The sequence below is a fragment of the Burkholderia sp. Bp9140 genome (genome assembly GCF_003853425.1).
In the GTDB taxonomy this organism is placed as follows: domain Bacteria; phylum Pseudomonadota; class Gammaproteobacteria; order Burkholderiales; family Burkholderiaceae; genus Burkholderia.
On the sequence record NZ_QTPQ01000027.1, the window covers coordinates 1 to 56370 of the forward strand.

A 56370-nucleotide genomic window follows, 5' to 3' on the forward strand; every position below is an offset into this window, starting at 1 on the left:
GATACGGCCGAAGCGAAGCTGGAAATCATGGAAGCGTGCGGCATCACCGTCACGCGCAACCCGTCGGAAATGGGCCGCCTGCTGAAGAAGGCGCTGTAATTTCCGCGTGGTTCGTCCTGCAAAAAACGCCGGCTCTGCCGGCGTTTTTGTTATGCTCGCGCAATGAATTTGTAAGGCCCGGGCATGCATGCTGCATGTTCCGGCGATGAACCGGGTCGTCTGTCGGACAGTCGTTGCCCCGCACCTATATCCACTCATGCTTGAATTCCTGACATCGCTGCACTGGGGCGCCGTGTTCCAGATCGTCATCATCGACATCCTGCTCGGCGGCGACAACGCGGTCGTGATCGCGCTCGCGTGCCGCAACCTGCCGGCCAACCAGCGGCTGCGCGGCGTCGTGTGGGGCACGGCCGGCGCGATCCTGCTGCGCGTCGCGCTGATCGCGTTCGCAGTCGTGCTGCTCGACGTGCCGTTCCTGAAATTCGGCGGCGGCCTGCTGCTGCTGTGGATCGGCGTCAAGCTGATGGCGCCGGACGCCGACGCGCACGACAACGTGAAGCCGGCCGACCGGCTGTGGGACGCCGTGAAGACGATCGTGATCGCCGACGCGGTGATGAGCCTCGACAACGTGATCGCGATCGCCGGCGCCGCCGAGCAGGCCGATCCGTCGCACCGGCTGGCGCTCGTGATCTTCGGGCTCGTCGTCAGCGTGCCGATCATCGTGTGGGGCAGCACGCTGGTGCTGAAGATGCTCGATCGCTTTCCGATCGTCGTCGCGCTGGGCGCCGGGCTGCTCGGCTGGATTGCCGGCGGGCTGATGGTGCACGATCCGGTCGGCGATCGCTGGCCGGTGCTCGATACGCCGGCCGCGGTTTACGGCGCGAGCATCGCCGGCGCCTTGTTCGTCGTCGCCGCCGGATACGCGCTCCGGCACCGCCGCGGCGTCCCGGACGCGCATTGACGCTGGCCATCCGGCTGACTGCCGGGTTCGTGGCCTGCTGGCTACGATCGAAACGCCTGCCTGGTTCGGCAGGCGTTTTTCGTTTCCGGAGCCAGTCATGTTCGAAGCCTTTTCCGTTTCCCTGTTCCGTCGCATCGCCGCCGATCTGCGGCGCGCGCGCCGGCCGGTGCCGCGCTGGCGGCCCGCCGGCTTCACGCTGATCGAACTGATGATCGTGCTCGCGATCGTCGGCGTGATCGCGGCCTATGCGATCCCCGCGTACCAGGATTACCTCGCGCGGTCGCGGGTCGGCGAGGGGCTCGCGCTCGCGTCGTCCGCGCGGCTCGCGGTCGCCGACAACGCCGCGAGCGGCGCGGGCCTCGATGGCGGCTACAGCTCGCCGGCCGCCACCCGCAACGTTGAATCCGTTCGCATCGACGCCGACACGGGCCAGATCACGGTGGCGTTCACCGCCCGCGTCGCGGCGGCCGACGCGAATACGCTCGTCCTGGTGCCGTCCGCGCCGGACAAGGCCGACACGCCGACCGCGCGGGTGCCGCTGAAAAAGGGCGCGATGCAGTCAGGCGCGATCGCATGGGAGTGCTTCGCCGCCGGCAAGGCTGCGTCGTCGCTTCCGGCGCCGGGAGCGGGCCCGTTGCCGACGGACGCGGCGACGCTGCCCGCGAAATTTGCGCCCGCGGAATGCCGCGCATAGTGCCGGTGGTGTCCCGGCCGATGCGCGGCCGCGGGCACGGCGCTGCGCTTGCCGTGCCGGCCGGCCGCGTCGGGCCTGTCGTAACGGATGACGGCGACGGATGACGGCGCGACGGGCCCGCACAGAGGGGGGAAAGTTTTGTATAGTGCGCCGGTTGCTGACATCCGGTTCGCTCATGCCTTCTACTTTTTCCCGTTCGTTGCCGCTCGTTGCGCTGGCTGTCGCCCTGATCGTGCCGTACTCGATCACGAATCACACGTATCCGATCCCGACCTTTTATTCCGAGTTTGCCGCGCTGGTGCTGTATCTGCTGGTGGGGCTCTCGGTCGTCCTGCTGGCACGCGCGGGTCGCCCGGCCGAGCCGTTCGCCGCGCCGGCCGCGTTCGTCGCGCCGCTTGGGTTCGCGGCGGTGCTGATCGCGCAGGTCGCGCTGATGCCGCTGAAGGTGCCGTCGATGAACTGGCTGGCGGTCGGCTATCTGGCCGCCGCGCTGGTCGCGATGCAGGCCGGCTACACGCTTGCGCGCGAGGGGCTCGCCGAAGCCACCGCGCAAATGATGGCCGGCGCGCTGCTGCTCGGCGGGATGCTCGCGGTCGCGAGCCAGGTCGTGCAGTTGTTCCATCTCGAATCCGCGGTGTCGCCGTTCGTCGTGATGTACAACATCGCGGTCGATCGCCGCCCGTACGGCAACATGGCGCAGGCGAACCACCTGGCGACCTACATCGCGTTCGCGCTCGCGGGCGCGCTGTATCTGGTGCAGACGCGCCGGCTCGCGGCATGGGCATGGTTCGCGCTGTCGATCGTGCTGTCGGCCGGTCTCGCGCTGACGGTGTCGCGCGGCCCGTGGCTGCAGGTGGCGGTGATGGTCGTCGCGGGGTTCTGGATGGCCTGGCTCGAGTCGCGCCGCGCGCCGGGCAACCGCCGCGCATGGCTGATGCCGGTCGTGCTCGCGGTGGCCTTCGTCGCGGTGAACGTCGCGGTGCGCTGGGCCAACGTGCACTTCCACCTGGGGCTTGCCGAGTCGGCGGCCGAACGGATGCGCGACGCGGGGCAGATCGCGCCGCGGCTCGCGCTGTGGAAGTACGGGCTCGCGATGTTCCGCGAGCATCCGGTGCTCGGCGTCGGCTGGGGCGAATTCCCGTCGCACCAGTTCGCGCTCGTGCGCACGCTCGGCGGTGTCGAGATCGCGAACAACTCGCACGACATCTTCATCGACCTGCTCGCGAAGTCCGGTCTTGCCGGCCTCGGCGTGCTCGTCGTCGCGCTCGTGACGTGGTTCGTGCGCGCGGTGCGCGCGCCGCAGTCGAGCACGCGCGTGTTCGGCCTCGCACTGATCGGCATCCTGCTGATGCATGCGCTCGTCGAATATCCGCAGCAGTACATGTTCTTCCTGCTGCCGGCGATGTTCGTGATCGGACTGCTCGACGTGAAGCCGCTGCGCATCCTGCCGGGCCGCGCGGCGTTCGGGCTGTTCGCGCTGCTGTCGGTCGGCGGCGTGCTGGCGGCGGTGCCCGTGCTGCGCGACTACCAGCGCGCGGAAGTGCTGTATTACGGCAACGATCCGGCCGCGCAGTACCGCGATGCGCCGTCGCGGCTGTTCGGCGCGTGGGGCGATTACGGGGCGGCCACGCTGCTGACGATTTCGCCGGACAACCTGCCGCTCAAGCTCGTCGCGCACGAGCGCGCGATCGCGCTGCTGCCCGGCGAGACGGTGCTGCGCCGCTATGCCGCGCTGCAGGCGCTGGCCGGTCGCGAAGCCGACGCGCTCGATACGGTCGCGCGCCTGCATGTGTTCGCGAAGGAATTGAAGGACTGGCCGCAGCAGTTGGCGTCGCTGTACAAGCTGTGCGACCAGCAACCGGCGCTGAAGGGGTTCAAGGCGGCCGTGGTCGCGAAATACGGGGAAGTGCCGGCCGACGCGGACGACGACGAATCGGACGACGATTCGGAGTGACGCCGCGCGGCGCCGGGCGGGGAATCCCGGCGCTGGCCGGATTGCGGTGAGGCGGGGGAGCGGTGGCCGGCCGGGACGGTCGGCGATTGCTTCCCGCGGGGAATGGATGCCTGCCGAATCCGGCGCGATTCGCGTCAACCATTGTCAAATCGCCGCCGCGCGCGAGGCGGCGCGTGCACAATGCGCGACACGGTACTGAAGAACGATATTCGACCATGGCCCTTCGCTCGACCACCCTGATCCTGCCTGCCGTCGCCGTGCTGTTTTCCGGCTGCGCGATGCTGTCGTCGTCGCAGGAAAGCAAGCTGACTTGCCACATTCCGCGCGCCGTCTATCCCGATAGCGCGAAGCCGCTCACGCGTCCGGTCACCGTGCTCGTGCGCGCGCTGATGACGACCTCGGGCGAAGCGCAGAACGTGACCGTGACGACGAGCAGCCGCAATGCGGCGGCAGACCGCGCGGCCGTCGACGCGATGACGCATGCGACCTGCACGCAGACCGGCGCCACCGCGAATCCGTTCCTGCTCACGCAACCGTTCGTGTTCGAGCCGCGACGCGCCGAATGACGGGCGGCCGATGCGGCGGGTCATGCCGCGTCGCGCCGGCTGCTTGACGTCGTTTCCGGTCCGGCGCCGCCATGCCGGGGCGCCGTCTTGCACCGTCGAGGTTCAGTGCTGCGGCATCAGGTTCGCACCGTGGCACGCCGGCTCGGCCGCCTTGCGCAGCCCGAGCAGCGTGAAGCCGTTGCGTTCCTGGCGGATCAGCGCGTAGCGCCGCGCCACGGTGTTGCCGTCCTTGCCCGTCAGATCCAGTTCGACCTGGAAGCGATCCTTGCTGTCCGAACAGCCACGTACCGGTCCATACGCGAACCCGGTATCGGGCGCCTTGATTTCCGCGTTGAACGCCTGCCGGGCTTTCAGCGCTGACGCAGCCGCCGCGGGTTCGCTCCATTCGCGCACGAGCGCGTCGTCCACCTTCAGCCATTCGTCGACGAAATCGCGGCCGTTGAGCGCCACCGGCTGCACGCGTTGCACGGTGCCGCCGTCGACGCGGTAGCGGAAGATGCCCGGCCGCGTCATCACGTCGCTGTCGAGCGAGCCGACCGTCGTGCGCAGCTCGAAGCCGTCGGGGCGCACCTTGAAGCGGATCGCATCGTCGTCGATCACGTAACCGTGCGCAGTATGGAACAGCGTGCGTTGCGCGGCCGAACCGTTGGCCGGCGCGACCACGTCCGCGCCGAACCGGCTCCAGCGCGACGAGCACCACGGCGTGCCGTGGACGACCGCCACCTGTCCGTCCGGCAACGCGCCGAACCAGAAGCCGCCGCCGTAGGCGCCGCCGATGTCCTTGTAGTCGTCGGCCTGCCAGCGCAGCACGCGCCGCCAGCCGCCGTTTTCCCACGCGTAGGCCGTGAGCAGGTTGTCGTCGCCGCACGCGATGTCGAAGCCGGCGCGCACGAAGAGGAGCGGGCGGGACGTGCCGTCGCGCGTGACGTCGACGTCCGGGTTGCGGCCGAACGCCGATTCGCCGTTTTTCGGCTGGGCGGGTTGGGCGGGGGCGCCGAGCGTTGCCGCGAGCGTGCGTTTCAGCGCGGCCGGGTCGACGTGTTCGTCGCTGCATGCGAGGCGCGCGTCGATCGCGCCGACGAGCGCCTGCTTGTATGCGCGAAGCGCGTCGCGCAAAGGCGGCGAGACGTCGACGGTGCCGCCGCCGTCGCCTTGCGGGTTGCGGACTTGTTGCACGCGGTGCTGCGCGTCGACGGCTGCGTGTGCGGCGGTGTCGGCGGTGGGGCAAGGGCTGGCGGCGAAGGCGGTGGTCGACGTTGCACAGACAACGGAGAGCGCGAGTGTCGCGCGATTCAGCAGGTTGTTCATCGAAGCCTTTTGTCGTTCTTTTCTTCGTTCATCACTGAGCGCGCCCGGCCGGACACCGAAGCGGAGTCGAAGCCCGGCGCGATGAACGGAAGATTCGACCGAGGTCGCCTGTCAGCCGGTGCGGCAAGGTATCTCGCCGCGACCCGGATCGTCGGTCACGATCGCGGGCCGCAGCAAAGGCGGGCTGCCGGAGGGTCCGGCGTACGATCAGAAGGTCCGCTTCTTCAGCGTGAATGCGTGCAGCCAGTACAGCGTGTTGGTCTGTGCGTCGAAGTAGCCGCCTTGTGCGACCTTGTCGGTCGTTTGATCCCATGACTTGCCGGCGTCGGTGCTGCTGAACGTCAGGTCGATCGGTGCACCGCCGCGGCTTCCCGAGTTCGGGTCGGTGGCGTAAACGAGCAGGAGACCGTCACGGCCGACGCTCAGGCTGTCGAGCCTGAGCGTTTCGTCGAACGTGCGCAGTTGATGCACGGACTCGGGATGGTCGTTCGTCCACGTGGAAATGGCGCCCGTCCGGCGGCCGTTGTCGCGAACCTCGCCGCTCTGCGGCTTGTCGAGACGCGACAGCGCGTACAGCGAATAGCGTGCTGCCGGTCCCGGCGTGGTATCGAGCGCAGTGACGACCTGGCCCGGCAGCTCGGTATCGGTCACGAATGCGTGCTGTTCCCAGTCGAGCCGGTCGATCACGCTGTGCGCCGGCGTTTCGGCAGTCGGAGCGACGGAGTAGGCGATGCGCAGTACACCGTCAGGGCCGAGGCTGACTGCATTGAAATTCTTGCGCGTCTTGCCGGCGACGCGCGCATCGGCCGGCACGTCGATCGCCTGCCACGTGTTTCCGCCGTCCGCCGTGCGCCACACGCGAGGCCCCCAGCCGATCGCGTAACCTCGTTGCGGATCGAGGAAGAGCAGTCGGCCGATGTTCTGGTTTTCAGGCCATTGCAGCTGCGACCACGTTTGGCCGCCATTGAGCGACTTCCACAGCTTCGTGGTTTGCGGCGCATCGCCGCCGTGTGCCTCGGGGGCCTTGTAGTTCATCCATGACGTGCTGATGACCTGAACGGACCAGTCCGGCGAATACCACCAGGCGGCATTCTGGCCGACCTGCTGGAACTGGCGTTTCATCCCGCCGTCGATGGTTCCGCGGAAGAAGCTGATCGTCATGCGGTTCAGCAACTCGCCGGTGTCGTTCATCCATGCTTCGGTCGGCTCGGGCCGCTGCGGTTCCTTCGATTCGGCCGTGGGTTTGAACGTCACCTCGGGATTGGCGAGCTTGACGCTCATCACGTCGTTTCCCTTGATGCGGAAGTTGCCGCCGCCATACGGCGTGTCGTTCCGCATGAAGCTTGTCGAAATCGTTTCCCAGCCCGTCGCCATGTTTACGTACCCGTATGTTGCAATGGCCAGGGCAACGAGACCCCCGGCGATCCATTTCCAGCGCTTGTGTTTTTGCATGTTACTTATTCAGCAAACGATCCAGCGCCCGGCTGACTTCGTCGGACGTGTCGGAACTCCACTCGCGTGCTTTTTTTGCCGCGTCCGAGCCCCACTCGCGGACCTGATCGGCCGCCTCCGAGCTCCAATCGTGCGCCTTCTGCTTGGCGACGGGGATGCCCGCGTCCCACGCTTGTTTGAACGTCCGCCCATCGCCCCATTCCTGCATATTGGGCCGCATGCCAATCTTCACCAGATCGTTGACCGGCAGACCGGCCAGCCCTCCGTCCAGATAAGCGAGTGGGTGCGTGACGAAGGCGAAGGTCTTGAACGTTTCCCCGTTCTGGTCCACTTCCAGCTCGTATCGTTCCACTTGCATCGAAAGCTCGCCGTTTCCCGGCTTCGCACTCTTGAATGCGATCTGGTCCCCCTGCATGTTCTGCTGCAACCCGATCTCGATGTATTGCTGAAGCCACCACCGGGCGGTTTCGAGCCATTTCTTTCCTTTTGCCGTGAGGGTGGGATACAGATTGGCGCCGTAGTCCGAGCAATAGTAATAGCCGTAACTGACGTAGTAATCGGGCGGTTTATGTCCGCACCCGATATGGCGCATCATGAAATTGCCGTGGCGCGACCAGTCCGAATCCGTGCTCCCCAGTTTGATCAGCTGCTCTCGCCGATGCAGCAGGCGGCGAGCGACTTCCTTGTCTTTCCACGGATCCCATGACGTCGCGAATTTCTTGACGGTCTCCCATGCGCTCGACTTGCTGACTTTCTCGACCGTCTCCCAATACTCTCCGTGCAGCGGCTGGTAGTAGAACGGGCAGGTGCCGACGATTGAATCGGCGGCCGGAGGTGCGTACTTGTCGCAGATATGGATATCCACCTTCGGCCGATCCTTGTACCCCGTCGGCGTCAGCATTCCCGAACCGGTGCCCAGGACGTTGTTGTTCTGTTGCCCTTCAGCCATTCGATTTCCCCAGAAACTTGACGACGACATCATGCGGCACGTGGCTCTGCGTGAGCCCCGTCTCGCCTGCCGCATTGGTGACGCCTTCCGAGATCAGTTGCCCGTTCGAGAACATCTGGTACCGCGTGTTCGCGACCGGAATGTCGGTGCCGGCCCAGTGCGCGATGAACGCCTGATCGTAGTTGCCGGTCGAGTTGGGCAGCGTCGGCATCGTCTGTGACAGGTGCGTGGGGCCGCTGAACGCGTGCTGAGCGCCCTTGATGTCGATCTTGCCGGGTGCGTGCACCTCGATGTTGCCGCCGGCGATGCGGATGTACGCGCCGCCTGACGTCAGCAGGATTTCCTTTGCTGCCGCGCCTTCGAACGACTGAGTGGCCGCCAGCAGCTTCAGCGCCTTTTGCGCGGTCAGCTCGATATTGTCCGCGTGCGCCTGGATTTCGACTTTGCCCTTGCCGGCGAACAGCTTGATCCCCGCGTTCTGCGCGAACAGGCTGATCCGGTCGAGGACGCTCGCGATCAGCGACTTTCCGGCGGCGACATGCGTGCTTTGCCCGCTGACGACGTTGATGTGCCGGTCCGCGGCAAGCTGCGCGGACTGCTGCGTGGACATCCCGATGCCGGCCGGGCTGCCGAACAGCATCACGGGCTCCTTGAACGCATTGGCGCTGCCGGTGCCGCCGCCGGCGGTCCTGCCGCCCGACGCGCTGCCGCTCACGCTGTTCTGCGTCGCATCGGTGAACTGCTTCAGCGCTGAATGGCCGGGGTCGAGCGACTCGGCCTGATGCTGCGCGCTGACATCCGACATGGCCTCCATCAGGCCTTCCGCACGGACGAGTTGCTGTTGCGTTTCCTGAACGTCGAGCGGCTGGCTCGCCGGCTGCTTCGGGTACGTCGTGACGTACAGGCCGCGGTTCGCGCGCACGGCGCCGTATGCGTCGGAGCGCAGGTCGAAACCGCTGCCGAGGTAGCTGCCGCGATTGTTGCCCGTGTGATCGATCAGGTAGCCGAGGTGCAGATGCGCGTTGGTCTGGCTGCTGTACAGGTGCACGCGATTCTGCGACGTCGCGTCGTCGAGCACGAGCTGGTTGTAGCCGGCGCCCGCATATTCCTTGGACCGGTATCCGGACAGGATCCCGTTGCCATGCCATTGCGGACTCGTCGCGCCGTTGTAGACCTTGCCGACGATGATCGGGCGATCGCAGTCGCCGCCGAGGAAATCGACCAGCACCTCCTCGCCGCTGCGGTGCGGGTGAACGGCACCATAGCCATTGCCCGAATCCGACGCCGTGGCGCGTAGCCAGCACGACGCCGTTTCGTCGCCGTCGTTCAGGCGGTCCCAATGGAAGCGGACCTTGACCCGGTTGAGCGCATCGGTATGGACTTCTTCCCCCTGCGGCGCGACGACGATCGCCGATTGCAGATGCATCGCCGGTTTCGCATGCTCGAACGGGCTGCGGAACGGTACGGTCGTGCGCTGTGCTTCCACGCGAATCTGAAAGAAGCCCTCGCTGCCGTCCGCATGACGGACGCTGGACAGGGCAGTATCGGTCGCCTGCACGATGCTGTCGATCTCGGCCTGCAGGCTGTGCGGGAAAACGGCCTGGTCGCCTGCCACGGGCAGGTTGTTGACGATGATCCACGCCGTCTCGATCACCGCGAATTCGCGCTGCCCGGCATCGTCCTTGTCGTGTGCGGGGTGATCCGCCAGCTCGAACGTGCGTCCGGCATCGATGCGCCGCACGCCGCCGACGCCGTGAAAGCGCTTCGCGTGCGACTCCTGCTCCTCCATCCAGATCTTCGACAGATGGTCGCCGCGGGACTGCTCGAGGTACGTATACGCGCCGGTGTATTCGTAGACTTCGAGTTGCTGCGGCAGGTCCCCCTGATTCGCGATCGTCGGCGTATGGGTGGCCTTCGGATTCGACGCGCTTGGCGGCTGCTTGTAGTCGAACGTGCGGGTGGCGCGCGCGACACTTCGCAGCGTGCGTGTGCCGGAGAACTGGACGAGCGTGTCGGCTTCGTCGCCCGTGCCGGCGCGATGAAAGCGCACGGTTCGCGGCGATAGCGCGGGCAACGCGTCGAGGCGGTCGACGATGACGAGCCGGTGCGACTTGCCGTCCTGTTCCTGTTCCCAGAAACCGTACAGGCCTTCGGATTCCATCAGGCGATGCACGAAATTCCAGTCGTCCTCGTACTGCATGCAGAACGAGCGGAGCGGCAGCGGCTGGTAGAGCTTGAAGGTGAAGCGCCCCTTGGCCTGCGGATGCTGGTTGAGCACGTCGGCGATGATGTCGTCTGCGGACCGGTCCTGCCAGATTCGCTGGTCGCGGCGGAACTTCAGGAAGTGCAGGAATGACGCAAAGACAAGCTGGTAGTGCGTGACGCCGCTGTCCGATCCGAGCCGGCGCGCCGCATGCACGTAGCCGTGGTGAGGTACGTACGACCGGTCGGCCTGCAGGATCCACAGCGTCACCGGCTGCGCGATCAGCTTCTTGAGCTCGAGGTTGTCGGATACCGACACGGTATCGACGGTGAACTCGAAATGACGTCCGAGCCGTGACCGCCCGACGACGCGATGTGGCAGCAGGACGTCGGGGCCAAGCGGCGTATCCAGTTTGACAAGTCGCTCATGCTGAACCGGCCCGCCCAGCATTGCGCTTCTTAATGCTTGCGAATTCATCACCAGGGCTCACTCTTTTTGTTGTGCTGGTCGCACGCTCTCTCGTGCGGAATCCGGTAATTGTATGAGATAAACGGGCGGTATCCCGAATTTGCCGGCCGACAGGGTGCCGACCGGTCAGCCGGCGGTGCCTTCGGCCTTCCAGTCCCCCGACTTCCCGCCACGCTTCTCCCTGACGCTCACGTCGGTGATCACCATCCCGCGATCGACCGCCTTGCACATGTCGTACACGGTCAGCAGCCCGACCTGCACGGCGGTCAGCGCTTCCATCTCGACCCCGGTCCGCCCGAACGTCTCGACCTGCGCGACGCAGTGCACGCCCGGCAGCGCGTCGTCGAGTTCGAAGTCGACGGCCACGCGCGTCAGCGCGAGCGGGTGACACAGCGGAATGAGGTCGGCGGTGCGCTTCGCGCCCTGGATCGCGGCGATGCGCGCGACGCCGAGCACGTCGCCTTTCTTCGCCTTGCCGTCGCGGACCAGTGCGAACGTCGCCGGCAGCATCCGGATCGTGCCGCGCGCGATCGCGATGCGTTGCGTTTCCTGCTTGCCGCCGACGTCGACCATGTGCGCGTGGCCGGCGGCGTCGAAATGGGTAAGTCCTGACATGTCATGCTCCAGCGGAACGGAGGGCGCGCGCGAGCACGTTCCTCGATCCTGTTTCACGATCGGCCGGGGCGTTGAATCCGGTATTCGCTTCCCGATCCGATGCAACGTTTCAACGGGCGCCTATCATAGCAGTGGCATCCGCGACGCCAGAAGCGCAGGCGGTGTATCCGCCGCACGGGACAGTCGAGATCGCACCGGTACAATGACCCGAATATTCAGACCAAACGCCGCAATGCGCGCCCGGCGCGCGGGACGGCGTCGCCTTCAACCTGCCATGCGTGTCAAACAGTTGCTTGCCGTGTTGCTGTCGGCGGCGCTCGCGGTGCCGCCGAGCGGCTACGCACAGCGCACGTCCGCGCTGCCGCTCGAGCCGGCGGCCGGCGCTGCGCCGACGATCTCCACGGTGCCGTCCGGCATCGCGACCGGCGTATTCGGCACCTACGGCGGCGCGGAAAGCCGGTTCTCCGGCGCCGACGGCGCGTCCGCGCCCGTCGCGAGCCTGCGCGCACCGCTGCGCGCGCTGGAACTGCCCGACCTCGGCGACGGCTCCGGCGGTTCGCTGACGCCGCAGGCCGAGCGTCGTCTCGGCGAGCGCGTGATGCGCGAGGTGCGGCGCGACCCGGACTACCTCGACGACTGGCTCGTGCGCGACTACCTGAACGCGATGGCGACGCGGCTCGCGGCGGCTGCCGCGTCGCGCTACATCGGCGGCTACTACACACCGGACTTCGACCTGTTCCCGGTGCGCGATCCGCAGATCAACGCGTTCTCGATGCCGGGCGGCTTCATCGGCATCAACAGCGGACTGGTCGTCACGACGCAAACCGAGTCCGAACTCGCATCGGTGGTCGGCCACGAGATGGGCCACGTGCTGCAGCGGCACATCGCGCGGATGATCGGCGCGAACGAGAAGACCGGCTACACCGCGCTCGCGACGATGCTGCTCGGCGTGCTGGCGGGCGTGCTCGCGCGCAGCGGCGATCTCGGCAGCGCGATCGCGATGGGCGGGCAGGCGTATGCGGTCGACAACCAGCTGCGCTTCTCGCGTACGGCCGAGCGCGAGGCCGACCGCGTCGGCTTTCAGCTGCTCGCCGGCGCCGGCTACGACCCGTACGGGATGCCGGGCTTCTTCGAGCGGCTCGAGCGCGCGTCGATGGGCGACGCGGGCGTGCCGGCCTATGCGCGCACGCACCCGCTGACGGGCGAGCGGATCGCCGACATGGAGGATCGCGCGCGCCGCGCGCCGTACCGGCAGCCGCGCCAGTCGCCCGAATACGGCTTCGTGCGCGCGCGGCTGCGCATTCTGCAGAACCGCGCGCCGAACGACATCGCGGCGGAGGCGCGCCGGATGCAGCTCGAGATCGACGATCGCACGGCGCCGAACGTCGCGGCGAACGCGTACGGGATCGCGCTCGCGAACACGCTGCTCGGCCAGTACGACGCGGCCGACAAGGCGCTCGCGTCGGCCCGCACGGCGTTCGACGCACGCGAGCGGCACGCGGACGATCCGGCGACGCGTTCGCCGAGCCTCGACGTGCTTGCCGCCGACATCGCCCGCCGCGCGGGCCGGACCGACGACGCGGTGCGGCTCGCGGCGCTCGCGCAGCGGCGCTGGCCGGCGTCGCACGCGGCGATCGTCGCGCACCTGCAGGCGCTGATCGCCGCGCGCCGCTTCGCCGAAGCGCAGGCGCTCGCCCGCACGCAGGCGCAGGCGGACCCCGACCAGCCGGACTGGTGGGACTACCTCGCGAAGGCGAGCGACGGCCGGGGCGACGTGCTCGCGCGGCGCCGTGCGCTCGCGGAAAAGCTGGCGCTCGACGGCGCCTGGCCGTCGGCGATTCGCCAGCTGAAGGAGGCGCGCGACGCGAAGGACGTGTCGTTCTACGACCAGTCGATCATCGGCGCGCGGCTGCTGGAGTTCGAGGCGCGCTACAAGGAAGAGCGCGAGGACGAGAAGAACGGCCGCGGATAGCGGCCGTCAGGCGGACAGGGCGGTCGCGCTTCAGCTTTCGACGCTGCCGGTGCCGCCATCCGGCGGGTCGTGACGCGCCCGCTGCGCGGGACTCGCGACGAAGCCGAACGCTGCCGGCACGTCGGCGCAGGCCACGTCGCCGAGCGGCAGCGGGTGCCGGCCGCGCCAGCGCAGCATGGGCGGCGTCGCGTCGAAGTCCGCATGATCGGCGAACAGGCCGAGGTCGTGGTCGTGCAGGGCCGCGATGCGCGGCGGCGTGCCCGCCGCACGGAACAGCACGCCGCCCGCATCGTCGAGCCACGCGGCGTCCGGCTCGAACGGCGCACCGGTCTGGTCGGTCAGCGTGAGCGCTCCGTCGCGTTCGGCCAGGCGCACGACCCACGGTGTATAGGCGAGCTCGACGTACACGCGCTGCGGCCCGTTCTGGAAGAACCATTGGCCGTGCGCATCGCATTCGTAGTTGCGTCCGATGAACGCATTGAGCGCCGCATGCCGGATCGGCGAGCCGAGCGCGCCGGCGGCCTGCGCGGCGTCGTCGCGCAGCCGCCACTCGCCGCGCCGGTCGAGCAGCAGCCAGCCGGTGCAATGCGGGACGTTCGGCCACTTGGCGAGGGCCTGCCTGACGATGTCATCCATGGTCGACGAATTTCGAGCAATAGCCGAACACCCGCGCCGACAGCCAGTCGAGGCGGCCGGGGAACGGCCCGGTCATGAATCCCGCATGGCCGCCGGCCGCGGGCTGGTCGAGCTCGACGGCCGGCGACACGTCGGCGGCGCTCGGCAGCGCGGATTCGGGCAGGAACGGATCGTTGCGGGCGTTGAGGATCAGCGTGGGCACGTCGATCGCGGGCAGCAGCGGGCGCGTCGTGGCCTGGGTCCAGTAGTCGTCGGCGTTCGCGAAGCCGTGCAGCGGCGCGGTCACGACCTCGTCGAAGTCGCGCATCGTCACGGCCTGCAGCATCGCGTCGCGGTCGAACAGCCCCGGATACTGGTCGAGCTTCGCGAGCGCCTTGCGCTTCAGCGTCTTCAGGAAGCTGCGCGTATAGATCATCGCGAAGCCCTGCGACAGCGCGCGGCCGCCCGCATGCACGTCGATCGGCGTCGAGATCGCGGCGGCGGCGTGCACGATCGACGTGTCGCTGCGGTGCTCGCCGAGCCAGCGCAGCAGCACGTTGCCGCCGAGCGACACGCCGGCCGCGACGACCGGCCCGCGATGCTGCGCGGCGAGCCGGCGCAGGATCCAGTCGACTTCGGCGCTGTCGGCGAGATGGTAGAAGCGGGGCTGCCGGTTGAGCTCGCCGCTGCAGCTGCGAAAGTGCGGGACGACCGCGTGCCAGCCCTTCGCGCGCGCGGCGGCCATCATCGCCAGCGCGTAGTGCGAGCCGGAGCTGCCTTCGAGACCGTGGAACAGCACGAACAGCGGTGCGTCGGGCGGCGGCGCGGCGCTGTCGAGGTGCGCGACCCAGTCGAGATCGATGAAGTCGTGGTCGGGGGTTTCCCATCGCTCGCGCCGGTAGGCGACCGCCGGGCGCCGTGCGAACAGCGCCGGCACGATGGTTTGCGCATGGCTGTTCGGCAGCCAGCGTGGTGCGCGATAGCGCAGTGAATCGTCGTCGGGGGCCGGGGCCCCGGTCAGCGGCGAGGTGGGCGGAGAAGCCGTACTCATGATCGCCCCGCTAATGCGTTGCTTCGTTCTTCGTCAGTGCAGCGGACCCTGCCCGTGACGGATCTTCGCGGCGAATTGTCCGGCCGCTTGTTCGGGAATCGGGCTCGCGTGAATATGCGCGATGCGCCACTCGCCGCGTTCGTGAATCATCACGTACGTCGCGAAAACCATGTCGGGTTCGGTCGTCAGGTCGGCCTGCTGATGCGCTTCGGCGATCGTATAGACGACGGTGCCGAGACTGTCGTATACGCGGATGTCGAGCGGCTCGATCGTCACCGGACGCGTTGCGAGCCGGTTGGCCAGCCCGCTGCGGATCTGGTCGAGGCCGTGCAGATGCTCGCCATCGGCCCAGACGCAGCTGGCGAAGTCCTCGTCGATCCACAACCCCAGCAGCGCGTCGAGATTGGCATCGGCGACGGCCTGGTAGTAGGCGTTCAGCGTATCGGCAGCGGCTTCGAAGAGGCGGGCAAAACGTGGCATCGGGGTTATCTCTCGCGCGCGTCGCGCGCCGTATTCAGCACGGCGGCCCGGATGGGGCTGCCGTACACCGGTGAATCGGATTGCCCGGCGCGTCGTGCGACGCTGCCGGTCAGGGTCAGCGCTGCCCGACGAGCATGCCGCGCAAATCGCCGAATACCTGCTCGGGACCGAGTTCGCGCAGGCAGTTCAGATGGCCGAGCGGGCACTCGCGTTCGAAGCAGGGACTGCATTCGAGATGCAACCATTGTACCTTCGCCAGCTCCGACAGCGGAGGGGTGTGGCGCGGATCGGTCGATCCGTACAGGGCGACGAGCGGCCGGCGCAGCGCGGCGGCGACGTGCATCAGCCCCGAATCGTTGGTCACGACCGCGTTCGCGCGCGCGATCAGCGCGCACGCCTCGGACAGCGACGTCTGCCCGCACAGGTTGCGCACGTTCGGCGCGTGGTCGGCGATCGCCTGTGCGGCGGCGGCGTCCTTCTGCGAGCCGAGCGCGACGATCTGCGTGTACGGGAACGACTGGTGAACGATCGTCGCGAGCGTCGCGAAGTGCTCGGGCGGCCAGCGCTTGGCCGGGCCGTATTCCGCGCCGGGGCAGAACACGACGAGCGGCTTGCGCGTATCGAGATTGAAACGCGCGGACACGCGCGCCGTCTCGTTCAGGTCGGCGTCGAGGCGCGGCGCGGGCAGCGTCTTCATCGACTCGGGCAGCTTCGCGCCCGGCGCATAGGCGAGCGCCGCGTAGTGGGTCGTCATCGGCGGACGCTCGGCCGACTTGTCGGGGTTCGCGTGCCGCACGTTCAGCAGGCCGTAGCGGTGCTCGCCGGTGTAGCCGATCCGCAGCGGGATGTTCGCGAGCCACGGGATCACCGCGGACTTCAGCGAATTCGGCAGCACGTACGCCGCGTCGTAGCCGACGTCGCGCAGGTCGCTCGCGAGCTGCCAGCGACGCAGCAACTGCAGCTTGCCGTGCGCGAGGTCGGTCGCGTAGACATCGTGGATCTCGGGCATCCGCTCGAGCACGGGCGCGACCCAGGTGGGTGCGACGGCATCGATCGCGATGCGGGGATGGAGCTTCTTCAGCAGCGCAAAAAGCGGCTGCGCCATCAATGCGTCACCGATCCAGTTCGGTGCGATAACCAGCGCTCGACGCATCAAGTCGACTTCCGATGTCGTAATGAAGCACGGCGCGCATGCACCGCGTTCGGGTTGTCAGAACAGGAAAAGGGCGGCGCGCCGGGGCTCCGGCTGCGCCGCCTCGCGTGCGGCGGGCCCGCGGGCCCGGCCGGGCTCAATGGCCCTTGACCACCTCGCCGTCGCGCAGCTTGTAGCGCGTGCCGCAGTACGGGCAGCGTGCCTCGCCGTGCGACACGTCGATGAACACGCGCGGGTGCGCGCTCCAGCGCGCCATGGCCGGGTTCGGGCAGTAGGCGGGGAGATCCTTGGCCGTCAGCTCGACCAGCGGCATTTCCTTGATTTCACTCATGAGACTTTCTCTTATCACTCTTTTGTGGGGCGGTCGGTGGCGCGGCGCGCTCAGACCTTCGTCAGCCAGTGCGCGTACTTCGCGTTCTTGCCCGACACGATATCGAAAAACGCCGACTGGAGCTTTTCCGTGACCGGGCCGCGCGCGCCGCTGCCGATCGTGCGGTTGTCGAGTTCGCGGATCGGCGTGACTTCGGCGGCCGTGCCGGTGAAGAACGCCTCGTCGGCCGTGTAGACCTCGTCGCGCGTGATGCGCTTCTCGATCACCTCGATGCCGGCGTCCTTCGCGAGCGTGATGACCGTGTCGCGCGTGATGCCGTCGAGGCACGACGACAGGTCGGGCGTGTACAGCTTGCCGTTGTTCACCAGGAAGAAGTTCTCGCCGGAGCCTTCCGACACGTAGCCGTCGACGTCGAGCAGCAGCGCTTCGTCGTAGCCGTCGGCGGTTGCTTCCTGGTTCGCGAGGATCGAGTTCACGTACCAGCCCGACGCTTTCGCGCGCACCATCGACACGTTCACGTGGTGGCGCGTGAACGACGACGTCTTCACGCGGATGCCCTTCGCGAGGCCCTCCTCGCCGAGGTACGCGCCCCACGGCCACGCGGCGATCGCGACGTGGATCGTGTTGCCCTTCGCGGACACGCCGAGCTTTTCCGAGCCGACCCAGATGATCGGGCGCAGGTAGCACGACTCGAGCTTGTTCTCGCGCACGACCTCGAGCTGCGCGGCTTCGAGGGTTTCCCGGTCGAACGGCACGTCCATCTGGAAGATCTTCGCGGAATTCAGCAGACGTTTGGTGTGCTCGCGCAGGCGGAAGATCGCGGTGCTGCCGTCGGCCGTCTTGTACGCGCGCACGCCTTCGAAGACGCCCATGCCGTAGTGCAGCGTATGGGTCAGGACGTGGATCTTGGCGTCGCGCCAGTCGATCAGCTTGCCGTCCATCCAGATCTTGCCGTCGCGGTCGGCCATTGACATAGGATTCTCCTGGGAAGCAGTAGTGTGCAGCGGGTTATGTGCAGCGTTGAGCCGGAAAGACGCTTATTTTAGCGTCATTTGGCGTCGATCCGGTCGGCCGGCCGAGGGCCGGGGCTATAATCGTCCGGCACCGATTCCAATAACGACGGGCCGTGCCGGCGGGAGACGCCGGAGCCCGGACGAACCGCCCGCTGCGGCCCGCCTTCCCATGCTCGCTCGATTGTCCGCCACCGACCGCTTCGCGCTGATCCAGGGCGCGCGCGATTATTCCCCGACATTGATGGCGATCCTGTCGTGGGGGCTCGTCACCGGCATCGCGATGAGCAAGTCGGTGATGACGCTCGGGCAGGCGAGCGCGATGTCGATCTTCGTCTATGCCGGCTCGTCGCAGCTCGCGGTGCTGCCGCTCCTCGTCGCGAAGCTGCCGATCTGGACGATCCTGCTCACAGCCGCGATGGTCAACCTGCGCTTCGTGATCTTCAGCGCCGGGCTTGCTCCCCATTTTTCCTACCTGCCGCTGTGGCGGCGCCTCGCGATCGGCTATTTCAACGGCGACGTGATCTACCTGCTGTTCCAGAAACAGGGCTTTGCGTACGGCCACGTGCCGGGCAAGGAGGCGTACTTCTGGGGGATGGCGCTCGCGAGCTGGGCGTCGTGGCAGGTGTCGTCGCTCGCCGGCATCCTGCTCGCGAGCTTCTTTCCCGCGAGCTGGGGGCTGGAACTGGCCGGCACGCTCGCGCTGATCCCGATCATGGTGTCGGCGGTCGCGAACCGCTCGACGCTCGCGGCCGTCGCGGTCGCGGGCATCGTGTCGCTGGTCGCGTTCGACCTGCCGTACCGGCTCGCGCTGCCGATCGCGGTGCTGGCCGCGCTGGCGGCCGGCTCCATGGCCGATTTCTTCGTCGAACGCGCGGACTGGCGCCGCATCCGCACCGAAACCGTGCACGAAAAGGAAATCGAATGAGCGCGACGGAAATCTGGATCGTGATCGTCGGGATGACGATCGTCACGGCCGTCACGCGCGCGCTGTTCCTGCTCGGCGGCGAACGCACCGTGCTGCCCGAGCGCGCGCAGCGCGCGCTGCGCTACGCGCCGGCCGCCGCGCTCGTCGCGGTCGTGCTGCCCGATGTGCTCGAAACGCCGGCCGGCCTGTCGTTCGCGCTGTCCAACCATCCGTTCTACGCGGCACTCGCCGGCCTCGGCTGGTTTTTGTGGCGGCGCAGCATGCTCGGCACGATCATCATCGGGATGCTCGTCTTCACCGTGCTGCGCCTGATCTTCTGACGCCCCGCCGTGCCGGCCCATCGGGCGCCGGTCGCTCGTGCACGCGCATTGTTGCGTCGCAGCAATGTGTGGGTGGCCGCGCCCGATCCCAAATAGGCGGAATTCGCCGCCGCACGGGTCAGTCTGCCGGATGGATCGGCTAGAATGCCCGTTCGAGATTTTTACCCGTGCGCGTCATGCGAACCGCCAGCCACGGCCGCATCCGGCGCCCTTTTCGCGGCAGCCCGCGCACGTCCAGCGTGAACCCCCTTTCCCCATCCACTACTTCAATCTGTTCAACATGAGCCAAGTCAAGCGTCTTACCGACCTGATCGCCGCCGGCCAGCTTGCCGGCAAGCGGGTGTTCATCCGCGCCGACCTGAACGTCCCGCAGGACGATCAGGGCAACATCACCGAAGACACGCGCGTGCGCGCGTCCGTGCCGGCCATCCAGGCCGCGCTCGACGCCGGCGCGGCGGTGATGGTCACGTCGCACCTCGGTCGTCCGACCGAAGGCGAATTCAAGCCGGAAGACTCGCTCGCGCCGGTCGCGAAGCGGCTCGCCGAACTGCTCGGCCGCGACGTGCCGCTCGTCTCGAACTGGGTCGAGAATGGCGTGAACGTCGCGCCGGGCCAGGTCGTGCTGCTCGAGAACTGCCGCGTGAACAAGGGCGAGAAGAAGAATTCGGACGAACTCGCGCAGAAGATGGCGAAGCTCTGCGACGTCTACGTGAACGACGCGTTCGGCACCGCGCACCGCGCGGAAGCGACCACCCACGGGATCGCGAAGTACGCGCCGGTCGCGTGCGCGGGCCCGCTGCTGGCCGCCGAACTCGATGCGCTCGGCAAGGCCCTCGGCAACCCGGCGCGTCCGCTCGTCGCGATCGTCGCCGGTTCGAAGGTGTCGACCAAGCTGACCATTCTCAAGTCGCTGGCCGGGAAGGTCGACCAGCTGATCGTCGGCGGCGGCATCGCGAACACGTTCATGCTCGCGGCCGGCCTGTCGATCGGCAAGTCGCTCGCGGAAGCCGATCTCGTCGCCGAGGCGAAGGCGATCATCGACGAAGCGCGCGAGCGCGGCGCGTCGGTGCCGATCCCGACCGACGTCGTGACGGCCAAGGAATTTTCGCCGACGGCCGTGGCCACGGTGAAGCAGGTCGCCGACATCGAAGCGGACGACATGATCCTCGACATCGGCCCGGACACCGCCCGCGCGCTCGCCAGCCAGCTCGAGAAGGCCGGAACGATCGTGTGGAACGGCCCGGTCGGCGTGTTCGAGTTCGACCAGTTCGGCAACGGTACCAAGACGCTCGCGGAAGCCATCGCCAAATCGTCCGCGTTCTCGATCGCGGGCGGCGGCGACACGCTCGCGGCCATCGCGAAGTACGGCATCCACGACCAGGTCAGCTACATCTCGACGGGCGGCGGCGCCTTCCTCGAGTTCCTCGAGGGGAAGAAGCTGCCGGCGGTGGAAGTGCTCGAAACGCGGGCGGCCTGAGCGTGGCGGCGCGCGCAGGGGTGACGAGGGCCGCGCGCTCCGCGAAAGCGGAGCAGCCGGCCGGCGCGGGCAAGCGCAAACGCGCGCCCGCGCGGGCGAACTCGACCCCGCGCGCACCGGCGGCCGCCGGCGACGCGGCCGTGCAGCACCACGGGATTCAGAACAAAGCGATGCCGGGCGCAAGCACCGGCACGCCCTCCGGAACGGCCGCCGCTGGGCCCGCCGATTCCGGCTCTCGCAGCGTTTCACCCAGCGCATCCACCTTGATCCAGATGAGGAGTTTCATGCAGCGCGCCACCAAGATAGTCGCCACGATCGGCCCGGCTTCCAGTTCGCCGGAGATTCTGCTGCAGATGATGCAGGCGGGCCTCGACGTCGTGCGGCTCAATTTTTCGCACGGTACGGCCGACGATCACCGCCAGCGCGCCGAGATGGTGCGCGAGGCCGCCCGCAGGGTCGGCCGCGAGATCGCGATCATGGCCGACCTCCAGGGCCCGAAGATCCGCGTCGGCAAGTTCGAGAGCGGCAAGACGACGCTCGTGCCGGGCCAGGCCTTCATCCTCGACGCGGGCTGCGAGCTCGGCAACGACGAGCGGGTCGGCCTCGACTACAAGGAACTGCCGCGCGACCTGAAGCCGGGCGACCTGCTGCTGCTGAACGACGGCCTGATCGTGCTGACCGTCGAGCGCGTGCTCGGCGAGGAGATCCACACGGTCGTCAAGGTGGGCGGCGAGCTGTCGAACAACAAGGGGATCAACCGCCAGGGCGGCGGCCTGTCGGCGCCCGCGCTGACCGCGAAGGACATGGAGGACATCCGCACGGCGATGTCGCTCGGCGCGGATCTCGTCGCGGTGTCGTTCCCGAAGAACGCGACCGACATGGAAATGGCGCGCCAGCTCGCGAACATCGCGGGCGCGCCTTACGGCATCAAGCCGAAGATGATCGCGAAGATCGAGCGCGCGGAGGCGATTCCGGCGCTGCAGAGCATCCTCGACGCGTCCGACGGCATCATGGTCGCGCGCGGCGACCTCGCGGTGGAGGTCGGCAACGCGGCGGTGCCGGCGCTGCAAAAGCGCATGATCCGCATGGCGCGCGAGTCGAACAAGCTCGTGATCACCGCGACGCAGATGATGGAATCGATGATCCACGCGCCCGTGCCGACCCGCGCGGAAGTGTCGGACGTCGCGAACGCGGTGCTCGACGGTACCGACGCGGTGATGCTGTCGGCCGAGACGGCCGCCGGCAAGTACCCGGTCGTCACGATCGAGACGATGGCGGCCGTGTGCGTCGAGGCGGAAAAGTCCGAGCACGTCGAGCTGGACAAGGACTTCCTCGATCGCACGTTCACGCGGATCGACCAGTCGATCGCGATGGGCGCGCTGTTCACCGCCTATCACCTGGGTGCGAAGGCGATCGTCGCGCTGACCGAATCGGGCGCGACCGCGCTGTGGATGTCGCGTCACTACACGCACGTGCCGATCTTCGCGCTGACGTCGCGCGTCGGCAGCGAGCGCACGATGGCGCTGTACCGCAACGTGACGCCGCTGCACGTCGACTTCAACAGCGACCGCGACTCCGCGCTGCAGGCGGCGCTCGAGATCGTCGTCAAGCAGGGCTATGTGCAGCACGGCGACATGGTCGTGCTGACCGTCGGCGAGCCGATGGGGCAGGCGGGCGGCACCAATACGCTGAAGATCGTGCGGGTCGGCGAGCATTATTGAGCGCCCCCCGAACCTGTCGCTTCGCGCCAGGCCTCCCGAGGGGGGGCATCCCCCAAGGGGACTTCCTGCGGGGCGGAAAACTTGGGGCGGCCCGGCGTTTTCCTGAGAGCGCCGGCGTGCACCTGGCCGGTCCGCCGGCCGGCCGCCCGAGCTGATCGGGCACCGTTTTTTTGACGAAAGCCGCGCGGGGTCCGATGCCCCGCGCGGCTTTTTTTCTGTTTTTTGCCCGCATTGTGCCGTGCGAAGGTAACAAAATGCGAGTACGCGCCACCGGGCGGTCGGAATCGGAGGCGCTTCGCGATAAAATGCGGCTATTCGACGCTCAGCCGCGCCGTGCCGCCCCGGTCTGGACGGGGAGCGAGCGCCGCGCCGGCGTCAGGGCGCACCGGTTTTCATTCCAAGGAGTTCCACAATGCCTCTCGTATCAATGCGTCAATTGCTGGACCACGCGGCAGAGCACGGTTACGGCCTGCCGGCCTTCAACGTGAACAACCTGGAGCAGGTCCAGGCGATCATGGCGGCGGCGGATCAGGTCGGCGCGCCCGTGATCATGCAGGCATCGGCCGGCGCCCGTAAGTACGCGGGCGAGCCGTTCCTGCGCCACCTGATCGAAGCAGCAGTCGAGTCGTATCCGCACATCCCGGTCGTGATGCACCAGGACCACGGCCAGTCGCCGGCGGTTTGCATGGCCGCGATCCGCAGCGGCTTCACCAGCGTGATGATGGACGGTTCGCTCGAAGCCGACGGCAAGACGGTCGCCTCGTACGAATACAACGTCGACGTGTCGCGCAAGGTCGTCGAGATGGCGCACTCGATCGGCGTGACGGTCGAAGCCGAACTCGGCGTGCTCGGCTCGCTCGAGACGATGAAGGGCGACAAGGAAGACGGCCACGGCGCGGAAGGCACGATGACCCGCGAGCAGCTGCTGACCGATCCGGAGCAGGCAGCCGACTTCGTGAAGCTCACGCAGTGTGACGCGCTCGCGATCGCGATCGGCACGTCGCACGGCGCGTACAAGTTCTCGAAGAAGCCGACGGGCGACATCCTGTCGATCCAGCGCATCAAGGAAATCCACGCACGCATCCCGAACACGCACCTGGTGATGCACGGTTCGTCGTCGGTGCCGCAGGAGTTGCTGGCCGAGATCCGCGAATTCGGCGGCGACATGAAGGAAACCTACGGCGTGCCGGTCGAGGAAATCCAGGAAGGCATCAAGCACGGCGTGCGCAAGATCAACATCGACACCGACCTGCGTCTCGCGATCACCGGCGCGATCCGCCGCTACCTGTTCGAGAACCCGGGCAAGTTCGATCCGCGCGACTACCTGAAGCCCGCGCGCGAAGCGGCGAAGAAGGTGTGCGTCGACCGCTTCCTCGCGTTCGGCTGCGAAGGCCAGGCCGCGAAGATCAAGCCGGTGTCGCTCGACAAGATCGCCGAACAGTACAAGTCCGGCGCGCTCGCGCAGGTCGTGCGGTAAGACTGTAGTACGATTGCCCCCGCCCGGTTCTGCCGCGGGGCCGGGGCTGGCCGCCCAGGTGCCGGTTCCGATCCGGCCCCGGCAGCCGTTCCGTCCGGCCGAACGAGGGCCGGCCGGCAGCCGACGGGCTCGACGCCCTCCGGTTCGCCGATGCATTGCAAGACCGCCGTTCCCGCCTGCCGCGGGGAACGGCGTTTCCCTTTTTGTTTGGCTCCTTATCTGCGAAAAGACGATGTCTACCCTTTACGAATCCACGCTCCGCTCGCTGCCGCTCCTCGGTCGCGGCAAGGTCCGCGACAACTACGCGGTCGGCAACGACAAGCTCCTGATCGTGACGACCGATCGCCTGTCGGCATTCGACGTGATCATGGGCGAGCCGATTCCGAACAAGGGCCGCGTGCTGAACCAGATGGCGAACTTCTGGTTCGACAAGCTCGCGCACATCGTGCCGAACCACCTGACGGGCGATGCGCCGGAAGCGGTCGTCGCGGCCGACGAGGTCGAGCAGGTCAAGGGTCGCGCCGCGGTCGTCAAGCGCCTCGAGCCGATCATGATCGAGGCGGTCGTGCGCGGCTACCTGGCAGGCAGTGGCTGGAAGGAATACCAGGCGTCGGGCGCCGTGTGCGGCGTGCAGTTGCCGGAAGGCCTGCAGAACGCGCAGAAGCTGCCCGAGCCGATCTTCACGCCGGCCGCGAAGGCCGAGCTCGGCGAGCACGACGAGAACATCACGTTCGAGGAAACCGAGCGCCGCATCGGCACCGAGCTGGCCGCGACGATCCGCGACATCTCGATCAAGCTCTACAAGGAAGCGGCCGACTACGCGGCGACGCGCGGCATCATCATCGCCGACACGAAGTTCGAATTCGGCCTCGACAACCACGGCAAGCTGTACCTGATGGACGAAGTGCTGACCGCCGATTCGTCGCGCTTCTGGCCGGCCGACCAGTATCAGGTCGGCACCAACCCGCCGTCGTTCGACAAGCAGTTCGTGCGCGACTGGCTCGAGGCGCAGCCGTGGGGCAAGACCGCACCGGCGCCGGCGCTGCCGGCCGACGTCGTCGAGAAGACGGCCGCGAAGTACCAGGAAGCGCTCGAGCGCATCACCGGCCAGCCGCTTGCCTGAGCGAGCTTTGCATGGGACCAGAGTAAGTGCTGAAGCACTAACTCTGGTCGACAGGAACCCACGAAATGAATGACATTCAGACTGCCCACACGCACAGCGCGCCGCTCGTCGGCGTGCTGATGGGTTCGAGTTCCGACTGGGACGTGATGAAGAACGCGGTCGCGATCCTGCAGGAATTCGGCGTGCCGTACGAGGCGAAGGTCGTGTCCGCGCACCGGATGCCCGACGAGATGTTCGACTATGCGGAGAAGGCGCGCGAGCGCGGGCTGCGCGCGATCATCGCGGGCGCCGGCGGTGCCGCGCACCTGCCCGGCATGCTGGCCGCGAAAACCACGGTGCCGGTGCTTGGCGTGCCGGTCGCGAGCAAGTACCTGAAGGGCGTCGATTCGCTGCACTCGATCGTGCAGATGCCGAAGGGCGTGCCGGTCGCGACGTTCGCGATCGGCGAGGCCGGCGCCGCGAATGCCGCGCTGTTCGCGGTGTCGATCCTGTCCGGCACGTCGGTCGACTATGCGAACCGGCTCGCCGCGTTCCGCGTGCGCCAGAACGAAGCCGCGCACGCGATGGTGCTGCCGCCGCTGGCATGACGGCGCACCGGCGGCCGCACTGCCATTCCAGCGGCCGTCTGATCTTCCCCACTGCGGCGGGCTGCGCCCGCCGCGACCGACCACTGACATGACCGCAACTCCTGATTCCGTTTCCCCGATCCTGCCCGGCGCGTGGCTGGGCATGGTCGGCGGTGGCCAGCTCGGCCGCATGTTCTGCTTTGCCGCCCAGTCGATGGGCTATCGCGTCGCCGTGCTCGATCCCGACCCGACGAGCCCCGCCGGCGCGGTCGCCGATCGCCACCTGCGCGCGGCCTACGACGACGAAGCCGCGCTCGCCGAGCTGGCCGGACTGTGCGATGCCGTGTCGACGGAATTCGAGAACGTGCCGGCCGCGAGCCTCGATTTCCTCGCGCGCACGACGTTCGTCGCGCCGGCCGGCCGCTGCGTCGCGGTCGCGCAGGACCGGATTGCGGAGAAGCGCTTCATCGAGGCGTCCGGCGTGCCGGTCGCCCCGCACGTCGTGATCGAATCGGCGGCGGCGCTTGCCGCGCTCGACGATGCCGCGCTCGACGCGGTGCTGCCGGGCATCCTGAAGACCGCGCGCCTCGGCTACGACGGCAAGGGCCAGGTGCGCGTAAGTACCGCGCGGGAAGCGCGCGCCGCGCATGCGTCGCTGGGCGGCGTGCCGTGCGTGCTCGAAAAGCGCCTGCCGCTGAAATACGAAGTGTCCGCGCTGATCGCGCGCGGCGCGGACGGCCGCTCGGCCGCATTCCCGCTCGCGCAGAACGTGCATTACGACGGCATCCTCGCGCTGACCGTCGTGCCGGCGCCGGCCGCCGATGCCGCGCGTGTCGAAGAGGCGCAGCAGGCGGCCGTCCGGATCGCCGATACGCTCGGCTACGTCGGCGTGCTGTGCGTCGAATTCTTCGTGCTGGAAGACGGCTCGTTCGTCGCGAACGAAATGGCGCCGCGCCCGCACAACTCCGGCCACTACACCGTCGATGCGTGCGCAACGAGCCAGTTCGAGCAGCAGGTGCGCGCGATGACGCGCATGCCGCTCGGCAACCCGCGCCAGCATTCGCCGGCCGCGATGCTGAACATCCTCGGCGACGTGTGGTTCCCGCACGGTGCGGCGGCGGATGCCGTCACGCCGCCGTGGGACACGGTCGCCGCGATGCCGGCCGCGCACCTGCACCTGTACGGCAAGGAAGAAGCGCGCGTCGGCCGCAAGATGGGCCACGTGAACTTCACGGCCGAGACGCGCGACGACGCCGTCGCCGCCGCCACCGCGTGCGCGCAGCTGCTGCGCGTGCCGCTCGACTGAGGCGTCAGCCGATGTCCATCGATCTCCCGAACTCCGTGACGCCCGCGCAGATCGACGCGGCCGCTGCGCTGCTCGACGCCGGGCAGCTCGTCGCGTTCCCGACCGAAACCGTGTACGGGCTCGGCGGCGACGCGGCGAATCCCGAGGCCGTCGCGCGCATCTACGCGGCGAAAGGGCGCCCGGCGAACCATCCGGTGATCGTGCATCTGCCGCCTGGCGGCGACCCGGGCTACTGGGCCGACGATCTGCCGGCCGATGCGCGGGCGCTGATCGATGCGTTCTGGCCGGGCCCGCTGACGCTGATCCTGAAGCGCCATGCGCGCATTCCCGACGCCGTGAGCGGCGGGCAGGATTCGGTCGGCCTGCGCTGCCCGTCGCATCCGGTCGCGCAGGCGCTGCTCGCCGCGTTCAGCGCGCGGCGCGGCGGCCACGGCGGTGTCGCCGCGCCGTCCGCGAACCGCTTCGGCCATGTGAGCCCGACCACCGCGCAGCACGTGCGTGACGAATTCGGCGACACGGTATGCGTGCTCGACGGTGGTCCGTCCGAAGTCGGCATCGAATCGACGATTCTCGACCTGTCGCGCGGCTTCCCGGCGCTGCTGCGCCCGGGCCACGTGACGCCGCGGCAGATCGCCGACGTGCTCGGCCGCGCGCCGCGGCTGCCCGACGGCAGCGATGCGACCGCGCCGCGTGCGTCCGGCACGCTGAAGGCGCATTACGCGCCGCGCACGCCGCTCGCGCTGCTGCCGTTCGATGCGCTCGAGCCGCTGCTCGCGGCCGCGCAGACCGACGGCGAACGCGTCGCGCTCGTCGCCCGCGCATCGCGCGCGGGACGCTGGGCGCAGGCCGACGGCGTGCATTTCGTCGCGGCGCCGGAAGATCCGCAGGCGTATGCGCGCGACCTGTACGGGATGCTGCGTGCGCTCGATCGCGCGCAGGTCGCACGCATCCTCGTCGAGAAGCTGCCGGAAACCGTCGAATGGATCGCGGTCAACGACCGGCTCGGCCGTGCGGCCGCGGCGTTCGAAGCGATCAAATGAACGTGCGGGGCTGATGCGGCGGCCGCCGTGCCGGCTATCCTTCCCCGAGCATGAAACAACGCCCGACCGGCGAACCGGTCGGGGGGTGGGCGGCTTACTTGCCGACGCCCGACGCCGCGATCTTCGACTGCGCGAACTGGGCGAACAGCGCGTGCAGGTGCGTGGTCGGGTGGACCGTGTCGGCGAACATGTAGGTCTGGTCGGCGTTCGCGGTCGTGTAGGTCTGCGGCGAGCAGAACAGCGACGAGCCGAAGGCAGACGCGTTTGCCACGCCGTATTGCGTGGCAGCCGCGACCATTGCCTTCAGGTTGCACGCGGTATCGGTGTTCGACACCGAGAAGCCGTTGGCCTGGTAGTTCGCGAGGATGCCGTCCTGCCACGTGAACGTGTCGAGCAGCACGTATTTGGTCGTGTCGACCTTGAGCGCCTGCAGCGTGGCGGCGAGCGTGCCGTTGAACAGCATCGACAGTTGCGTGAGCGTCGTCTGCGTGCCGCCTTGCAGCGCGAGCGGCGTGCTGCCGATATCCGGCACGTTCGACACGAACACGTGCGTCGCGCCGGCCGCGACGATCTGCTGGACCAGGCCGGCGAGCTGCTGCGCGGCTGCGCCGATGTTCTGCTGCAGTTGCACCGGCGTGATGGTGCCCGCCTGCAGGGCCGCGACCTGATAGAAGATGTCGTTCGCGCCGCCGTTGAGCAGCACGATCTGGCCGGCGGTGAAGCTGCCGTGCTGCGTCACGTACTGCTTGACCTGGTCGGCGATCGGCGTCGTCGTGGCCTGCGCGTAGTCGGCGTTCGGCACGCTGGCGTCCGCATGGCCGATGCCCGGCTGCTGCGTCACGCGCGAGCCGCCCTGCGCGTAGCCGAGGCCGCCCGTCGCCTGCAGCGGAATGCCGAAGCCGCCCTGGTTCGCGGGCTGCAGCGTGTCGCCGTAGTACTGCGCGACGTCCTGCGCCCACACCTGGCCGGGGTTGGTCGTGAAGCGGCCGCCGCCGAAGCCGAGCTTGATCTGCGAGTAGGTGCCGGCGTCCGACAGGCTGTCGCCGAACGACACGATCTGCATCTTCACACCCGACGGCGGCGTGCTCGACGCGCTGTTGTTGTTGTCGTCACCGCCGCCGCACGCGGCGAGCAGGGCGAGCGCGGCGCCCGCGATCGCGACCTGCGCGGTGCGCAGCAGGCGTTGACGGTTGCGCGACGGAGTGGGTTGTCGTGACTGCATCGATGATCTCCTCGTAGATATGGCCCGATGTGTTGCGCTCGCCCGCTCAGGTTCGGGCTGCGCGGCGGCCGTTGGCTGAAGCGGTTATTGGTCGCGCACGGCCGCAGGCGGCGTGGTGCGCGGATCGTGGTTTGCGGCCTCGGCGATCTGCGCATGATAAGTGCTCGCCCATTCGGGCGGGCCGAAAATCGCACGCAGCTTGTTGCGCCATCCGTCGATGCGCAACGCGTCGGCCGCCATCGACACCCACTCGTGAAACGTCGCGACGAGCGGGTTGTTCGAGCCAAGCGGCTCGACGATTCCGTATTGCGGCGGATCGTCGGGCGACTCCTCGACGTAGCTGCCGAACAGGCGGTCCCAGATCACGAGCACACCTGCGTAATTGCGGTCGATGTAGCGCGGGTTGCGCGCATGGTGCGCGCGATGGATCGACGGCGTGTTGAGCACGTATTCGAGCCAGCCGAGCTTGCCGATCGCCTGTGTGTGCACGAAGAACTGGAACGCGAGGTTGATCAGCACGACGCCGACGATCTGCTGCGGCGGAAAGCCGAGCAACGCGAGCGGCAGCCAGAACGCCCACATGCCCGCGACGGGGTACATGAGGCTCTGCCGGAACGCGGTCGAGAAATTCATCCGCTCGGACGAGTGGTGCACGACGTGCGCGGCCCACAGCCAGCGCACGCGATGGCTCGCGCGGTGGAACACGTAGTAGAGGAAATCCTGGCCGACGAACAGCACGGCGAACGACAGCCAGCCGTCGTGCCACGTGAACAGCCGGAAATGTGCGTAGCAGTACGCATAAACGGGGATCACGAACAGCCACGCGAGCTTGTCGGCGCCCTGGTGCATCAGCGCGAGCGCCGCATTGCACAGCGTGTCGCGCCACGCATAGACAGGGTCCTGCGCACGCGTGCGGGCGAGGTGCCAGGCCTCCCACGCGATGCACAGCAGGAAGACGGGCGCCAGCGCGAGCAGAAGCAATTCGACGTCGAATCGCATGGACGTGTCTCCTCCTTTTCCCCTGCAAGCCGTGAGGCCGGGCGTATGGCCCGTTGTAGATATCGGTCAGGCCAACAGCCTACGCAATCGCCACGCGCTAGGCGAGGGGGCAGCGTAGAGGGTTCCCTCTGAGGACAGGGTTTCTACGGAAGCCATGCGCAACGGGGCCGGGCGGTGCGGCCCCGTTTCATGGGCACGGTGGGCGGGCGGTGCGCGGCGTGCCGGCGGCCCGGGCCGTTTCAAACCGGAAAGGACGAAATCCCGGCGGCCGCGCGCCGCGGCAGGCGGTATCGCCCCGCGGTCGACGCAAGCCGATCGCGACGCGCGGGTGCGCCGCGTCGCGGCGCGTGCGGCGTCAGTGCGCGCCCGCGTAGATCCATTCGAGCAGCGTGTCGTGCGCGGCGCGCGCGGCTTCCGCGTGATCGTCGTTGATGAAACTGACGACGACGTAGCCCTGGCCGTCGGTGCCCGCGACGTAGCCCGCGATCGCGCGCACGTCGCGCAGCGTGCCGGTCTTGATGTGCGCGTTGCCGAGCACGCCGGCGTTGGTCAGGCGGTTCTTCATCGTGCCGTCGATGCCGGCGATCGGCAGCGAATCGATGAACGCCTGCGCGACCGGGCTCGCGTTCGCGGCCTGCAGCAGCGCGGCGAGCGACTGCGCGCTCACGTGCTCGTCGCGCGACAGGCCCGAGCCGTTCTCGATCTCGAGGTCGGGCATCGCGATCCCGCTCTTCTGCAGGAACGCGTGAATCGCGCGGCTCGACTGCTCGGGGGTGGCGGGCGGCTTGCCGGCGACCGCGCCGATCGTCAGGAACAGGTTGCGCGCCATCACGTTGTTGCTGAACTTGTTGATGTCGTAGACGATGCTGCCGAGCACGGGACTGTGATGGACGGCGAGCGGGCGCGCGGCGTTCGGCACCTTGCCTTCGCTGACGGGGCCCGCGATCGTGCCGCCGTCCTGCTGCCACAGCGCGAGGAAGCCGCGCGCGAAGAACGCCGTGTGATCGAGGATCGCGAGGTTGGTCGTGCGCGCGCCGCAGCGCAGCGGATAGTCGCCGGCGAACGACGCGGTCATGATCCCGCTGGCGGCGGCCGACAGCGTCGGGCGCGCGGCCGCGGCGGCCGCGCCGCACGAGCCCGTGCCTTCGACCAGCTGGTTGTCGATCGACAGGTTCGCGAGCGGCGGCAGCACGTCGACGGCCACCTTGCCGTCGTCGCCCGGTGTCACCGTGAACGACACGGCCTTGAACGCGTACAGCAGCGGATCGGGGCCGACGTTGTACGGCGCGCTCACGTCGTCGTCGAACGACGGCAGGTCGCGCGTCGCCGCGGCGAAATAGCTCTTGTCGAGCACCAGGCCGCCGGCCACGCGCTTGACGCCCGCCTTGCGGATCTTGTCGACGAGGTCGATCAGTTCCTCCGGTACGAGCTTCGGATCGCCGGTGCCCTTGATGTACAGGTTGCCCTGCAGCGTGCCGTCCGGATCGACCGGGCCGTCCGCATACGCGGCGGTGCGCCAGCGGAAGTCGGGGCCGAGGATCGACAGGCCCGAGAAGGTCGTGACGAGTTTCATCGTCGACGCGGGCAGCATCGGCCGGCCGGCGTTCCATGCGATCAGCGGCTCGGGATCGCCGACACGCTCGACGACGACGCTCATCGCCGACGCCGGCACCTTCGCGCGCTGCAGCGCGACGAGCACGGACGCCGGCAGGCCGGCCGCGCGCGCGGCGGGCGATACGACGGTGGTCTTGCGCGCGTCCTTGAGGGGCTTCTTGCGGGCTTGCGCGGACGGTGCGAACGCAAGGGCCGTGCAGGTGGCGACGACGGCGGCCGCGCGCAGGCAGAGGCGGGCGCGGGGGGCGAACCGGGCGGAAAGAGCGGGAATCGGCATGGGCGAATACGGGAAATGCACGGGGTTCGGGCAGGGCGCGCGGGGCGCCGGAGCGCACATTGTAGAGACAAGTGCGGATGCGTCCCTTGCAATCCGCCTTTCTGTTGCATTGCAGGCGGCGCACGCGAATCGCGGCGCTACAATGGTCGCCATGTTGACTCGCCCCATGGGTTCCAGTTCCGATGCGGATTCTGCTTGTTGAAGACGATCGCATGATTGCCGAGGGCGTACGCAAGGCGTTGCGCGCCGACGGCTTCGCGGTCGACTGGGTGCAGGACGGCGACGCGGCGCTCACGGCGCTCGGCGGCGAGGCGTACGACCTGCTGCTGCTCGATCTCGGCCTGCCGAAGCGCGACGGCATCGACGTGCTGCGCACGCTGCGCGCGCGCGGGCTGTCGCTGCCGGTGCTGATCGTCACCGCGCGCGATGCGGTCGCCGATCGCGTGAAGGGGCTCGACGCGGGCGCCGACGACTACCTCGTCAAGCCGTTCGACCTCGACGAACTCGGCGCGCGGATGCGCGCGCTGATCCGCCGCCAGGCGGGGCGCAGCGAGTCGCTGATCCGGCACGGCGCGCTGACGCTCGACCCCGCGGCGCACCAGGTGACGCTCGACGGCGCGCCCGTCGCGCTGTCCGCGCGCGAGTTCGCGCTGCTCGAGGCGCTGCTCGCGCGGCCCGGCGCGGTGCTGTCGAAGAGCCAGCTCGAGGAGAAGATGTACGGCTGGGGCGAGGAGATCGGCAGCAACACGGTCGAGGTCTACATCCACGCGCTGCGCAAGAAGCTCGGCTCGGACCTGATCCGCAACGTGCGCGGGCTCGGCTACATGATCGTCAAGGAAAGCTGACGCGTGAGGTCGATTCGTCATCAATTGCTGATCTGGCTGCTCGCGATCGTCGTCACGGGCGTGGGCATCGCGGGCTGGCTGATCTACCGGCAGGCGCTCGCCGAAGCGAACGAGCTGTTCGACTACCAGCTGCAGGAAATCGCCGCGGCGCTGCCGTCCGAGCCGTTCTCGCAGGTCTTCGGTTCGCGCACCAACGGCGACGAAGGCATCGTGATCCAGATCTGGAACCGCAACGGCGTGCTGATGTACTTCTCGCATCCGCGCGCGCCGATCGCGCCGCGCGCGGAACTCGGCTTCTCGACCGAGCGCACCGATCGCGGCGAATGGCGCGTGTACGGCGCGATCGTCGGCGACAACGTCGTGCAGCTCGCGCAGCCGCTGTCGGTGCGCAACCGGCTCGCGGCGAACGTCGCGCTGCGCACGCTGTGGCCGCTGATCGTGTTGCTGCCGTTCCTCGGCGCGGCGGTCTGGATGATCGTCGGGCGCGGGCTCGCGCCGCTCGGCCGCGTGACGCGCGCGGTCGAGGCGCGCCGGCCGGAAGCGCTCGATCCGCTGCCCGATGCGCGCCTGCCGCTCGAGGTGCAGCCGCTCGTGCGCGCGCTGAACGGGCTGCTCGCGCGGCTGTCGGCGGCGCTCGACACGCAGAAGGCCTTCGTCGCCGATGCCGCGCACGAGCTGCGCACGCCGCTCGCGGCCGTGCAGATCCAGGCGCAGCTCGTCGCCCGCGCGAAGGACGACACGTCGCGCCGCGAGGCGGTCGCCGACCTGCAGGACGGCGTCACGCGTGCGACGCGCCTCGCCGAGCAACTGCTCGCGCTCGCACGCGCCGAGCCGGACGGCGCGACGATGCGCGAGCCGGTCGACCTGCAGGCGCTGCTCGTCGAATGCGTGGCCGCGCATGCGCCGCTCGCGCAGCGGCACCACATCGATCTCGGCTTCGAGGAGACGCGCGCGGCGACCGTCGTCGCGGACGTCGGCGCGCTGCGCGTGATGTTCGGCAACCTGCTCGACAACGCGGTGAAGTACACCCCCGACGGCGGCCGCATCGACGTATCGCTGATGCGCGACGCGGCCGGCCGCGCCTGCGTGCAGATCGGCGACAGCGGGCCCGGCATCCCGGCGGACGAGCGCGAGCGCGTGTTCGACCGCTTCTACCGCGACAGCTCCGCGCGGGCGCGCGCCGACCTGTCGGGCAGCGGGCTCGGGCTCGCGATCGTCAAGCGCGTGGCAGCCCAGCAGGGCGCGACGGTGACGCTCGGCGACGCGGCCGCGGGCGGCCTGCTCGTGAGCGTCGTGTTCCGTGACGCCGAGATGCCGGCGCAGGCGCCGCAGGCGTCCGAATCCGCATGACGAACGGCGCCCGCGGGCGCCGGCGCTGGCGGCGGCCTAAGCCCCGCTTAAGGTCGATTAAGCCTCCTTTAAGTCAGGGTCGTTACGCTGCGACCTAACAAAGAGGAGGTCCTACGATGAACACCCGATTCCTTGCGCGCGGCGCCGTCGCGGTCGCCGTGGCGGCCGCCCTGTCCGCTGGCTACGTCGCGGGCACCCGCCGCGCCGATCCGCAGATCATCACGCCCGCGCAGGCCGCCGCGCTGATGCCGGCCGAGGCCGCGGCCAAGACCGGCATTCCCGATTTTTCCGGGCTGGTCGAAACCTACGGCCCGGCGGTCGTGAACATCAGTGCGAAGCACGTCGTGAAGCAGGTGTCGCGACGGGTGCAGCAGCCGCAGCTGCCGATGGATCCGAGCGATCCGTTCTACCAGTTCTTCAAGCACTTCTACGGCCAGGTGCCGGGCATGGGCGGTGACGCGCAGCCGGACGACCAGCCGAGCGCGAGCCTCGGTTCGGGATTCATCGTCAGCGCCGACGGGTACATCCTCACCAATGCGCACGTGATCGACGGCGCGAACGTCGTCACGGTCAAGCTGACCGACAAGCGCGAGTACAAGGCGAAGGTCATCGGCTCCGACAAGCAGTCCGACGTCGCGGTGCTGAAGATCGACGCGAGCGGCCTTCCGACCGTGAAGATCGGCGATCCGGGCCGGAGCAAGGTCGGCCAGTGGGTCGTCGCGATCGGCTCGCCGTACGGCTTCGACAACACGGTCACGTCCGGCATCATCAGCGCGAAATCGCGCGCGTTGCCCGACGAGAACTACACGCCGTTCATCCAGACCGACGTGCCGGTGAACCCCGGCAACTCGGGCGGCCCGCTGTTCAACCTGCAGGGCGAGGTGATCGGCATCAACTCGATGATCTACTCGCAGACGGGCGGCTTCCAGGGCCTGTCGTTCGCGATCCCGATCAATGAGGCGATCAAGGTCAAGGACGAGCTCGTGAAGACGGGCCACGTCAGCCGCGGCCGCCTCGGCGTCGCCGTGCAGGGGCTGAACCAGACGCTCGCGAGCTCGTTCGGGCTGCAGAAGCCGGACGGCGCACTCGTCAGCTCGGTCGACCCGAACGGCCCGGCCGCCAAGGCCGGCCTGCAGCCGGGCGACGTGATTCTGGCGGTCAACGGCTCGCCGGTTGCCGACTCCACGTCGCTGCCCGCGCAGATCGCGAACCTGAAGCCGGGCTCGAAGGCCGACCTGCAGGTGTGGCGCGACAAGTCGAAGAAATCGATCAGCGTGACGCTCGGCGCGATGACCGACGCGAAGGTGGCGTCGAACGACGGCGGCCCCGTCGAACAGGGGCGCCTCGGCGTCGCGGTGCGTCCGCTCACGCCGCAGGAGCGCAGCGCCGCCAACCTGTCGCACGGGCTGATCGTGCAGCAGGCCGGCGGCCCGGCAGCCGGCGCGGGCATCCAGCCCGGCGACGTGATCCTCGCGGTCAACGGCCGCCCGGTCACGAGCCCCGAGCAGTTGCGCGATGCGGTCAAGGGAGCAGGCAACAGTCTTGCTCTCCTGATTCAGCGCGATAACGCACAAATCTTCGTGCCGGTCGACCTGAGCTGACCGGCGGCCGTTGCGGGCCGGCCTTGCCGGCCCTGACGGGCGCTGCCGGCGTCCGGCCCCGGGGTGCTGTGTTCCGACCCGAAAGGAGGGAGCCATGCAATATCTACGCAACGTGTCCCGATTTGCCGTCTCCGCGGCGCTGGCCGCCGGCTTCGCCGCCGCCGCGCCCGGCGCGTACGCGCAATCGGACGGCTTGCCCGCGGCGAGCCAGCAGGGCGATGTCAGCTATGTATCGGGCGGCATCGGCAAGGACCAGTCGACGGCATTCGAGCAGAACGAAGCGGCATGGCCGCTGGCGCTGCGCTTCACCGGCAAGGGTGGCGAATTCCTGGCCGACGTCCATGTGCGGATCGTCGACGGCAAGGGCACCGAGGTGCTGAAGGCGGATGCGCGCGGGCCGTACATGCTCGTGAAGCTGCCGCCGGGGCGCTACACCGTGCAGGCGTCGTACCAGGGCAGCGATGAGTCGCGCGCGGTCACGGTCGGCGCGAAGGGCGGCGCGAAAGCCGCGTTCCAGTGGAGCGCGCAGTAGCACGTCGCGCGCGACCCCGGCCGGGGTTGCGCAATCGGATGCACTTTCGCCCATAATGAAAGCCACGGCACCCTGCCGTGGCTTTTTCGTTCCTGCGCCCGGCTTGCCCGCCGGGGCTGCCGTCCGGAGGAGAAACGATGTCCGATGCCGCCGACCATCACCTTGAAATCGTGCCGAACCGCCATCGCGTGCGCGTGATCCATCGCGGCATCACGTATGCCGATTCGCACGGCGCGCTGACCGTCCGCGAAACGGGCCTGCCGGATATCCATTACCTGCCGCGCGGCGACGTCAACATGCACAGGCTCGTGAAGTCGAGCGTCACGACGGCTTGTCCGCTGAGGGGCCTGGCCGTGTATTTCCACCTGCAGACCGAAGACGGCGTGATCGAGAACGCCGCGTGGAGTTACGAGGAACCGGGGGAGGCCGCGTCCGCGCTCGCGCACTACGTCGCCTTCGATGCCGCACGGGTCGACAATCTCGTCGAGACGTCCTGATGCGGCGCGTGTTCATCGGGGAGGCATCATGGAACTGAACGACACGTTACGCGTACCGCTCGCGCCGGCTGTCGTGCGGGAGGCACTCGAGGATCTCGCGTTGCTGCGGGCGAGCTTCGAGCACTGCGAATCGTTCGTGAAGCTCGCGCACGGCGAGTTCGCGCTGACGATCACGGTCCCGCTCGGCCCGCTGCGTGCGCGCTACGACGTACGTGCGCATTCGGCGAGCGAACAGGGCGACGCGGAAGGGCGGCCGCGCCGCGTGCTCAACTTCAAGGCGCGGGCCGACGGCCTCGGCGCGCTGCGCGGGCAGGTCGAGCTCGTGCTGCTGCCGGACGATGACGACACGGCCGCGACGCGCATCGAATACGTGGTGTGGACGACGGCGAGCGGGCCGCTCGCCGAGTTGCCGGCACGGCAGATCGAGAATGCGCTGCACGAGTGGACCGACGATTTCTTCCGCGAATTCTGCGCGGTCGTGCAGGCGAAGCACGGGCTCGTGCCGAACCGCGCCCGCCCGAGCCCGCAGCGTCGCCAGCATGTGTTCCTGCGGCCCGCGTCGCTGATGGCCGCGGCGAAGCGTCCGCTGCCGCCGCACCTCGGCGGCGCGCTGAGCGGCCGCGCCGCGAGTGCCCTGCATCATCGCGCATCCGGCCCGCTGCCCGTCTGGGCGTGGGCGGCGATCATCGTGTTCGTCGCGCTGCTGCTGTATGCGGCGCGCTGGATCAACGGCGCCTGAGCGGCTGCGCCCGCCACCGCGTTGCCCGGCTGCCCGCCGGCGGCGCGGCGGTCGCTAGCGCCGCGCGTCGGGCCCGGCGCCGCGAAACTCCCTCCGATACGCCGACGGCGACGTGCCGAGTGCGCCCGCGAAATGCTGGCGCAGCGACACGCTCGAGCCGTAGCCGGCCGCCTGCGCGATCGCGTCGATCGATTGTCCGGTGGTTTCCAGCAGATGCTGCGCGCGCGTGAGCCGCTCGGCCTGAAGCCACGCGGTGACGGTCGTGCCCGTCGCCTGGCGGAAGTGGCGCGTGAACGTGCGCCGGCTCATCAGCACGCGTTCGGCGAGCGAGTCCACGCTATGCGCGACGTCGAGATGCGCGCGCACCCAGTCGAGCAGGCCTGCGAGCCGCGCGTCGCGCGGATGCGCGGCGACCGGCTGCGGCACGTATTGCGCCTGCCCGCCCTGGCGGTGCGGCGGGATCACGAGACGGCGCGCGATCCGGTTCGCGGCGTCGGAGCCGAAGCGGCGGCGCACGACGTGCAGGCAGCAGTCGAGCCCCGCGGCCGTGCCGGCCGACGTCATCAGGTTGCCGTCGTCGACGTACAGCACGTCGGGGTCGAGCTTCACGCGCGGAAAGCGCTGCGCGAAGTCGTCGGCCCATGCCCAGTGCGTCGTGGCCGGGCGCCCGTCGAGCAGCCCGGCCGCGGCGAGCACGTACGCGCCGAGGCACAGGCCGACGACTTGCGCGCCGCGCGCGGCAGCCGTGCGTACCGCGTCGACCAGCACGCCCGGCGGCGCTTCGTCGGGATCGCGCCATGCCGGCACGATGACGATGTCCGCGTCGTCGAGCGCGTCGAGCCCGTACGGCGCGGTGATCGTGAAGCCGCCCGTCGTCGACAGCGGGCCGCGCTCGGCCGAACAGACCCGGAAATCGAACGCGGGCATCGCAGCCGCATCGCGCTCCTTGCCGAACACGACGGACGGCACCGACAGGTGGAACGGGCTGATGCCGTCGTACGCGATCACGGCGACGACGGTCGGGGCGGGGGCAACGGACGACGCAACGGCGCGCATGACGGGCTCCGGAATGGCGATGGCCCGATTCTATCGAAGAATGGCAATCGGGCCACTGTCCGCGAGCGCGATGCGATCCGACAATGCATCACATCGCGCTGCTGGCCGCTCCGTTCCGGAGCGAGGCGGCGCGGCCGAACCCGGAGCCTGCCATGTCGAACGCCGTATCGCCTTCCGCGTCACGCCGTGCCCTGATCGTGATCGATGTCCAGAACGAATACGTGACGGGCAACCTGCCGATCGAGTATCCGCCCGTCGACGTCTCGCTTGCGAACATCGGCCGGGCGATCGACGCCGCGCATGCGGCCGGCGTGCCGGTGATCGTCGTCCAGCACGTCGCGCCGGCGGGCGCGCCGATCTTCGCGCCCGGCACGGACGGCGTCGCGCTGCATCCGGTCGTGGCCGAGCGGCCGTATGCGCACCTGATCGTGAAGGCGCTGGCCAGCTCGTTTGCCGGTACCGATCTCGGCGCGTGGCTGGACGCGCACGGCATCGACACGCTCGCGGTCGCCGGCTACATGACGCACAACTGCAATGCGTCGACGGTCTATCACGCGGCGCACGCGGGGCTCGCCGTCGAGTACCTGGCGGACGCGACGGGCGCGTTGCCGTACGAGAACGAAGCAGGCGCGGCGAGCGCCGAAGAGATTCATCGCGCGTACACGGTCGTGTTCCAGTCGAATTTCGCGGCCGTGATGTCGACCGATGCATGGATCGCGGGACTGGGCGGCGCGGCGATGCCGACGCGCGATTCGGTGGCCGCGTCGAACCGGCGGGCCCGCGCGCAACGCGCGAAGGCGGCCTGAGCGAGGCGGGGAGAGCAGGGGGATCGGGCGGCGCCGCTGGCGCCCGCGCATGGCCGGTTCGACCGGCCGATGGCGATGGAACGGCGCGCCCCGCGCCGTCGGAGCGGCTGCCGGTCAGCCGCCCGTCTTCAGCAGCGCCGGGCTGTAGCGCATCATGTCGAAGCAGCCGTCGACGAGTTGTTCCGCATGCTGCTCGGCGTCGATTTCGTCGGGCAGCATCAGCATGTCGCGCACGAAACCGCTGACGAGCGTGTGCAGCATCAGCGTCGCGCGCCACGTGTCGAGCCGCTCGGGCAGCAGCTTGAGCCGCACGGCCACCGCGAGATCGGCGTCGATCGCGTGCAGCGCCTCGCTCATCCCCGCGCGGTTGCGCTGCAGCAGCGGCTCCATGTCCGCGACGTATTCGCACTTCATGAACAGGATGCTGAACACGCGCCGCAACTGCGAGTCGCGTTGCACGCCGAGCAGGCACCAGATCAGGATCTTGCGGATCTTGTCGAGCGGATTGCCGCCGGGCGCGTCGAGCGGCATCCGCTTGAGTTCGTCGATCGGCAGGAACACACGGTCGAACATCGCGTCGAACAGCTCGCTCTTGTTCGCGAAATGCCAGTAGATCGCGCCGCGCGTCACGCCGGCGTGCTGGGCGATGTCCGCGAGCGACGTGTGCGACACGCCCTTCTCGAAGAACACGTGTTCGGCGGCATCGAGAATGCGGTTGCGCGTCTCGAGCGCCTCCTCCTTGGTGCGTCTGACCATGTGCAGGCCTGAATGGATCGATCGTAGGTGAATATAGGGTCTGCAACTCTCGTCGCTGCCGCGCGGAGCCGCTATGCTTGCGACTGGTAATAATTCGTAAGACTTGACGGTCGGCGACGGGCAAGCGGGCTTTTTACATACATTCGTGAATGTATATACAATACCACCCTACGATCGAATGGCCAAAGTGGCAATCAGTTAATATCCCACTCTGCTGATTCCCGCCAAAGTACCAGTCCGCAGTTCGCGGCATCTCGTCGGCATGGAGGTCTCGTGCCGACTTGCTGTATCCAGCAGTCCAGTAATTCAGGTGTTCGATCTGCGCCGCGAGGCGCATCCGTGTGGCGTTCCGCTCGGGCGCCGCACTTATTCCATTGGTTACACACAGAGGTCGCTCCATGCGCGTCGAACGGGTTCCATACCGCTTGATCACTGTCGCGGCAGCCGCGGTTTTCCTGGCTGCCTGCGGAAAAAAAGAATCGGCACCGCCGCCGCAAACGCCGGAAGTCGGCGTCGTCACCGTCGAGCCGCAATCCGTGCCGATCTTCACCGAACTGCCGGGCCGCACCAGCGCGTTCCTCGTCGCGCAGGTCCGCGCACGGGTGGACGGCATCGTGCTGCGCCGTGAATTCACCGAAGGCGGCGACGTCAAGGCCGGCCAGCGCCTCTACAAGATCGACCCGGCGCCGTACGTCGCTGCGCTGAACAGCGCGAAGGCGACGCTCGCGAAGGCGCAGGCGAACCTCGTCACGCAGAACGCCCTGGTCGCGCGCTACAAGGTGCTGGTGGCCGCGAACGCGGTCAGCAAGCAGGAGTACGACAACGCGGTCGCCACGCAAGGGCAGGCCGCGGCGGACGTCGCGGCCGGCAAGGCAGCGGTCGATACCGCACAGATCAACCTCGGCTATACGGACGTCGTGTCGCCGATCACCGGCCGCGTCGGCATTTCGCAAGTGACGCCGGGCGCCTACGTGCAGGCGAGCCAGGCGACGCTGATGTCGACGGTGCAGCAGCTCGATCCGGTCTACGTCGACCTGACGCAGTCGAGCCTCGACGGGCTGAAGCTGCGCCAGGACGTGCAGAGCGGCCGCCTGAAGACGAGCGGCCAGGGCGCGGCGAAGGTGTCGCTGATCCTGGAAGACGGCAAGACCTACTCGGAGGCCGGCAAGCTGCAGTTCTCGGACGTGACGGTCGACCAGACGACGGGCTCGGTGACGATCCGCGCGGTGTTCCCGAACCCGGGCCGCGTGCTGCTGCCGGGGATGTTCGTGCGCGCACGGATCGAGGAAGGCGTGAACGAGAACGCGTTCCTGGTGCCGCAGATCGGCGTCACGCACGACCAGAAGGGCCAGGCGATCGCGATGGTCGTGAACGCGGGCAACAAGGTCGAGCCGCGTCCGCTGAAGACGACCGGCATGCAGGGGCAGAACTGGGTCGTCGAAGGCGGTCTGCAAGCGGGCGACCGCGTGATCGTGCAGGGCGTCGACAAGGTTCGTCCGGGCGCGACCGTGAAGTCGGTCGCGGCGCAGCTGCCGGCCGCCAATGCGGCATCGGGTGCAGCCGCATCCGCCGCGCCGGCCGCCGCCGCCTCGGGTGCCGCCGCATCGGGCGCAGCGCCGGCGAGCGCCGCCGCTGCTTCGAGCGCGCAATAACAGGGAGCCTGTTTCATGGCAAAGTTTTTTATCGATCGCCCGATCTTCGCGTGGGTGATCGCCATCATCCTGATGCTGGCCGGGGTCGCGGCGATCTTCACGCTGCCGATCGCGCAGTATCCGACGATCGCGCCGCCATCGATCCAGATCACCGCGAACTACCCGGGCGCTTCCGCGAAGACGGTGGAAGACACGGTGACGCAGGTGATCGAGCAGCAGATGAGCGGTCTCGACAACTTCCTGTACATGTCGTCGACGAGTGACGACTCGGGTAACGCGACGATCACGCTGACGTTCGCGCCGGGCACCAACGCCGACATCGCACAGGTCCAGGTCCAGAACAAGCTGTCGCTCGCGACGCCGGTTCTGCCGCAGGTCGTGCAGCAGCTCGGCCTGTCGGTGACGAAGTCGAGCAGCAGCTTCCTGCTGGTGCTCGCCTTCAACTCCGAAGACGGCAGCATGAACAAGTACGACCTCGCGAACTTCGTGGCGTCGCACGTGAAGGACCCGATCAGCCGGCTGAACGGCGTCGGTACCGTCACGCTGTTCGGCTCGCAGTACGCGATGCGGATCTGGCTCGACCCGACCCGCCTGACCAACTACGGCCTCACGCCGGTCGACGTGACGAGCGCGATCACCGCGCAGAACGTGCAGATCGCGGGCGGCCAGATCGGCGGCACGCCGGCCAAGCCGGGCACCGTGCTGCAGGCGACGATCACCGAATCGACGCTGCTGCAGACGCCCGAGCAGTTCGGCAACATCCTGCTGAAGGTCAACCAGGACGGCTCGCAGGTTCGCCTGAAGGACGTCGCGCAGATCGGCCTCGGCGGCGAAAACTACAACTTCGACACGAAGTACAACGGTCAGCCGACCGCGGCGCTCGGTATCCAGCTCGCGACCAACGCGAACGCGCTCGCGACCGCGAAGGCCGTGCGCGCGAAGATCGACGAGCTCGCACCGTTCTTCCCGCATGGCCTCGTCGTGAAGTATCCGTACGACACGACGCCGTTCGTGAAGCTGTCGATCGAGGAAGTGGTCAAGACGCTGCTCGAAGGCATCGTGCTCGTGTTCCTCGTGATGTATCTGTTCCTGCAGAACCTGCGGGCCACGATCATCCCGACGATCGCGGTGCCGGTGGTGCTGCTCGGCACGTTCGCGATCATGTCGCTGGTGGGCTTCTCGATCAACACGCTGTCGATGTTCGGCCTCGTGCTCGCGATCGGCCTGCTGGTGGACGATGCGATCGTGGTGGTGGAGAACGTCGAGCGCGTGATGGCGGAAGAGGGGCTGTCACCGAAGGAGGCGACCCGCAAGGCGATGGGCCAGATCACCGGCGCACTCGTCGGCGTGGCGCTCGTGCTGTCGGCGGTGTTCGTGCCGGTCGCGTTCTCCGGCGGTTCGGTCGGCGCGATCTATCGTCAGTTCTCGCTGACGATCGTGTCGGCGATGGTGCTGTCGGTGCTGGTCGCGTTGATTCTGACGCCGGCACTGTGCGCGACGATCCTCAAGCCGATCCCGCAAGGGCATCACGAGGAGAAGAAGGGCTTCTTCGGCTGGTTCAACCGCACGTTCAACAACAGCCGCGACAAGTACCACGTCGGCGTGCACCACGTGATCAAGCGCTCGGGCCGCTGGCTCATCATCTATCTGGTCGTGATCGTCGCGGTTGGCCTGCTGTTCGTGCGCCTGCCGAAGTCGTTCCTGCCCGATGAAGACCAGGGCCTGATGTTCGTGATCGTGCAGACGCCGTCGGGGTCGACGCAGGAAACGACCGCGAAGACGCTCGCGAACATTTCCGACTACCTGCTGAAGGACGAGAAGGAAATCGTCGAATCGGCGTTCACGGTCAACGGCTTCAGCTTCGCCGGCCGCGGCCAGAACTCGGGTCTCGTGTTCGTGCGCCTGAAGGACTACTCGCAGCGTCAGCACGCGAACCAGAAGGTCCAGGCGCTGATCGGCCGGATGTTCGGCCGCTACGCGGGCTACAAGGACGCGATCGTGATCCCGTTCAACCCGCCGTCGATTCCGGAACTCGGCACCGCCGCCGGCTTCGACTTCGAGCTGACGGACAACGCCGGTCTCGGCCACGATGCGCTGATGGCCGCTCGCAACCAGCTGCTCGGGATGGCCTCGAAGGATCCGACGCTGCAGGGCGTGCGTCCGAACGGGCTGAACGATACGCCGCAGTACAAGGTCGACATCGATCGCGAGAAGGCGAACGCGCTCGGCGTGACGGCGGATGCGATCGACCAGACGTTCTCGATCGCGTGGGCGTCGAAGTACGTGAACAACTTCCTCGACACCGACGGCCGGATCAAGAAGGTCTACGTGCAGTCGGACGCGCCGTTCCGGATGACGCCGGAGGACATGAACATCTGGTACGTGCGCAACGGTTCGGGCGGGATGGTGCCGTTCAGCGCGTTCGCGACCGGTCACTGGACGTACGGTTCGCCGAAGCTCGAGCGCTACAACGGCGTGTCGGCGATGGAAATCCAGGGTCAGGCCGCACCGGGCAAGTCGACCGGCCAGGCGATGACCGCGATGGAAGGGCTTGCGAAGAAGCTGCCGGTCGGTATCGGCTATTCGTGGACCGGCCTGTCGTTCCAGGAAATCCAGTCCGGCTCGCAGGCGCCGATCCTGTACGCGATCTCGATCCTCGTCGTGTTCCTGTGTCTCGCGGCCCTGTATGAAAGCTGGTCGATCCCGTTCTCGGTGATCATGGTGGTGCCGCTCGGCGTCGTGGGCGCACTGCTCGCGGCGACGATGCGCGGCCTCGAGAACGACGTGTTCTTCCAGGTCGGCCTGCTGACCACGGTGGGCTTGTCCGCGAAGAACGCGATCCTGATCGTCGAGTTCGCGCGCGAACTGCAGCAGACGGAGAAGATGGGGCCGATCGAGGCCGCGCTGGAAGCGGCGCGCCTGCGGCTGCGTCCGATCCTGATGACGTCGCTCGCGTTCATTCTCGGCGTGATGCCGCTCGCGATCAGCAACGGCGCGGGTTCGGCCAGCCAGCACGCGATCGGTACCGGCGTGATCGGCGGGATGATCACGGCGACGTTCCTCGCGATCTTCATGATCCCGATGTTCTTCGTGAAGATCCGCGCGATCTTCAGCGGCGAGAAGGAAGACGTCGACCAGGCGCTGCGTCTTGCGCAGGATCACATGCACGAGGCGGAGAAGGGCGGCCACGGCGACGACGAGAAGAAGGGACAGTGATGATGCAAAAACACGCTTTGACTGCAATCGCGGTCGCGCTCCTTGCCACGGGTTGCACGATGGCGCCGCATTACACGCGGCCCGACGCGCCCGTCGCACCGGCGTACCCGGCCGACGGCGTCTATGCGACGCAGCCGGGTGCTGCCGGCGCGCGCAGCGCGAACGGCCAGGCGGCGACCGCCATCGGCTGGCGCGAATTCTTCGTCGATCCGCGCCTGCAGCGGCTGATCGAGATCGCGCTGAAGAACAACCGCGACCTGCGGGTCGCGGTGCTGAACATCGAGGCGGCGCGCGCGCAGTACCAGATCACGCGCGCCGGCCTGTTCCCGACGCTCGACGGCACGGGCACGGGCAATATCCAGCGCGTGCCGCGGGGCCTGTCGACGACGGGCGCGCCGTATATCTCGCGCGCCTACAACGTCGGCCTGTCGGCGTCGTGGGAGCTCGACCTGTTCGGCCGCGTGCAGAGCCTGAAGGACCAGGCGCTCGCGCAATACCTGTCGACGTCGTATGCACGGCAGGCCACCGAGATCTCGCTCGTGTCGCAGGTCGCGGATCAGTACCTGACGCTGCTGTCGACCGACGACCTGCTGAAGGTCACGGAAAACACGCTGAAGACCGCGCAGGCGTCGTACGACCTGACGAAGCTGCAGTTCGACAACGGCACGGGCTCCGAGCTCGAACTGCGTCAGGCGCAGACGGTGGTCGAGCAGGCGCTGTCGAACCAGCAGGCACAGGCACGTGCGCGTGCGCAGGCGTTGAACGCACTGGTGCTGCTGATCGGCGAGCCGCTGCCGGACGATCTGCCGGCGGGCATGCCGCTCGACGCGCAGAACCTGCTGACGGACGTGCCGGCCGGCCTGCCGTCCGACCTGCTGACGCGTCGTCCGGACGTGATGCAGGCCGAGCAGACGCTCCTGGCCGCGAACGCGAACATCGGTGCGGCACGCGCGGCGTTCTTCCCGCGCATCTCGCTGACGGGCGCGTTCGGCACCGGCAGCCCGACGCTCGGCGGCCTGTTCAAGGCCGGCACGGCGGCGTGGTCGTTCGCGCCGCAGATCACGATGCCGATCTTCGAAGGCGGGCAGAACATCGCGAACCTGAACCTCGCGAACGTGCAGAAGCGCATCGAGATCGCCAACTACGAGAAGGCGATCCAGTCGGCGTTCCGCGAAGTGTCCGACGGCCTGGCCGCACGCGGCACGTACGACCAGCAGATCGCCGCGCTCGAGCGCAACGAGCACGCACAGCAGCGTCGTTTCGATCTGTCGGACCTGCGCTACAAGAACGGCGTCGACAGCTACCTGTCGGTGCTGACCGCGCAAACTGATCTGTACACCGCGCAGCAGTCGCTGATCAACGCGCGTCTGGCCCGCTGGACGAACCTCGTCGATCTGTATCGTGCGCTGGGTGGCGGCTGGATCCAGCAGGCCGGCGAGACGCCGCGCGCGCCGGACCAGACGGTCGACTACGACAAGGCGGCCGCACCGGCGCCTGCGTCGGCAGCGGCGACGAACGGGTAAGCACGACGGCGGGCAGGGGCGGGCGACCGCTCCGGTTCGCTGAAGTCGCGGTCCCCGGAATGCGACGACGCCACGGACGAAAGTCCGTGGCGTTTCTTTTGTGCGGCCGGTTTGCAGCGAGTGCGGACGGTCAGCGCCGACATCGCCGCCTGCATCGTGCGCCCGCCCATGCAAAGCAAAACGCCACGGCAAGCCGTGGCGTTTTTTCTTTGCCGCATCGCGCCATGGATCGGCGCAGACCGATCAATGATGCACGTCGGCCGGGCGTCCGTCGAAGTCATGCCCTGCGCGGCGGATGTCGCAACGCGCGTCCTTCTCGCCCTTCACGCCGTTGAACACGATGTTCAGGATCACGGCGGTGGCCGACGCGAGCAGGATGCCGCTGTGCAGGATCGGAGCGAGCGCGGGCGGCAGCTTCGAGAAGAAGTGCGGCGACACGACCGGCACGAGGCCCATGCCGACGCTCACGGCGACGATGAACAGGTTGTGCGCGTTGTTCACGAAGTCGACCTTCGACAGCACCTTGATGCCGTTGGCCGCCACCATCCCGAACATCACGATGCCCGCGCCGCCGAGCACGAACGGCGGCACCGACGCGACGACCTGCGCCATCTTCGGGAACAGGCCGAGCATCACCAGGATCACGCCGCCCGTTGCGCAGACGAACCGGCTCTTCACGCCCGTCACGCCGATCAGGCCGACGTTCTGCGAGAACGACGTATGCGGGAACGAGTTGAAGATGCCACCGATCAGCGTGCCGAGGCCGTCGACGCGCAGGCCGCGCACGAGGCGTTCCTGGTTGACCGGACGATCGACCATGTCGCCGACCGCGAGGAACATGCCGGTCGATTCGATGAACGTGACGAACATCACCGTGACCATCGTCGCGATCGACAGCGGGTCGAAGTGCGGCAGGCCGAAGTGGAACGGCATCACGAAGCCGACCCACGGTGCGTGTGCGACGCCGTCGGTATTCACGCGGCCGATCGCAAACGCGATCACGAAGCCGGCGACGATGCCGAGCAGCACCGAGATGTTCGCGAGGAAACCGCGGCCGTACTTGTTGATCAGCAGGATCAGCGTGAGCACGAGCAGCGACAGGCCGAGGTAGACGGGGCTGCCGTATTCGGGGTTGCCGACGCCGCCGGCTGCCCAGTTGATCCCGACTTCCATCAGCGACAGCCCGATCACCGCGATCACGGTGCCGACCACGACCGGCGGGAAGAACCGCAACAGCTTGCCGATCATCGGCGCGAGCACGATGCCGATGATGCCGGCCGCGATGGTCGAGCCGAAGATATCGAGCATGCCGAGGCCGGGGTTGGTGCCGATCGCGATCATCGGGCCGACGGCCGCGAACGTGCAGCCCATGATGACGGGCAGGCGGATCCCGAAGATCCACAGGCCGAGCGTCTGGATCAGCGTGGCGATGCCGCACGAAAACAGATCGGCGCTGATCAGGAACGCGATCTGGTCTTTCGGCAGCTTCAGCGCGCCGCCGACGATAAGCGGCACGGCGACCGCGCCGGCGTACATGACGAGGACGTGCTGGAGACCAAGCGTTACAAGCTTGCCGGTCGGCAGCACCTCATCGCACGGATGGACCGTGTTCGATTGCATCTGTCTCACTCCATGATCTTGTTTTCGGGGTGATACGAAGTTATGCGGAATGAATCCACGCAACAAGAGCGCTGGGTTCTATTCCGTTCTTTGCTGGTTCGATATGCCATTTCGGCATGGAGCAGGGTGTCGATCATCGGGAAACTGCCGCTGGAGTGAGGTTCCCCGGTTTTATAGCCCTCCAAAATAGCGCGGGGCCCCGTGTCAAATATCGGTCGCTTTATGGTGTGTATCGCGACCGCGGCATAGTGGCAAAAACGACCGGCGAAAAATCGTACCGGGTTTACCCGCGAGCGGCTGTTTTGGCGGGCAAGGTGCAGCCCGGCGAAACCGGTCGTGCACGGCCGTGTTTTCGCGTCGCCGCGCTGCCAAAAGCGCCGCGCAAATCGGGGCGCGTGTCGCGATCCCGCTATCATCGATATCCGTTCACTCGATACACCATCCCGTCATGCGCCTGCTCGGAATCGACCTCGGTACCGGCTCCGTCAAACTCGTCACGCTCGACGCCGATGGCATCGAGCGCGCGGTGGCGAGCGAACCTTATGCGCTGTCGTCGCCGCAGCCCGGCTGGGCCGAAATCGCGCCCGACGCGTGGTGGCAGGCGCTCGTGCGCGCCGCCGCGCGGCTGCCGGCCGGCGAGCGCGAACAGGTCGCCGCGATCGGCTTCTCCGGCCAGATGCATGGCGTCGTGCTGATCGATGCGGCCGGGCAGCCGGTACGCCCCGCGCTGTTGTGGCCCGATACGCGCGCGGTGCGCGAAGCGGACGCGGCCGATTGGCCCGGCGCGCCGAATCCCGTCGCGCCCGGCATGGCGGGCCCGCTGTTGCGCTGGCTGGCCGCCCACGAACCGCGGGCACTGCCGGCCGCACGCTGGGCCGTGCAGCCGAAGGACTGGCTGCGCATCGCGCTGGGCGGCGAGGTCGCGGCCGATCCGAGCGACGCGTGCGCGACCGCGCTCGCGACGCCGGACGGCGCATGGGATACGGCGCGGATCGACTCGCTGGGTCTGCCGGCCGACCGGTTCGCACCGGTGCGGGCGTCGGGCGCGCATTGCGGCGTGCTCGCTGCGAAGGCCGCGGCGGCACTGGGGCTGCCGGCCGGCGTGCCGCTGGCGACGGGGGCGGCCGATACCGCGTGTGCGGCGCTCGGCAGCGGACTCGTCGCGGCCGGCGACGCGCTGCTGACCACCGGCAGCGGCGGCCAGATCGTCGTGCTCGCGGATGCGTTGCCGCCCGCCCGGCGCGGACTGCATCGCTATCGCACGGCGGCCGGCGGCGGCTATTACACGATGGCCGCGATGCAGAACGTCGGGCTCGCGCTCGAAGCCGTGCGCGGCTGGCTCGGCTACCCGGGCTGGCCCGATGCGTACGACGACGCGTTCGCGCAGCCGGCGTCGGAGCGGCTCTGCTTCCTGCCGTACCTGACGGGCGAGCGTTCGCCGTGGATGAATCCGGATGCGCGCGGCGGCTGGCTCGGTCTCGGGCTCGGCGACCCGCGCGGCGCGATGATGCGCGCCGCATTCGAAGGCGTCGCGTTTGCGTTGCGCGCGGGGCTCGATGCGATCCGCGATGCGAACCGGGCCGATCCGGTGACGACGCTGCGCCTTGCCGGCGGCGGCTCGGTCGATCCGCGCTGGCGCCAGTTGCTCGCGGATGCGCTCGGCGCGTCGCTCGACGCGGTCGATTGCCCGAACGCCGCGACCCGCGGCGCCGCGCTGCTCGCGGGCGTCGCGCTCGGGCACTGGCGCGACGACGCGCTGCGCACGCTGGCGCCGGCTGCATCGCCGGTCGCCGCGCCGCGCGACGATCGCGCGCTGGCCGCACGCCATGCGCGTTTCATCGATCTGTATGCGCGAACGGATGCGTGGTTCGCGAGCGGCGTTTAAACTCGGACACTTGTCCTGTCGCGACAGCGGTGACGTCTCGCGGCAAGCCGGCGACTGTTTCCCGCACGCGATGGTCGGCGGGATCGGGGATCATGCCGGGCGCGATACGGTTTCGCCGTGTCGCGCGGCACGGCTTGACCTGATCACGCACGCGCTGCCGCTCGAGATGCTCGACGACGGCGTCGAACCGATGAAGACGGGCGAATCGATTCGCCCGATCGTGCTGTATTGAACGGAAGGGAACCCCATGCTCGAACTCGTTTCTTCGCATGCTTGCCACGGTGGCGAGCAACGCTTCTATCGCCACGATTCGAAGGCGATCGGCCTGCCGATGAAGTTCTCGGTGTACCTGCCGCCGCAGGCGGCGCACGGTCGCGTGCCGGCGCTGTTCTATCTCGCGGGGCTCACGTGCACCGAGGAGACGTTCGCGATCAAAGGCGGCGCGCAGCAGTATGCGGCGCAGCACGGCGTCGCACTCGTGATGCCCGATACGAGCCCGCGCGGCGCGGGCGTGGCGGGCGAGGCCGATGCGTGGGATTTCGGCGTCGGCGCGGGCTTCTATGTCGACGCGACGCAAGCGCCGTGGTCGACGCATTACCGGATGGAGTCGTACGTGACGGGCGAACTGCGTGATCTCGTCACGGCCGAACTGCCGATCGACGGTGCGCGGCTCGGGATCTTCGGCCACTCGATGGGCGGGCACGGCGCGCTGACGCTCGCGCTGCGTCATCCCGACCTGTACCGGTCGGTGTCGGCGTTCGCGCCGATCGCCGCGCCGACGCGCTGCCCGTGGGGCGAGAAGGCGTTCTCGGGCTACCTGGGCGACGCTCGCGAAGCGTGGAAGCAGCACGACGCGAGCGAACTCGTCGCGCGCGCGGATGCGCCGAAGTTCGCGGACGGCATCCTCGTCGACCAGGGCCTTGCCGACCCGTTCCTCGCGAACCAGCTGAACCCGGACGTGTTCGAAGCCGCGTGCGCGCAGGCCGGCCAGCCGCTGACGCTGCGCCGGCATGAAGGTTACGACCACGGTTACTACTTCATCTCGACGTTCATCGCCGATCACATCGCGCATCATGCGCGAGTGCTGGCACGGTGACCGGCGCACGAAGCCTGTAATCCGCGCCGCGCGCCGCAGGTCGCGCGCGCATGAAGCATGAAAAACGCCGGCTGCCTTTCATCGGGCATGCCGGCGTTTTCATTGTCGTCGCTCGACGATCAGTGGCGCCGCAGCAGGCTCGCCCCATACACGAGCGCGGACAGCGCGGTGATCCAGAAGCTCGTCGGCCAGTCGGTGTGATACGCGAGCGCGATCCCGACCCATGCCTCGAACAGCGCGAACAGCGCGGCGAGCAGCACGCCGGTCGACAGCCGCGTCGACACGTTCTGTGCGGCCGCGGCCGGCCCGACCAGCAGCGTGAACACCAGCAGCACGCCGACGATCTGCGTCGCCGCGGCCACCGCGAGCGCGCACACGGCGAGGAACAGCATCGACACCGTGCGCAGCGACACGCCCTTGGCTTCGGCCAGTTCGGGCTGCAGCGACGCGAACAGCAGCGGCCGCGCGATCAGCGCGAGCGCGACGAGGCTCACCACGCCGATGCCGGCCAGCACCGCGAGCGTGTCGTGGCTGACCGCGAGCACGTTGCCGAACAGCAGCGCGGTGACCTGCGTCGCGAACGACGTGTAGAAGTGCAGGAACAGCAGGCCGAAGCCGAGCGCGCCCGACAGGATCACGCCGATCGCGACGTCGCGGCCCGCGAGCCGTTCGCCGAGCGCGCCCATCCCGATTCCGGCCGCGAGCGTGAAGCCGACCATCCCCCAGATCGGCGAGATGCCGAGCAGCACCGCGCCGGTCGCGCCGGTGAACCCGACGTGCGACAGCGCGTGGCCGGCGAAGGTTTGTCCGCGCAGCACCAGGAAGTAGCCGACGATGCCCGCGAGCACCGCGACGATCCCCGACGCGGCGAACGCGTTGATCATGAAGTCGTATTCAAACATCGTGCGAATGCCCCGGATGAGCGTGTCCGTGGTGGTGATGGCCATGGCCGCCGCCACCGCCGTGCGAGTGGCCGTCGTCGTCCTCGTGTTCGTGATCGTGCTTCTCGATTTCGACGTCGCCCGACATCACGAAGATCTTGCCGTTCACGCGCATCACGTCGATCGGCGAACCGTAGAGCCGCGACAGCACCGGCCTGGTGATCACCTCGTCGACGGTGCCGAGCGCCGCGACGCCGTTGCCGAGATACAGCACGCGGTCGAGCGCGTTCAGGAGCGGATTCAGCTCGTGCGCGGAGAACAGCACGGTGATGCCGAGCTCGCGCTGCACGTTGCGCACGAGTTCGACGACGCCGCGCTGGTGGTTCGGATCGAGGCTGATCAGCGGCTCGTCGAGCAGCAGCAGCTTCGGGCTGCCGAGCAGGCACTGCGCGAGCAGCAGGCGCTGCCGCTCGCCGCCCGACAGTTCCGACAGCGGCCGGCGAGCCAGCGTCGGGCCGCCGACGAGGTCGAGCACGCGGTCGACGTCGCGCCGCGTCGCGGCGTTCGTGTGCGGCAGCCCCCAGCGATGGCCGTCGGCGGCCATCGCGACGAAGTCGTAGCCGCGCATCCGGCGATTCGCGAGGCCGCTCCTGATCTGCGGCATGTAGCCGATCGACGCGTTGCCGCGCACGACCGGCACGTCGCCGACCGACAGCGTGCCGCCCGTGACGGGCACGAGGCCGAGCACCGCGCGCATCAGCGTCGTCTTGCCCGCCCCGTTCGGCCCGAGCACGCCGACGAATTCGCCGGGTTCGATCGAAAAGCTGACGTCGCGCAGGATCGTGCGGCCGCCCAGTTCGAGCGTGACGTGATCGAGTGCGAGTGCGTGGGGAGTGGCGGTCATTTCGTTGCGTGGGTCATTTCTTGCTGGCGGAAAGTGCGGCCGCGAGCGCGTCGAGCTGGCCGGCCATCCATTGCTGGAAGGTCTTGCCGGCCGGCTGCGTCTCGGTGACGCTCACGCTCGGCACGCCGCCGTCGCGCGCGACCTTCAGCAGGCGCTTGGTCATCGGCGCTTCGGCCTGGCTGTTGTAGATCAGCACGCGCACCTGTTGCTTGCGCAGGTCGTTCTCGAACGCGGCGACGTCCTGTGCGCTGGCTTCGGTGTCGTTCATCGTCGCGAGCTGGAAGCGCTGGTTGCGCATGTCGAGGCCGATCGCGTCGGACATGTAGCCGAACACCGGCTCGGTGGCCGTCACCGGCACGCCCTTGTACCGCGCGCGCAGCGCGGCGATCTTGTCGTCGACGGGCTTGAGCGACGCGACGAACTTCCGCAGGTTCGCGTCGTAGTCGGCCTTGTTCGCCGGATCGGCGCGGCCGAGCTCGGCCGCGAGCGCGCGCGCGGCGGCCGGCATGGTCGCCGGGTCGTACCACAGGTGCGGGTTGTCGCCGGCCTTCCTGCCGACGAGATCCGCGACGACGATCGTCGCGCGCTTCGCCTGCTTCGACGCGCCGAGCAGCTTGCCCATCCACGGATCGTAGTCCGCGCCGTTGTAGATCACGACCTGCGCATGCTGCAGCGCGCGCGCGGTCTTCGGGCTCGCTTCGAACAGGTGCGGATCCTGGTCGGGACTGCTGAGGATGCTGGTGACCGCGACATGGCGGCCGCCGATCTGCGATGCGACGTCACCATAGAAATTCTCCGCGGCGACGACGTTGACGGTCGCGGCCTGCGCGAACGCGGGCGCCGCGATCGACAGCACGGCGGCCGCGGCGGCCAGCAGGCGGGCAAGCGGCAGGGCGCGCCGCGGCGCGCGTTTCAGGGCAATGGACATGAAACTCCTCGTTGGAAAGGGCAGCGCCGTGCGTGGCGCGATGCGGCGTCAGCGTTGCGCGGGCTTGCCCTTGCAGTGCCCGCACAGGCCGTTCAGCTCGACGACCTGGTGGTGGACTTCGAACCCGTGCGCAGGCTCGCTCGCGGACAACTGTTTCGCGAGGTCGCTGCCCGGAATCTCGACGGTCTCGCCGCACGCATCGCAGATCAGGAACTGGCCTTCGTGCGGCACGCCGATCTCGCAGCACGCGAAGAACGCGTTCTTCGATTCGATCCGGTGGATGAAGCCGTGCTCGACGAGGAAATCCAGCGCGCGATAGACGGTCGTGGGCGGCACGCGGCCGCGCTGCGGCTCGAGCTCGGCGAGCAGGTCGTACGCGCCGATCGGGCGCAGCGCGGCCAGCACGTGTTCGTAGACCTGGCGGCGCAGCGGCGTCCACGCGAGCCCGTGCTCGGCGGCGAATGCGTCGGCCCGGGACAGCCGGGCGTCGATGGGCGATGAGGTGGCCATGGCGTGGAGCAGGCGATAAAACGAAGTATGGCGATGATATAACGTATCTCCCCGCCGTGCAGCCCGAATTCCGCCCCGCGCACGCGCTCCGTCCCCTTCATCGCCGTGTCAGCCGCGCCGCACCCGGCGCGCGGCGCCTTATCGGCATTGGCGTGCGGGTCCGTAACCGATGCCGCCGTGCCGCAGCGCATCATCGAAAGCCGCCGTGTCGCCTTGACAGCGCGAATCGCGTATCCGATCATTCGATCAACAACAGAGCAATTGATCGGCCGGCGAGCGTTCGCTCACCTCGCGGCCTTCGTGCAGCAGAACGAACCGGAGACAACCCGTGAGACTGGAAGACAAGGTCGCGATCCTGACGGGCGCGGCAAGCGGCATCGGCGAAGCGGTCGCGCAACGCTATCTGGACGAGGGCGCGCGCTGCGTGCTGGTCGACGTGAAGCCGGCGGGCGGTTCGCTCGCGCGGCTGATCGAGGCGCATCCCGGCCGTGCGGTGGCCGTCACCGCGGACGTCACGCGCCGTGACGACATCGCGCGCGTCGTCGCGACGGCCGTCGAGCGCTTCGGCGGCATCGACATCCTGTTCAACAACGCGGCGCTGTTCGACATGCGCCCGATCCTCGACGAATCCTGGGACGTGTTCGACCGGCTGTTCGCGGTCAACGTGAAAGGGCTGTTCTTCCTGATGCAGGCGGTTGCGCAGCGGATGGTCGAGCAGGGCCGCGGCGGCAAGATCGTCAACATGTCGTCGCAGGCGGGGCGTCGCGGCGAGGCGCTCGTTTCGCACTACTGCGCGACCAAGGCCGCGGTGATCAGCTACACGCAGTCGGCCGCGCTCGCGCTCGCGCCGCACCGCATCAACGTGAACGGCATCGCGCCGGGCGTGGTCGACACGCCGATGTGGGAGCAGGTCGATGCGCTGTTCGCGCGCTACGAGAACCGGCCGCTCGGCGAGAAGAAGCGGCTCGTCGGCGAAGCCGTGCCGCTCGGCCGGATGGGCGTGCCGGGCGACCTGACGGGCGCCGCGCTGTTCCTCGCGTCGGCCGACGCCGACTACATCACCGCCCAGACGCTGAACGTCGACGGCGGCAACTGGATGAGCTGATATGGCGCCGCTCGCACGCGCAACCTGCCGGCCGGCCCGCGACGCAGCGGCCGCCGTCGAACGAGGGCTCGCCTGATGGCCGAGATCGTCGTCGCCGGCGAACTGCTGGCCGAATTCGTCGCCGCCGGGCGCGGCCAGGGTTTCGACACGCCGGGCCTGTTCGCGGGACCGTTCCCGAGCGGTGCGCCGGCGATCTTCGCCGACCAGGCCGCGCGGCTCGGCGCGCGCGTCGCGTATGCGGGCTGCGTCGGCCGCGATGCGTTCGGCGACGCGATCGTCGCGCGGCTCGAGCGCGACGGCGTCGACGTCGCGCGCATCCGCCGTGTCGCACGTCCGACCGGCACCGCGTTCGTCGCGTATCGCGACGACGGCTCGCGCAGCTTCGTGTTCAGCCTGTCCACCAGCGCGGCCGCGTGCGTCGACGCATCCGACGTCGACACCGCGATGTTCGACGGCTGCCGTTACTTCCACGTGATGGGCTCGTCGCTGACGAGCGACTCGGCGATCGCGGCGGTGCAGCGCGGCGTGATCGAGGCGGCGCGCGTCGGCGCGAAGGTGTCGTTCGACCCGAACGTGCGGCCCGAGATGCTGAGCTTCCGGCCGATGCGCGCGGCGCTCGATGCGATGCTCGCCGCGTGTCACCTGTTCCTGCCGAGCGAGGCCGACCTGCCGTTTTTCTGCGGGCCGCAGCCCGCCGAGCGTGCGATCGCGGGGCTGCTCGCGACGCATCCGCTGCTCGAGCGCGTCGTGCTCAAGCGCGGTGCGGCCGGCAGCGTCGCGTTCGACCGTGCGAGCCGCGTCGACGCGCCGGCCTGGCCGGTCGACGAACTCGATCCGACCGGCGCCGGCGACTGCTTCGGCGGCACGCTGGTCGCGAGCCTCGTCGCCGGCCTGCCGATCGATCTCGCGCTGCGCCGCGCGAACGCGGCCGGCGCGATCGCGGTCACGCGGCGCGGCCCGATGGAGGGCAACAGCAGCGCGGCCGAGATCGACCGCTTCCTGACCGAACGAGGTGT

Annotated in this window: 51 protein-coding genes and 1 pseudogene (1 of these 52 only partly in view); 30 read left to right on the forward strand and 22 right to left on the reverse strand. The window is 68.4% G+C overall.

Annotated elements, in window-relative coordinates; all coding sequences use genetic code 11:
- The 5 genes and pseudogenes from DIE21_RS22110 to DIE21_RS22130 all read left to right on the forward strand — a co-directional run.
- Positions 1–99: pseudogene (locus DIE21_RS22110) on the forward strand (succinate--CoA ligase subunit alpha); the annotation flags it as partial.
- A 157-nt stretch (positions 100–256) separates the two neighbouring features.
- Positions 257–961, forward strand: coding sequence for a TerC family protein (locus DIE21_RS22115; RefSeq protein ID WP_124499719.1), 705 nt, complete (start codon positions 257–259; stop codon positions 959–961).
- Positions 962–1058: 97 nt separating this feature from the next.
- On the forward strand, positions 1059–1655 hold the full coding sequence (locus tag DIE21_RS22120; protein ID WP_124499720.1) for a pilin: 597 nt from the start codon (positions 1059–1061) through the stop codon (positions 1653–1655).
- 175 nt (positions 1656–1830) lie between these two features.
- The gene (locus tag DIE21_RS22125; RefSeq protein ID WP_124499721.1) at positions 1831–3609 is read left to right on the forward strand and encodes a Wzy polymerase domain-containing protein; all 1779 of its coding nucleotides are present in this window, start codon (positions 1831–1833) and stop codon (positions 3607–3609) included.
- Positions 3610–3824: 215 nt separating this feature from the next.
- Entirely contained in the window at positions 3825–4175 is a 351-nt protein-coding gene (locus DIE21_RS22130) for a TonB family protein (RefSeq protein ID WP_124499722.1), read from the forward strand.
- 102 nt (positions 4176–4277) lie between these two features.
- Here DIE21_RS22130 and DIE21_RS22135 read toward each other — a convergent pair whose 3' ends face one another.
- From DIE21_RS22135 to moaC, 5 genes are all read right to left on the reverse strand, one after another.
- Positions 4278–5483: a hypothetical protein gene (locus DIE21_RS22135; protein ID WP_124499723.1), complete on the reverse strand. Its 1206-nt coding sequence runs from the start codon at positions 5481–5483 to the stop codon at positions 4278–4280.
- Between the two features lie 207 nt (positions 5484–5690).
- On the reverse strand, positions 5691–6857 hold the full coding sequence (locus DIE21_RS22140) for a glycosyl hydrolase (RefSeq protein WP_124499821.1): 1167 nt from the start codon (positions 6855–6857) through the stop codon (positions 5691–5693).
- A 79-nt stretch (positions 6858–6936) separates the two neighbouring features.
- Positions 6937–7884, reverse strand: coding sequence for a hypothetical protein (locus DIE21_RS22145; protein WP_124499724.1), 948 nt, complete (start codon positions 7882–7884; stop codon positions 6937–6939).
- Positions 7877–10564, reverse strand: a complete 2688-nt coding sequence (locus tag DIE21_RS22150; RefSeq protein ID WP_124499725.1) for a type VI secretion system Vgr family protein — start codon at positions 10562–10564, stop codon at positions 7877–7879. Before DIE21_RS22150 ends, DIE21_RS22145 begins: the two co-directional genes overlap by 8 nt.
- A gap of 117 nt (positions 10565–10681) precedes the next feature.
- Entirely contained in the window at positions 10682–11170 is a 489-nt protein-coding gene (moaC, locus tag DIE21_RS22155; protein ID WP_124499726.1) for a cyclic pyranopterin monophosphate synthase MoaC, read from the reverse strand.
- 274 nt (positions 11171–11444) lie between these two features.
- Between moaC and DIE21_RS22160 the strand changes: the two genes are divergently transcribed.
- A complete protein-coding gene (locus tag DIE21_RS22160; RefSeq protein WP_124499727.1) occupies positions 11445–13142 on the forward strand; it encodes a M48 family metalloprotease in 1698 nt (565 codons plus the stop codon).
- 30 nt (positions 13143–13172) lie between these two features.
- Here DIE21_RS22160 and DIE21_RS22165 read toward each other — a convergent pair whose 3' ends face one another.
- The 6 genes from DIE21_RS22165 to DIE21_RS22190 all read right to left on the reverse strand — a co-directional run bounded on the left by DIE21_RS22165 (position 13173) and on the right by DIE21_RS22190 (position 17746).
- Positions 13173–13778, reverse strand: a complete 606-nt coding sequence (locus DIE21_RS22165) for a DUF2946 family protein (protein WP_124499728.1) — start codon at positions 13776–13778, stop codon at positions 13173–13175.
- Positions 13771–14808, reverse strand: a complete 1038-nt coding sequence (locus DIE21_RS22170; RefSeq protein WP_124499729.1) for a hydrolase — start codon at positions 14806–14808, stop codon at positions 13771–13773. The genes DIE21_RS22165 and DIE21_RS22170 overlap by 8 nt, the downstream gene beginning before the upstream one ends.
- Positions 14809–14841: 33 nt before the next feature.
- Entirely contained in the window at positions 14842–15288 is a 447-nt protein-coding gene (locus DIE21_RS22175; RefSeq protein WP_124499730.1) for a nuclear transport factor 2 family protein, read from the reverse strand.
- A 115-nt stretch (positions 15289–15403) separates the two neighbouring features.
- Entirely contained in the window at positions 15404–16441 is a 1038-nt protein-coding gene (gene waaF / locus DIE21_RS22180) for a lipopolysaccharide heptosyltransferase II (RefSeq protein ID WP_121859459.1), read from the reverse strand.
- A gap of 136 nt (positions 16442–16577) precedes the next feature.
- The gene (locus DIE21_RS22185; RefSeq protein ID WP_006749970.1) at positions 16578–16772 is read right to left on the reverse strand and encodes a zinc-finger domain-containing protein; all 195 of its coding nucleotides are present in this window, start codon (positions 16770–16772) and stop codon (positions 16578–16580) included.
- Positions 16773–16822: 50 nt separating this feature from the next.
- Positions 16823–17746, reverse strand: coding sequence for a branched-chain amino acid transaminase (locus DIE21_RS22190; RefSeq protein WP_047898927.1), 924 nt, complete (start codon positions 17744–17746; stop codon positions 16823–16825).
- Between the two features lie 208 nt (positions 17747–17954).
- On the opposite strand from DIE21_RS22190, the gene DIE21_RS22195 reads away from it, so the two are divergent.
- The 3 genes from DIE21_RS22195 to DIE21_RS22205 all read left to right on the forward strand — a co-directional run bounded on the left by DIE21_RS22195 (position 17955) and on the right by DIE21_RS22205 (position 20507).
- Positions 17955–18710 carry an AzlC family ABC transporter permease gene (locus DIE21_RS22195; protein WP_124499731.1) on the forward strand — a complete coding sequence of 252 codons (756 nt, stop codon included), beginning with the start codon at positions 17955–17957 and terminating at the stop codon, positions 18708–18710.
- The gene (locus DIE21_RS22200; RefSeq protein WP_121859462.1) at positions 18707–19030 is read left to right on the forward strand and encodes an AzlD domain-containing protein; all 324 of its coding nucleotides are present in this window, start codon (positions 18707–18709) and stop codon (positions 19028–19030) included. Before DIE21_RS22195 ends, DIE21_RS22200 begins: the two co-directional genes overlap by 4 nt.
- A gap of 280 nt (positions 19031–19310) precedes the next feature.
- Positions 19311–20507: a phosphoglycerate kinase gene (locus DIE21_RS22205; protein ID WP_124499732.1), complete on the forward strand. Its 1197-nt coding sequence runs from the start codon at positions 19311–19313 to the stop codon at positions 20505–20507.
- 157 nt (positions 20508–20664) lie between these two features.
- Here DIE21_RS22205 and DIE21_RS37905 read toward each other — a convergent pair whose 3' ends face one another.
- Positions 20665–20793, reverse strand: coding sequence for a hypothetical protein (locus DIE21_RS37905; protein ID WP_260426635.1), 129 nt, complete (start codon positions 20791–20793; stop codon positions 20665–20667).
- Here DIE21_RS37905 and pyk point away from each other — a divergent pair.
- From pyk to DIE21_RS22235, 6 genes are all read left to right on the forward strand, one after another.
- Entirely contained in the window at positions 20792–22228 is a 1437-nt protein-coding gene (gene pyk, locus DIE21_RS22210) for a pyruvate kinase (RefSeq protein ID WP_124499733.1), read from the forward strand. The genes DIE21_RS37905 and pyk overlap by 2 nt on opposite strands.
- Before the next feature lie 412 nt (positions 22229–22640).
- Positions 22641–23705 carry a class II fructose-bisphosphate aldolase gene (gene fba, locus DIE21_RS22215; protein ID WP_124499734.1) on the forward strand — a complete coding sequence of 355 codons (1065 nt, stop codon included), beginning with the start codon at positions 22641–22643 and terminating at the stop codon, positions 23703–23705.
- Between the two features lie 232 nt (positions 23706–23937).
- Complete coding sequence (locus DIE21_RS22220) at positions 23938–24828, forward strand: phosphoribosylaminoimidazolesuccinocarboxamide synthase (RefSeq protein WP_124499735.1); 891 nt, start codon at positions 23938–23940, stop codon at positions 24826–24828.
- 65 nt (positions 24829–24893) lie between these two features.
- The gene (gene purE, locus DIE21_RS22225) at positions 24894–25415 is read left to right on the forward strand and encodes a 5-(carboxyamino)imidazole ribonucleotide mutase (RefSeq protein WP_124499736.1); all 522 of its coding nucleotides are present in this window, start codon (positions 24894–24896) and stop codon (positions 25413–25415) included.
- A gap of 88 nt (positions 25416–25503) precedes the next feature.
- Positions 25504–26700, forward strand: a complete 1197-nt coding sequence (locus DIE21_RS22230) for a 5-(carboxyamino)imidazole ribonucleotide synthase (protein ID WP_124499737.1) — start codon at positions 25504–25506, stop codon at positions 26698–26700.
- Between the two features lie 11 nt (positions 26701–26711).
- Positions 26712–27740, forward strand: coding sequence for an L-threonylcarbamoyladenylate synthase (locus DIE21_RS22235; RefSeq protein ID WP_124499738.1), 1029 nt, complete (start codon positions 26712–26714; stop codon positions 27738–27740).
- Between the two features lie 94 nt (positions 27741–27834).
- On the opposite strand, the gene DIE21_RS22240 is transcribed toward DIE21_RS22235, so the two are convergent.
- From DIE21_RS22240 to dacB, 3 genes are all read right to left on the reverse strand, one after another.
- Complete coding sequence (locus DIE21_RS22240) at positions 27835–28962, reverse strand: SGNH/GDSL hydrolase family protein (RefSeq protein WP_124499739.1); 1128 nt, start codon at positions 28960–28962, stop codon at positions 27835–27837.
- Positions 28963–29046: 84 nt separating this feature from the next.
- Complete coding sequence (locus tag DIE21_RS22245; RefSeq protein ID WP_124499740.1) at positions 29047–29961, reverse strand: sterol desaturase family protein; 915 nt, start codon at positions 29959–29961, stop codon at positions 29047–29049.
- 355 nt (positions 29962–30316) lie between these two features.
- Positions 30317–31852, reverse strand: a complete 1536-nt coding sequence (dacB, locus tag DIE21_RS22250) for a D-alanyl-D-alanine carboxypeptidase/D-alanyl-D-alanine-endopeptidase (protein WP_124499741.1) — start codon at positions 31850–31852, stop codon at positions 30317–30319.
- A gap of 182 nt (positions 31853–32034) precedes the next feature.
- Between dacB and DIE21_RS22255 the strand changes: the two genes are divergently transcribed.
- The 6 genes from DIE21_RS22255 (at position 32035) to DIE21_RS22280 (ending at position 37416) form a co-directional block, all read left to right on the forward strand.
- The gene (locus DIE21_RS22255) at positions 32035–32697 is read left to right on the forward strand and encodes a response regulator (RefSeq protein ID WP_124499742.1); all 663 of its coding nucleotides are present in this window, start codon (positions 32035–32037) and stop codon (positions 32695–32697) included.
- A 3-nt stretch (positions 32698–32700) separates the two neighbouring features.
- The gene (locus tag DIE21_RS22260; RefSeq protein ID WP_124499743.1) at positions 32701–34047 is read left to right on the forward strand and encodes an ATP-binding protein; all 1347 of its coding nucleotides are present in this window, start codon (positions 32701–32703) and stop codon (positions 34045–34047) included.
- A 116-nt stretch (positions 34048–34163) separates the two neighbouring features.
- The gene (locus tag DIE21_RS22265; protein ID WP_124499744.1) at positions 34164–35648 is read left to right on the forward strand and encodes a DegQ family serine endoprotease; all 1485 of its coding nucleotides are present in this window, start codon (positions 34164–34166) and stop codon (positions 35646–35648) included.
- A gap of 94 nt (positions 35649–35742) precedes the next feature.
- Complete coding sequence (locus tag DIE21_RS22270) at positions 35743–36180, forward strand: carboxypeptidase-like regulatory domain-containing protein (RefSeq protein WP_124499745.1); 438 nt, start codon at positions 35743–35745, stop codon at positions 36178–36180.
- Between the two features lie 137 nt (positions 36181–36317).
- Complete coding sequence (locus DIE21_RS22275) at positions 36318–36677, forward strand: DUF427 domain-containing protein (RefSeq protein WP_124499746.1); 360 nt, start codon at positions 36318–36320, stop codon at positions 36675–36677.
- Between the two features lie 28 nt (positions 36678–36705).
- Positions 36706–37416: a CoxG family protein gene (locus DIE21_RS22280; protein ID WP_124499747.1), complete on the forward strand. Its 711-nt coding sequence runs from the start codon at positions 36706–36708 to the stop codon at positions 37414–37416.
- A gap of 54 nt (positions 37417–37470) precedes the next feature.
- Here the strand turns inward: DIE21_RS22280 and DIE21_RS22285 are convergent, their stop codons facing one another.
- On the reverse strand, positions 37471–38472 hold the full coding sequence (locus tag DIE21_RS22285) for a helix-turn-helix domain-containing protein (RefSeq protein ID WP_124499748.1): 1002 nt from the start codon (positions 38470–38472) through the stop codon (positions 37471–37473).
- A gap of 152 nt (positions 38473–38624) precedes the next feature.
- Here DIE21_RS22285 and DIE21_RS22290 point away from each other — a divergent pair, with 152 nt between their 5' ends.
- On the forward strand, positions 38625–39278 hold the full coding sequence (locus tag DIE21_RS22290; RefSeq protein ID WP_124499749.1) for a cysteine hydrolase family protein: 654 nt from the start codon (positions 38625–38627) through the stop codon (positions 39276–39278).
- Between the two features lie 114 nt (positions 39279–39392).
- Here DIE21_RS22290 and DIE21_RS22295 read toward each other — a convergent pair whose 3' ends face one another.
- On the reverse strand, positions 39393–40034 hold the full coding sequence (locus DIE21_RS22295) for a TetR family transcriptional regulator (protein WP_124499750.1): 642 nt from the start codon (positions 40032–40034) through the stop codon (positions 39393–39395).
- 398 nt (positions 40035–40432) lie between these two features.
- Between DIE21_RS22295 and DIE21_RS22300 the strand changes: the two genes are divergently transcribed.
- The 3 genes from DIE21_RS22300 to DIE21_RS22310 are packed head-to-tail and all read left to right on the forward strand — an operon-like array spanning position 40433 to position 46425.
- A complete protein-coding gene (locus DIE21_RS22300; RefSeq protein WP_124499751.1) occupies positions 40433–41686 on the forward strand; it encodes an efflux RND transporter periplasmic adaptor subunit in 1254 nt (417 codons plus the stop codon).
- 15 nt (positions 41687–41701) lie between these two features.
- Positions 41702–44902 (forward strand): efflux RND transporter permease BpeB, encoded by a 3201-nt coding sequence (gene bpeB, locus DIE21_RS22305; RefSeq protein WP_124499752.1) that lies wholly within the window; start codon positions 41702–41704, stop codon positions 44900–44902.
- Positions 44902–46425: an efflux transporter outer membrane subunit gene (locus DIE21_RS22310; RefSeq protein ID WP_124499753.1), complete on the forward strand. Its 1524-nt coding sequence runs from the start codon at positions 44902–44904 to the stop codon at positions 46423–46425. Before bpeB ends, DIE21_RS22310 begins: the two co-directional genes overlap by 1 nt.
- A 243-nt stretch (positions 46426–46668) precedes the next feature.
- Here the strand turns inward: DIE21_RS22310 and DIE21_RS22315 are convergent, their stop codons facing one another.
- Positions 46669–48045: a nucleobase:cation symporter-2 family protein gene (locus DIE21_RS22315; protein WP_185642820.1), complete on the reverse strand. Its 1377-nt coding sequence runs from the start codon at positions 48043–48045 to the stop codon at positions 46669–46671.
- Between the two features lie 448 nt (positions 48046–48493).
- Between DIE21_RS22315 and DIE21_RS22320 the strand changes: the two genes are divergently transcribed.
- From DIE21_RS22320 to fghA, 3 genes are read left to right on the forward strand one after another with little or no spacing between them, the layout of a single operon-like run.
- Entirely contained in the window at positions 48494–49930 is a 1437-nt protein-coding gene (locus DIE21_RS22320; protein WP_124499755.1) for a xylulokinase, read from the forward strand.
- A gap of 10 nt (positions 49931–49940) precedes the next feature.
- Entirely contained in the window at positions 49941–50162 is a 222-nt protein-coding gene (locus DIE21_RS37320) for a hypothetical protein (RefSeq protein WP_185642821.1), read from the forward strand.
- A 15-nt stretch (positions 50163–50177) separates the two neighbouring features.
- Positions 50178–51026: an S-formylglutathione hydrolase gene (gene fghA, locus DIE21_RS22330; RefSeq protein WP_124499757.1), complete on the forward strand. Its 849-nt coding sequence runs from the start codon at positions 50178–50180 to the stop codon at positions 51024–51026.
- A 119-nt stretch (positions 51027–51145) separates the two neighbouring features.
- Here fghA and DIE21_RS22335 read toward each other — a convergent pair whose 3' ends face one another.
- From DIE21_RS22335 to DIE21_RS22350, 4 genes are read right to left on the reverse strand one after another with little or no spacing between them, the layout of a single operon-like run.
- Entirely contained in the window at positions 51146–51928 is a 783-nt protein-coding gene (locus tag DIE21_RS22335; protein WP_124499822.1) for a metal ABC transporter permease, read from the reverse strand.
- Positions 51921–52811, reverse strand: coding sequence for an ABC transporter ATP-binding protein (locus DIE21_RS22340; protein WP_124499758.1), 891 nt, complete (start codon positions 52809–52811; stop codon positions 51921–51923). The genes DIE21_RS22335 and DIE21_RS22340 overlap by 8 nt, the downstream gene beginning before the upstream one ends.
- 13 nt (positions 52812–52824) lie before the next feature.
- Positions 52825–53739 carry a metal ABC transporter solute-binding protein, Zn/Mn family gene (locus DIE21_RS22345; protein WP_124499759.1) on the reverse strand — a complete coding sequence of 305 codons (915 nt, stop codon included), beginning with the start codon at positions 53737–53739 and terminating at the stop codon, positions 52825–52827.
- A gap of 48 nt (positions 53740–53787) precedes the next feature.
- On the reverse strand, positions 53788–54249 hold the full coding sequence (locus DIE21_RS22350; protein ID WP_124499760.1) for a Fur family transcriptional regulator: 462 nt from the start codon (positions 54247–54249) through the stop codon (positions 53788–53790).
- A gap of 328 nt (positions 54250–54577) precedes the next feature.
- Here DIE21_RS22350 and DIE21_RS22355 point away from each other — a divergent pair, with 328 nt between their 5' ends.
- The gene (locus DIE21_RS22355) at positions 54578–55354 is read left to right on the forward strand and encodes an L-iditol 2-dehydrogenase (RefSeq protein ID WP_124499761.1); all 777 of its coding nucleotides are present in this window, start codon (positions 54578–54580) and stop codon (positions 55352–55354) included.
- Between the two features lie 75 nt (positions 55355–55429).
- On the forward strand, positions 55430–56370 hold the 5' portion of the coding sequence (locus DIE21_RS22360; RefSeq protein WP_124499762.1) for a sugar kinase. The gene runs 16 nt beyond the window's last position; 941 of the gene's 957 nt are visible here — the first part of the coding sequence; its start codon is at positions 55430–55432; its stop codon lies off the right edge, out of view.

Bases quoted from the DNA above. Each gene is read 5' to 3' on its own strand.
- DIE21_RS22115 (WP_124499719.1), top strand. From the start codon at position 257: ATGCTTGAATTCCTGACATCGCTGCACTGGGGCGCCGTGTTCCAGATC.
- DIE21_RS22120 (WP_124499720.1), top strand. From the start codon at position 1,059: ATGTTCGAAGCCTTTTCCGTTTCCCTGTTCCGTCGCATCGCCGCCGAT.
- DIE21_RS22125 (WP_124499721.1), top strand. From the start codon at position 1,831: ATGCCTTCTACTTTTTCCCGTTCGTTGCCGCTCGTTGCGCTGGCTGTC.
- DIE21_RS22130 (WP_124499722.1), top strand. From the start codon at position 3,825: ATGGCCCTTCGCTCGACCACCCTGATCCTGCCTGCCGTCGCCGTGCTG.
- DIE21_RS22135 (WP_124499723.1), bottom strand. From the start codon at position 5,483: ATGAACAACCTGCTGAATCGCGCGACACTCGCGCTCTCCGTTGTCTGT.
- DIE21_RS22140 (WP_124499821.1), bottom strand. From the start codon at position 6,857: ATGGCGACGGGCTGGGAAACGATTTCGACAAGCTTCATGCGGAACGAC.
- DIE21_RS22145 (WP_124499724.1), bottom strand. From the start codon at position 7,884: ATGGCTGAAGGGCAACAGAACAACAACGTCCTGGGCACCGGTTCGGGA.
- DIE21_RS22150 (WP_124499725.1), bottom strand. From the start codon at position 10,564: ATGAATTCGCAAGCATTAAGAAGCGCAATGCTGGGCGGGCCGGTTCAG.
- moaC (WP_124499726.1), bottom strand. From the start codon at position 11,170: ATGTCAGGACTTACCCATTTCGACGCCGCCGGCCACGCGCACATGGTC.
- DIE21_RS22160 (WP_124499727.1), top strand. From the start codon at position 11,445: ATGCGTGTCAAACAGTTGCTTGCCGTGTTGCTGTCGGCGGCGCTCGCG.
- DIE21_RS22165 (WP_124499728.1), bottom strand. From the start codon at position 13,778: ATGGATGACATCGTCAGGCAGGCCCTCGCCAAGTGGCCGAACGTCCCG.
- DIE21_RS22170 (WP_124499729.1), bottom strand. From the start codon at position 14,808: ATGAGTACGGCTTCTCCGCCCACCTCGCCGCTGACCGGGGCCCCGGCC.
- DIE21_RS22175 (WP_124499730.1), bottom strand. From the start codon at position 15,288: ATGCCACGTTTTGCCCGCCTCTTCGAAGCCGCTGCCGATACGCTGAAC.
- waaF (WP_121859459.1), bottom strand. From the start codon at position 16,441: ATGCGTCGAGCGCTGGTTATCGCACCGAACTGGATCGGTGACGCATTG.
- DIE21_RS22185 (WP_006749970.1), bottom strand. From the start codon at position 16,772: ATGAGTGAAATCAAGGAAATGCCGCTGGTCGAGCTGACGGCCAAGGAT.
- DIE21_RS22190 (WP_047898927.1), bottom strand. From the start codon at position 17,746: ATGTCAATGGCCGACCGCGACGGCAAGATCTGGATGGACGGCAAGCTG.
- DIE21_RS22195 (WP_124499731.1), top strand. From the start codon at position 17,955: ATGCTCGCTCGATTGTCCGCCACCGACCGCTTCGCGCTGATCCAGGGC.
- DIE21_RS22200 (WP_121859462.1), top strand. From the start codon at position 18,707: ATGAGCGCGACGGAAATCTGGATCGTGATCGTCGGGATGACGATCGTC.
- DIE21_RS22205 (WP_124499732.1), top strand. From the start codon at position 19,311: ATGAGCCAAGTCAAGCGTCTTACCGACCTGATCGCCGCCGGCCAGCTT.
- pyk (WP_124499733.1), top strand. From the start codon at position 20,792: ATGCAGCGCGCCACCAAGATAGTCGCCACGATCGGCCCGGCTTCCAGT.
- DIE21_RS37905 (WP_260426635.1), bottom strand. From the start codon at position 20,793: ATGAAACTCCTCATCTGGATCAAGGTGGATGCGCTGGGTGAAACGCTG.
- fba (WP_124499734.1), top strand. From the start codon at position 22,641: ATGCCTCTCGTATCAATGCGTCAATTGCTGGACCACGCGGCAGAGCAC.
- DIE21_RS22220 (WP_124499735.1), top strand. From the start codon at position 23,938: ATGTCTACCCTTTACGAATCCACGCTCCGCTCGCTGCCGCTCCTCGGT.
- purE (WP_124499736.1), top strand. From the start codon at position 24,894: ATGAATGACATTCAGACTGCCCACACGCACAGCGCGCCGCTCGTCGGC.
- DIE21_RS22230 (WP_124499737.1), top strand. From the start codon at position 25,504: ATGACCGCAACTCCTGATTCCGTTTCCCCGATCCTGCCCGGCGCGTGG.
- DIE21_RS22235 (WP_124499738.1), top strand. From the start codon at position 26,712: ATGTCCATCGATCTCCCGAACTCCGTGACGCCCGCGCAGATCGACGCG.
- DIE21_RS22240 (WP_124499739.1), bottom strand. From the start codon at position 28,962: ATGCAGTCACGACAACCCACTCCGTCGCGCAACCGTCAACGCCTGCTG.
- DIE21_RS22245 (WP_124499740.1), bottom strand. From the start codon at position 29,961: ATGCGATTCGACGTCGAATTGCTTCTGCTCGCGCTGGCGCCCGTCTTC.
- dacB (WP_124499741.1), bottom strand. From the start codon at position 31,852: ATGCCGATTCCCGCTCTTTCCGCCCGGTTCGCCCCCCGCGCCCGCCTC.
- DIE21_RS22255 (WP_124499742.1), top strand. From the start codon at position 32,035: ATGCGGATTCTGCTTGTTGAAGACGATCGCATGATTGCCGAGGGCGTA.
- DIE21_RS22265 (WP_124499744.1), top strand. From the start codon at position 34,164: ATGAACACCCGATTCCTTGCGCGCGGCGCCGTCGCGGTCGCCGTGGCG.
- DIE21_RS22270 (WP_124499745.1), top strand. From the start codon at position 35,743: ATGCAATATCTACGCAACGTGTCCCGATTTGCCGTCTCCGCGGCGCTG.
- DIE21_RS22275 (WP_124499746.1), top strand. From the start codon at position 36,318: ATGTCCGATGCCGCCGACCATCACCTTGAAATCGTGCCGAACCGCCAT.
- DIE21_RS22280 (WP_124499747.1), top strand. From the start codon at position 36,706: ATGGAACTGAACGACACGTTACGCGTACCGCTCGCGCCGGCTGTCGTG.
- DIE21_RS22285 (WP_124499748.1), bottom strand. From the start codon at position 38,472: ATGCGCGCCGTTGCGTCGTCCGTTGCCCCCGCCCCGACCGTCGTCGCC.
- DIE21_RS22290 (WP_124499749.1), top strand. From the start codon at position 38,625: ATGTCGAACGCCGTATCGCCTTCCGCGTCACGCCGTGCCCTGATCGTG.
- DIE21_RS22295 (WP_124499750.1), bottom strand. From the start codon at position 40,034: ATGGTCAGACGCACCAAGGAGGAGGCGCTCGAGACGCGCAACCGCATT.
- DIE21_RS22300 (WP_124499751.1), top strand. From the start codon at position 40,433: ATGCGCGTCGAACGGGTTCCATACCGCTTGATCACTGTCGCGGCAGCC.
- bpeB (WP_124499752.1), top strand. From the start codon at position 41,702: ATGGCAAAGTTTTTTATCGATCGCCCGATCTTCGCGTGGGTGATCGCC.
- DIE21_RS22310 (WP_124499753.1), top strand. From the start codon at position 44,902: ATGATGCAAAAACACGCTTTGACTGCAATCGCGGTCGCGCTCCTTGCC.
- DIE21_RS22315 (WP_185642820.1), bottom strand. From the start codon at position 48,045: ATGCAATCGAACACGGTCCATCCGTGCGATGAGGTGCTGCCGACCGGC.
- DIE21_RS22320 (WP_124499755.1), top strand. From the start codon at position 48,494: ATGCGCCTGCTCGGAATCGACCTCGGTACCGGCTCCGTCAAACTCGTC.
- fghA (WP_124499757.1), top strand. From the start codon at position 50,178: ATGCTCGAACTCGTTTCTTCGCATGCTTGCCACGGTGGCGAGCAACGC.
- DIE21_RS22335 (WP_124499822.1), bottom strand. From the start codon at position 51,928: ATGTTTGAATACGACTTCATGATCAACGCGTTCGCCGCGTCGGGGATC.
- DIE21_RS22340 (WP_124499758.1), bottom strand. From the start codon at position 52,811: ATGACCGCCACTCCCCACGCACTCGCACTCGATCACGTCACGCTCGAA.
- DIE21_RS22345 (WP_124499759.1), bottom strand. From the start codon at position 53,739: ATGTCCATTGCCCTGAAACGCGCGCCGCGGCGCGCCCTGCCGCTTGCC.
- DIE21_RS22350 (WP_124499760.1), bottom strand. From the start codon at position 54,249: ATGGCCACCTCATCGCCCATCGACGCCCGGCTGTCCCGGGCCGACGCA.